54 protein-coding genes and 1 pseudogene (2 of these 55 running past the window's edge) are annotated in these 56,770 nt (G+C 54.8%); 35 read left to right on the top strand and 20 right to left on the bottom strand.

Annotated features, from left to right (window positions below):
* The 4 genes in view from pdxA to ACT3RU_RS05090 are tightly spaced (at most 30 nt apart) and all read left to right on the top strand, a layout consistent with a single transcriptional unit that may run on beyond the window.
* Positions 1 to 225, top strand: partial view of a 4-hydroxythreonine-4-phosphate dehydrogenase PdxA gene (gene pdxA, locus ACT3RU_RS05105; RefSeq protein WP_217883869.1) — the 3' portion only. 810 nt of this gene lie to the left of the window's left edge; 225 of the gene's 1,035 nt are visible here — the last part of the coding sequence; the start codon falls outside the window, past its left edge; the stop codon is at positions 223 to 225.
* Entirely contained in the window at positions 225 to 1,115 is an 891-nt protein-coding gene (locus ACT3RU_RS05100; RefSeq protein ID WP_483392539.1) for an NAD(P)-dependent oxidoreductase, read from the top strand. The genes pdxA and ACT3RU_RS05100 overlap by 1 nt, the downstream gene beginning before the upstream one ends.
* A 25-nt stretch (positions 1,116 to 1,140) precedes the next feature.
* A complete protein-coding gene (locus ACT3RU_RS05095) occupies positions 1,141 to 1,911 on the top strand; it encodes a DeoR/GlpR family DNA-binding transcription regulator (protein ID WP_483392538.1) in 771 nt (256 codons plus the stop codon).
* Positions 1,912 to 1,941: 30 nt separating this feature from the next.
* A complete protein-coding gene (locus ACT3RU_RS05090) occupies positions 1,942 to 2,610 on the top strand; it encodes an SDR family NAD(P)-dependent oxidoreductase (protein WP_483392537.1) in 669 nt (222 codons plus the stop codon).
* A 9-nt stretch (positions 2,611 to 2,619) separates the two neighbouring features.
* On the opposite strand, the gene epmB is transcribed toward ACT3RU_RS05090, so the two are convergent.
* Complete coding sequence (gene epmB / locus ACT3RU_RS05085) at positions 2,620 to 3,639, bottom strand: EF-P beta-lysylation protein EpmB (protein WP_483392536.1); 1,020 nt, start codon at positions 3,637 to 3,639, stop codon at positions 2,620 to 2,622.
* Between the two features lie 139 nt (positions 3,640 to 3,778).
* On the opposite strand from epmB, the gene efp reads away from it, so the two are divergent.
* A complete protein-coding gene (efp, locus tag ACT3RU_RS05080; RefSeq protein ID WP_172116269.1) occupies positions 3,779 to 4,345 on the top strand; it encodes an elongation factor P in 567 nt (188 codons plus the stop codon).
* Between the two features lie 159 nt (positions 4,346 to 4,504).
* Positions 4,505 to 5,485: an EF-P lysine aminoacylase EpmA gene (gene epmA / locus ACT3RU_RS05075; RefSeq protein WP_483392535.1), complete on the top strand. Its 981-nt coding sequence runs from the start codon at positions 4,505 to 4,507 to the stop codon at positions 5,483 to 5,485.
* Between the two features lie 2 nt (positions 5,486 to 5,487).
* Here the strand turns inward: epmA and asd are convergent, their stop codons facing one another.
* The 3 genes from asd to rsgA are packed head-to-tail and all read right to left on the bottom strand — an operon-like array spanning position 5,488 to position 8,291.
* Positions 5,488 to 6,360, bottom strand: a complete 873-nt coding sequence (gene asd, locus ACT3RU_RS05070) for an archaetidylserine decarboxylase (protein WP_483392534.1) — start codon at positions 6,358 to 6,360, stop codon at positions 5,488 to 5,490.
* A 51-nt stretch (positions 6,361 to 6,411) separates the two neighbouring features.
* Positions 6,412 to 7,254 carry a sulfurtransferase gene (locus tag ACT3RU_RS05065; protein WP_483392533.1) on the bottom strand — a complete coding sequence of 281 codons (843 nt, stop codon included), beginning with the start codon at positions 7,252 to 7,254 and terminating at the stop codon, positions 6,412 to 6,414.
* A 17-nt stretch (positions 7,255 to 7,271) separates the two neighbouring features.
* On the bottom strand, positions 7,272 to 8,291 hold the full coding sequence (gene rsgA / locus ACT3RU_RS05060) for a small ribosomal subunit biogenesis GTPase RsgA (protein WP_087109501.1): 1,020 nt from the start codon (positions 8,289 to 8,291) through the stop codon (positions 7,272 to 7,274).
* An 88-nt stretch (positions 8,292 to 8,379) separates the two neighbouring features.
* Here rsgA and orn point away from each other — a divergent pair, with 88 nt between their 5' ends.
* Positions 8,380 to 8,961 (top strand): oligoribonuclease, encoded by a 582-nt coding sequence (gene orn, locus ACT3RU_RS05055; protein WP_172116274.1) that lies wholly within the window; start codon positions 8,380 to 8,382, stop codon positions 8,959 to 8,961.
* 14 nt (positions 8,962 to 8,975) lie between these two features.
* On the opposite strand, the gene queG is transcribed toward orn, so the two are convergent.
* Complete coding sequence (queG, locus tag ACT3RU_RS05050; RefSeq protein WP_483392561.1) at positions 8,976 to 10,058, bottom strand: tRNA epoxyqueuosine(34) reductase QueG; 1,083 nt, start codon at positions 10,056 to 10,058, stop codon at positions 8,976 to 8,978.
* 115 nt (positions 10,059 to 10,173) lie between these two features.
* Here queG and ACT3RU_RS05045 point away from each other — a divergent pair, with 115 nt between their 5' ends.
* From ACT3RU_RS05045 to ACT3RU_RS04995, 11 genes and pseudogenes are all read left to right on the top strand, one after another.
* Positions 10,174 to 11,667 (top strand): NAD(P)H-hydrate dehydratase, encoded by a 1,494-nt coding sequence (locus ACT3RU_RS05045; RefSeq protein WP_483392532.1) that lies wholly within the window; start codon positions 10,174 to 10,176, stop codon positions 11,665 to 11,667.
* A gap of 11 nt (positions 11,668 to 11,678) precedes the next feature.
* Positions 11,679 to 12,173 carry a tRNA (adenosine(37)-N6)-threonylcarbamoyltransferase complex ATPase subunit type 1 TsaE gene (tsaE, locus tag ACT3RU_RS05040; protein WP_483392531.1) on the top strand — a complete coding sequence of 165 codons (495 nt, stop codon included), beginning with the start codon at positions 11,679 to 11,681 and terminating at the stop codon, positions 12,171 to 12,173.
* A complete protein-coding gene (locus tag ACT3RU_RS05035; protein ID WP_483392530.1) occupies positions 12,167 to 13,642 on the top strand; it encodes an N-acetylmuramoyl-L-alanine amidase in 1,476 nt (491 codons plus the stop codon). The genes tsaE and ACT3RU_RS05035 overlap by 7 nt, the downstream gene beginning before the upstream one ends.
* Before the next feature lie 8 nt (positions 13,643 to 13,650).
* Positions 13,651 to 15,582 carry a DNA mismatch repair endonuclease MutL gene (gene mutL, locus ACT3RU_RS05030; protein ID WP_087109492.1) on the top strand — a complete coding sequence of 644 codons (1,932 nt, stop codon included), beginning with the start codon at positions 13,651 to 13,653 and terminating at the stop codon, positions 15,580 to 15,582.
* 75 nt (positions 15,583 to 15,657) lie between these two features.
* On the top strand, positions 15,658 to 16,596 hold the full coding sequence (gene miaA, locus ACT3RU_RS05025; protein ID WP_087109491.1) for a tRNA (adenosine(37)-N6)-dimethylallyltransferase MiaA: 939 nt from the start codon (positions 15,658 to 15,660) through the stop codon (positions 16,594 to 16,596).
* Positions 16,597 to 16,746: 150 nt separating this feature from the next.
* A complete protein-coding gene (gene hfq / locus ACT3RU_RS05020) occupies positions 16,747 to 16,995 on the top strand; it encodes an RNA chaperone Hfq (RefSeq protein ID WP_009099947.1) in 249 nt (82 codons plus the stop codon).
* A gap of 37 nt (positions 16,996 to 17,032) precedes the next feature.
* Positions 17,033 to 17,936, top strand: a pseudogene (gene hflX, locus ACT3RU_RS05015) (GTPase HflX).
* A gap of 126 nt (positions 17,937 to 18,062) precedes the next feature.
* A complete protein-coding gene (gene hflK, locus ACT3RU_RS05010) occupies positions 18,063 to 19,337 on the top strand; it encodes an FtsH protease activity modulator HflK (RefSeq protein ID WP_087109486.1) in 1,275 nt (424 codons plus the stop codon).
* Complete coding sequence (gene hflC / locus ACT3RU_RS05005; RefSeq protein ID WP_483392529.1) at positions 19,338 to 20,234, top strand: protease modulator HflC; 897 nt, start codon at positions 19,338 to 19,340, stop codon at positions 20,232 to 20,234. It begins immediately after the preceding gene.
* 188 nt (positions 20,235 to 20,422) lie between these two features.
* A complete protein-coding gene (locus tag ACT3RU_RS05000) occupies positions 20,423 to 21,616 on the top strand; it encodes an ATP phosphoribosyltransferase regulatory subunit (protein WP_192526311.1) in 1,194 nt (397 codons plus the stop codon).
* Positions 21,616 to 22,914, top strand: a complete 1,299-nt coding sequence (locus ACT3RU_RS04995; RefSeq protein WP_087109480.1) for an adenylosuccinate synthase — start codon at positions 21,616 to 21,618, stop codon at positions 22,912 to 22,914. Before ACT3RU_RS05000 ends, ACT3RU_RS04995 begins: the two co-directional genes overlap by 1 nt.
* Positions 22,915 to 23,000: 86 nt before the next feature.
* On the opposite strand, the gene cobO is transcribed toward ACT3RU_RS04995, so the two are convergent.
* A complete protein-coding gene (gene cobO, locus ACT3RU_RS04990; RefSeq protein ID WP_192526529.1) occupies positions 23,001 to 23,600 on the bottom strand; it encodes a cob(I)yrinic acid a,c-diamide adenosyltransferase in 600 nt (199 codons plus the stop codon).
* A 216-nt stretch (positions 23,601 to 23,816) separates the two neighbouring features.
* Here cobO and ACT3RU_RS04985 point away from each other — a divergent pair, with 216 nt between their 5' ends.
* The 4 genes from ACT3RU_RS04985 to ACT3RU_RS04970 all read left to right on the top strand — a co-directional run bounded on the left by ACT3RU_RS04985 (position 23,817) and on the right by ACT3RU_RS04970 (position 28,838).
* A complete protein-coding gene (locus ACT3RU_RS04985; RefSeq protein ID WP_087109478.1) occupies positions 23,817 to 24,302 on the top strand; it encodes a YajQ family cyclic di-GMP-binding protein in 486 nt (161 codons plus the stop codon).
* 87 nt (positions 24,303 to 24,389) lie between these two features.
* Entirely contained in the window at positions 24,390 to 27,020 is a 2,631-nt protein-coding gene (gene pepN / locus ACT3RU_RS04980) for an aminopeptidase N (RefSeq protein ID WP_192526312.1), read from the top strand.
* 38 nt (positions 27,021 to 27,058) lie between these two features.
* A complete protein-coding gene (gene yegS, locus ACT3RU_RS04975) occupies positions 27,059 to 28,018 on the top strand; it encodes a lipid kinase YegS (protein ID WP_192526313.1) in 960 nt (319 codons plus the stop codon).
* A 43-nt stretch (positions 28,019 to 28,061) separates the two neighbouring features.
* Positions 28,062 to 28,838, top strand: coding sequence for a hypothetical protein (locus ACT3RU_RS04970; protein ID WP_192526314.1), 777 nt, complete (start codon positions 28,062 to 28,064; stop codon positions 28,836 to 28,838).
* Between the two features lie 61 nt (positions 28,839 to 28,899).
* On the opposite strand, the gene ACT3RU_RS04965 is transcribed toward ACT3RU_RS04970, so the two are convergent.
* A complete protein-coding gene (locus ACT3RU_RS04965; RefSeq protein ID WP_018915713.1) occupies positions 28,900 to 29,103 on the bottom strand; it encodes a cold-shock protein in 204 nt (67 codons plus the stop codon).
* Positions 29,104 to 29,238: 135 nt separating this feature from the next.
* Between ACT3RU_RS04965 and ACT3RU_RS04960 the strand changes: the two genes are divergently transcribed.
* The gene (locus tag ACT3RU_RS04960) at positions 29,239 to 29,895 is read left to right on the top strand and encodes a LysE family translocator (RefSeq protein WP_087109470.1); all 657 of its coding nucleotides are present in this window, start codon (positions 29,239 to 29,241) and stop codon (positions 29,893 to 29,895) included.
* 55 nt (positions 29,896 to 29,950) lie between these two features.
* Here ACT3RU_RS04960 and ACT3RU_RS04955 read toward each other — a convergent pair whose 3' ends face one another.
* Complete coding sequence (locus tag ACT3RU_RS04955; RefSeq protein ID WP_192526315.1) at positions 29,951 to 31,900, bottom strand: transglycosylase SLT domain-containing protein; 1,950 nt, start codon at positions 31,898 to 31,900, stop codon at positions 29,951 to 29,953.
* Positions 31,901 to 32,001: 101 nt separating this feature from the next.
* Here ACT3RU_RS04955 and ACT3RU_RS04950 point away from each other — a divergent pair, with 101 nt between their 5' ends.
* The 4 genes from ACT3RU_RS04950 (at position 32,002) to sixA (ending at position 36,000) form a co-directional block, all read left to right on the top strand.
* Positions 32,002 to 32,349 carry a YkvA family protein gene (locus ACT3RU_RS04950; protein ID WP_192526316.1) on the top strand — a complete coding sequence of 116 codons (348 nt, stop codon included), beginning with the start codon at positions 32,002 to 32,004 and terminating at the stop codon, positions 32,347 to 32,349.
* 102 nt (positions 32,350 to 32,451) lie between these two features.
* Positions 32,452 to 34,356, top strand: coding sequence for a molecular chaperone HtpG (htpG, locus tag ACT3RU_RS04945; protein WP_087109466.1), 1,905 nt, complete (start codon positions 32,452 to 32,454; stop codon positions 34,354 to 34,356).
* A gap of 101 nt (positions 34,357 to 34,457) precedes the next feature.
* Entirely contained in the window at positions 34,458 to 35,525 is a 1,068-nt protein-coding gene (locus ACT3RU_RS04940; protein ID WP_087109465.1) for an NAD(P)H-dependent glycerol-3-phosphate dehydrogenase, read from the top strand.
* Positions 35,518 to 36,000 (top strand): phosphohistidine phosphatase SixA, encoded by a 483-nt coding sequence (gene sixA / locus ACT3RU_RS04935; protein WP_192526317.1) that lies wholly within the window; start codon positions 35,518 to 35,520, stop codon positions 35,998 to 36,000. The genes ACT3RU_RS04940 and sixA overlap by 8 nt, the downstream gene beginning before the upstream one ends.
* A 77-nt stretch (positions 36,001 to 36,077) precedes the next feature.
* Here sixA and gatB read toward each other — a convergent pair whose 3' ends face one another.
* The 3 genes from gatB to gatC all read right to left on the bottom strand — a co-directional run bounded on the left by gatB (position 36,078) and on the right by gatC (position 39,393).
* Entirely contained in the window at positions 36,078 to 37,532 is a 1,455-nt protein-coding gene (gatB, locus tag ACT3RU_RS04930; RefSeq protein ID WP_192526318.1) for an Asp-tRNA(Asn)/Glu-tRNA(Gln) amidotransferase subunit GatB, read from the bottom strand.
* Positions 37,532 to 38,992: an Asp-tRNA(Asn)/Glu-tRNA(Gln) amidotransferase subunit GatA gene (gene gatA, locus ACT3RU_RS04925; protein WP_192526319.1), complete on the bottom strand. Its 1,461-nt coding sequence runs from the start codon at positions 38,990 to 38,992 to the stop codon at positions 37,532 to 37,534. Before gatA ends, gatB begins: the two co-directional genes overlap by 1 nt.
* 113 nt (positions 38,993 to 39,105) lie before the next feature.
* On the bottom strand, positions 39,106 to 39,393 hold the full coding sequence (gene gatC, locus ACT3RU_RS04920; RefSeq protein WP_087109458.1) for an Asp-tRNA(Asn)/Glu-tRNA(Gln) amidotransferase subunit GatC: 288 nt from the start codon (positions 39,391 to 39,393) through the stop codon (positions 39,106 to 39,108).
* 234 nt (positions 39,394 to 39,627) lie between these two features.
* Here gatC and ACT3RU_RS04915 point away from each other — a divergent pair, with 234 nt between their 5' ends.
* From ACT3RU_RS04915 to tldD, 7 genes are all read left to right on the top strand, one after another.
* Positions 39,628 to 40,665, top strand: coding sequence for a rod shape-determining protein (locus ACT3RU_RS04915; RefSeq protein WP_087109456.1), 1,038 nt, complete (start codon positions 39,628 to 39,630; stop codon positions 40,663 to 40,665).
* 24 nt (positions 40,666 to 40,689) lie between these two features.
* Positions 40,690 to 41,631: a rod shape-determining protein MreC gene (gene mreC, locus ACT3RU_RS04910; protein WP_087109454.1), complete on the top strand. Its 942-nt coding sequence runs from the start codon at positions 40,690 to 40,692 to the stop codon at positions 41,629 to 41,631.
* Positions 41,631 to 42,119, top strand: a complete 489-nt coding sequence (gene mreD, locus ACT3RU_RS04905) for a rod shape-determining protein MreD (RefSeq protein WP_087109452.1) — start codon at positions 41,631 to 41,633, stop codon at positions 42,117 to 42,119. The genes mreC and mreD overlap by 1 nt, the downstream gene beginning before the upstream one ends.
* A 2-nt stretch (positions 42,120 to 42,121) precedes the next feature.
* Positions 42,122 to 42,724 (top strand): Maf family protein, encoded by a 603-nt coding sequence (locus tag ACT3RU_RS04900; RefSeq protein ID WP_192526320.1) that lies wholly within the window; start codon positions 42,122 to 42,124, stop codon positions 42,722 to 42,724.
* Positions 42,725 to 42,798: 74 nt separating this feature from the next.
* Complete coding sequence (gene rng, locus ACT3RU_RS04895) at positions 42,799 to 44,262, top strand: ribonuclease G (protein WP_192526321.1); 1,464 nt, start codon at positions 42,799 to 42,801, stop codon at positions 44,260 to 44,262.
* Between the two features lie 4 nt (positions 44,263 to 44,266).
* The gene (locus ACT3RU_RS04890; protein ID WP_483392528.1) at positions 44,267 to 48,136 is read left to right on the top strand and encodes a YhdP family phospholipid transporter; all 3,870 of its coding nucleotides are present in this window, start codon (positions 44,267 to 44,269) and stop codon (positions 48,134 to 48,136) included.
* Entirely contained in the window at positions 48,133 to 49,587 is a 1,455-nt protein-coding gene (tldD, locus tag ACT3RU_RS04885; RefSeq protein ID WP_192526323.1) for a metalloprotease TldD, read from the top strand. The genes ACT3RU_RS04890 and tldD overlap by 4 nt, the downstream gene beginning before the upstream one ends.
* A gap of 3 nt (positions 49,588 to 49,590) precedes the next feature.
* On the opposite strand, the gene yjgA is transcribed toward tldD, so the two are convergent.
* Positions 49,591 to 50,112, bottom strand: a complete 522-nt coding sequence (yjgA, locus tag ACT3RU_RS04880) for a ribosome biogenesis factor YjgA (protein ID WP_192526324.1) — start codon at positions 50,110 to 50,112, stop codon at positions 49,591 to 49,593.
* Between the two features lie 96 nt (positions 50,113 to 50,208).
* Between yjgA and pmbA the strand changes: the two genes are divergently transcribed.
* Complete coding sequence (gene pmbA, locus ACT3RU_RS04875; protein WP_087109441.1) at positions 50,209 to 51,549, top strand: metalloprotease PmbA; 1,341 nt, start codon at positions 50,209 to 50,211, stop codon at positions 51,547 to 51,549.
* A gap of 10 nt (positions 51,550 to 51,559) precedes the next feature.
* Here pmbA and ACT3RU_RS04870 read toward each other — a convergent pair whose 3' ends face one another.
* The 8 genes from ACT3RU_RS04870 to lptC all read right to left on the bottom strand — a co-directional run.
* Positions 51,560 to 51,829, bottom strand: a complete 270-nt coding sequence (locus ACT3RU_RS04870; RefSeq protein ID WP_087109437.1) for an HPr family phosphocarrier protein — start codon at positions 51,827 to 51,829, stop codon at positions 51,560 to 51,562.
* A gap of 186 nt (positions 51,830 to 52,015) precedes the next feature.
* Positions 52,016 to 52,948, bottom strand: a complete 933-nt coding sequence (rapZ, locus tag ACT3RU_RS04865) for an RNase adapter RapZ (RefSeq protein ID WP_087109435.1) — start codon at positions 52,946 to 52,948, stop codon at positions 52,016 to 52,018.
* A gap of 66 nt (positions 52,949 to 53,014) precedes the next feature.
* Positions 53,015 to 53,485, bottom strand: a complete 471-nt coding sequence (locus ACT3RU_RS04860; protein WP_087109434.1) for a PTS sugar transporter subunit IIA — start codon at positions 53,483 to 53,485, stop codon at positions 53,015 to 53,017.
* A 4-nt stretch (positions 53,486 to 53,489) separates the two neighbouring features.
* Positions 53,490 to 53,798 (bottom strand): ribosome hibernation-promoting factor, HPF/YfiA family, encoded by a 309-nt coding sequence (gene hpf, locus ACT3RU_RS04855; RefSeq protein ID WP_087109431.1) that lies wholly within the window; start codon positions 53,796 to 53,798, stop codon positions 53,490 to 53,492.
* A gap of 98 nt (positions 53,799 to 53,896) precedes the next feature.
* Positions 53,897 to 55,309 (bottom strand): RNA polymerase factor sigma-54, encoded by a 1,413-nt coding sequence (locus tag ACT3RU_RS04850; RefSeq protein WP_192526325.1) that lies wholly within the window; start codon positions 55,307 to 55,309, stop codon positions 53,897 to 53,899.
* 123 nt (positions 55,310 to 55,432) lie between these two features.
* A complete protein-coding gene (gene lptB / locus ACT3RU_RS04845) occupies positions 55,433 to 56,182 on the bottom strand; it encodes an LPS export ABC transporter ATP-binding protein (RefSeq protein WP_192526326.1) in 750 nt (249 codons plus the stop codon).
* 9 nt (positions 56,183 to 56,191) lie between these two features.
* Positions 56,192 to 56,683: a lipopolysaccharide transport periplasmic protein LptA gene (lptA, locus tag ACT3RU_RS04840; RefSeq protein ID WP_192526327.1), complete on the bottom strand. Its 492-nt coding sequence runs from the start codon at positions 56,681 to 56,683 to the stop codon at positions 56,192 to 56,194.
* 8 nt (positions 56,684 to 56,691) lie between these two features.
* A protein-coding gene (lptC, locus tag ACT3RU_RS04835; RefSeq protein ID WP_192526328.1) for an LPS export ABC transporter periplasmic protein LptC crosses the window boundary here: on the bottom strand, positions 56,692 to 56,770 show its final stretch. The gene runs 494 nt beyond the window's last position; only the last 79 of its 573 coding nucleotides appear in the window; the start codon falls outside the window, past its right edge — the gene reads right to left on this strand; the stop codon is at positions 56,692 to 56,694.

The raw sequence follows: 56,770 nt of genomic DNA, 5'->3' as shown, positions 1-56,770 counted from the left end.
CAAGGGCATGGCCCCGTTAAGGTGATGGGGCTTGAGGCCGGCGTTAATGTGACCGTGGGATTGCCCGTTATTCGTACCTCAGTGGATCATGGCACGGCGTTTGATATTGCTGGGAAAGGCGTGGCTGACGAACGCAGTCTGCTTGAGGCGCTTAAGCAAGCCGTTGACCTCGCCAATCGTCGTGAAAAACCCGCTACATCAACCACTGTCAAGGAGAACGCATAATGAAACGTATCGGCTTTATCGGCTTGGGCCTGATGGGTGCCAACATTGCTCGTAATATCATGCAAGGCGGCTACTCAATGTCCGTTTTTGATCCGCGAGAGGAAAGCATCGCGCCGCTACTGAAACAGGGGGCTCAGTCGGTGGACTCTCCCAAGGCGCTGGCAGAGTGCTCGGATATTGTGTTTATTTGTGTACCCGGCGCTCCGCAGGTCGAAGCGATTGTTGAAGGTGAGCAGGGGTTGGCGTTGGGCGCTCACGAAGGGCTTGTCATTGTGGACTGTTCAACGTCCGACCCTACTCTGACGCGCCGCTTAAACGAAACGCTCGCCGCTAAGGGCGTCACTTTCATGGATGCTGCCTTGGGCGGTACACCGACCCAAGCGGAATCAGGCGAGCTACAGGCTATCGTCGGTACTGACGATGCCACGCTTGAAGCCGTGCGCCCGGTGCTGGAGTGCTGGGCGGGTAAAATCCTGCACGTAGGCCCAGCAGGCGCTGGCCATACCATGAAACTGCTCAATCAATTTTTGGCCATGGGCTACGGTGCGATTTATTCTGAGGCGCTTACCATCGGCGCCAAAGCGGGCGTAACTCCTGCAGTATTTGACAGCGTTATACGCGGTAGTCGAATGGATAGTGGTTTTTATCAGACGTTCTTCCAGTACGTGCTGGAGCGCGACCGCGACGCCCACCGTTTTTCGCTGGCTAATGCTGGCAAGGATATCCGCTACGTAGCCAACCTGGCGGATGCCTTGAACGTTCAAGCGGGAGTCGCTCATGCCATTAAAGATTTATACGCAAGCGCACTGGAAGAAGGTGCCGGAGAAAGCTTTGTACCTGAGCTTTCCGATATCGTCGCTAAGCGACACGGTGTGTCCTTCTCATCGTAAAAGCGCTCTGCCTTAAGGAGTCTCAATGAAAGTCGCCAAGCGCCGCAGCGCCATGCTGGAAGCAGTCCACAACGGAATGACCGATGTGGAGACGCTCTGTGAGCGTTTTAAAATCTCTGAGGCGACCGTTCGGCGAGACTTGTCGTCGCTCGCTGACGAGGGATACATCGTGCGCACCTATGGCGGTGCCGCCGCGGTAGTGGGCAAGCGTGAGCCGGAACTCTCGCTGGTTCAGCGCCAGCATGAGCGGGGCGACATCAAGGTCCAGCTGGCGCGCGCGGCCCTCGAACATATCGAGGATGGCGATACGCTGCTGCTCGACGGCGGGTCTACCACCACCGCACTTGCCAAGCTTCTAGGCCAGCGCCGCAGGCTCCATGTTTTTACCAACAACATGGCTGCGCTGCCCGCGCTGGCGGCTATCAGGGATTGTAAGGTGACGTTTCTAGGCGGGGATTTGCGCGCCGCCAGTATGACGACCTACGGCGTGACGGCTCAGGCAGCGCTTGAGCGCTTATCGGTAGATAAACTTTTTGTAAGTGCTGATGGTGTAGTGGCTGACTTGGGGCTGTGTGAAGCCAGCGCTGAGCAGGCTTATTTAAAAGAGATGATGATCCGACGCGCTCTGAAAGTGGTAGTGCTCGCTGACTCCAGTAAGTTGGGTAACGCACGACAACAACACTGGACGCCTATGTTAAGCCACTGGACGCTTATTACCGATGATCAGGCCGGAAATGACAAGCTTGAAGTGTTTAAGCGTAGTCGTGCCGTCACTCTCGAAGTGGTCAACGTCTAGCCGTACAGTCAAAATTTAGGAAGTTACTCAATGCATATATTAGTGACAGGGTGCAGCTCGGGCATTGGTCTGGCGATCTGTCAGCGCTTGATTGATCAAGGGTTGGACGTGACGGGGCTTTCAAGGCGTCCACCGCCAATCGAAAGTGAACGGTTTAGCTGGGTCAGCGCCGACTTGGGCGCGCTTGCAACTAGTGCACTTGAACTTGATTTATCCGTATTTGATGCTTTTGTGCACGCTGCTGGGGTCATGCATATCGGAGATATTCAGGCGTATGAACAGGCGCAGGCACAAGAAATGTGGCGGCTTCACGTCGATGCTCCAGCGTTATTGGTTAAAAAGCTCCTTGCTGAACATGCTCCTTTAAAGCGCATTATCCTGATTGGAAGCCGAACCCAGCAGGGCGCTCTGGGCAAAAGTGCTTATGCCGCCTCGAAAGCGGCTCAGCAGGGGCTGATACGTTCTTGGGCAATGGAGTTGGTAGCCAAAAATACCACCGTCAACTTGGTTGCCCCAGGAGCAACGCGTACTCCCATGCTTGAAGATCCCAATCGGGTAGGTGTGGCGCCCAAGCTCCCTCCTATGGGCCGTTTTATCGAGCCCGAAGAAATCGCCGCAAGCGTTGCGTTTTTACTCAGTGAGTCGGCATGCTCCATCACTGGGCAGACGCTGACGGTCTGTGCGGGCGCCTCTCTTTAAGCATACCCCTCACAGCGGCGTTTTACTCGCCTCCCCAGGTACTTCGCGCACTAACCTGGGCATCAGAAAACCGGGTAAGTGCTCACGCAGCTGGGTGATGAGCGCACGCGCTTCATCATCCGGTACATCAAAATGAGCAGCGCCCTGCACCGGGTCTAATACATGCAGGTAGTAGGGCAGGATGCCTGCTTCAAAAAGCCGCTCTGAAAGGACGGTGAGTGTGCCTACCTCGTCGTTAACGCCGCGCAGTAGTACGCTTTGATTAAGCAGTGTGGCGCCGGCTTCTTTTAACCGGGTGCAGGCCTCAACGACTGCTTGATCTATCTCGTTGGCATGATTGATATGCAGTACCACGACTTTTTGCAGCCGGGTATTGCCCAGCCAGGCAAGTAGCGCATTATCGATACGATCAGGAATCACCACGGGTAAGCGTGTGTGAATGCGCAGCCGCTTAAGATGAGGGATTTTTTCCAGCTCGCCGACTAGCCAGGCTAGCTGACGGTCGTTGGCAGCCAGCGGGTCGCCGCCGGAAAGAATGGCTTCATGAATGGTGGGGCTGCGACGCAGGTAATCAAGCGCATCTTGCCACTGGGCGCGGGAAGGTGAATTATCGCTGTAGGGAAAGTGGCGACGAAAACAGTAGCGGCAGTTAATTGCGCAGTTTGGGCTTGCGATTAATAGCACCCGGCCGGCGTATTTGTGAATCAACCCTTTGGCAGGGCGATGATCGGCCTCTTCAAGAGGGTCAAGCACGTAACCACCAGGCGTGAGCGCTTCGTCGCTGACGGGCAGCACTTGGCGCAGCAGCGGGTCGGACGTATCGCCGTAAGCGATGCGTGACAAATAGGCCTCGGGCACGCAGGTTTCAAACAGCGTATGCCCGGTATGTGCGCCAGAGAGCCATTCGCTCTTTAGCCCAAGCCGCTTGCAAAGCTCATGCGGGTCGCGAACGGCGTTGGAAAGCTGCTGTTGCCACGTGGGGCTTGAGGTTTCGTTGAATCGCTCGTGATTATCCGAGGCAACGATCATAATGTTCTCCTGCAAAAAAGCCCTCCTTCGGGTTATCATGCGCGCACTTATTTGACGATGCTACCCACGCTGCGGCGACGTAGGCTGGCCTGCATCGCTTACTGTAATAGCTAACTGAAATAGATCACAGAGAGGCAACATGGCTAACTATTCTACCAATGAATTCAAAGGCGGTTTAAAAGTAATGCTCGACGGTGATCCTTGCTCGATCGTTGAGAACGAATTGGTCAAGCCCGGCAAGGGGCAGGCGTTTAACCGCGTTAAGCTGCGTAATCTGATGACCGGCCGTGTAGGCGAGCGTACTTTTAAGTCGGGTGATTCACTGGAAGGTGCAGATGTCATGGACCTGGAGATGGAGTATCTCTACACCGACGGTGACATGTGGCACTTTATGAAAACGGACGGCTCTTTTGAGCAGTATGCTGTAGAAAAGAAAGCGCTGGGCGATACTGTCAAATGGCTCAAAGAGCAGGTGCCTTATACGCTTACACTGTGGAACGACAAGGCAATTTCGGTGACGCCGCCCAACTTCATTGAGCTTGAAGTGGTCGAGACTGACCCGGGTCTGAAAGGCGATACGGCGCAGGGCGGCTCTAAGCCTGCAACGCTCTCTTCGGGTGCTGTTGTTCGTGTACCTCTGTTTATCAACCAGGGCGAAGTGTTAAAAATCGATACGCGCTCTGGCGAGTACGTTTCTCGCGCTTGATAAGTACGTTTTTAAGCTAAGTGTTAAGTGAGTAGTTAAGTGAGTAGTTAAGTGCTTAGCCAAGTGGATAAAGCGGCAGGCTTTATTACGCACTTGGCTACATTTGTACTACATTAGGGCCACGCATTTGCGTGGCTTTATTTTATTCAAGGAGCGGTGATGGCCATTGATTGGCGACCAAATGCGCAAATTGAAACGCTGCGCGAGCGAGCACGTCTGCTTTCAAAGGTGCGAGCATTTTTTTCCCAACGTGACGTACTGGAAGTTGAAACGCCGGTGCTTGGGCAGGGCGGAAGTACCGATGTGCACCTGGTGTCACTTGCGACTCAAGCGCGCACTGATAAAGGCCAGCGGCGGTTATGGCTGCAAACCTCACCTGAATTTCATATGAAGCGTTTAGTGGCCGCAGGCAGTGGGCCCATTTTTCAGCTGGCGCGTAGTTTTCGTGATGGTGAAGTGGGCTCGCGCCATAACATCGAATTCACGATGCTTGAATGGTACCGGCCAAGATTTTCGCTTGGCGAACTGATCGATGAGACCGCCACGCTGGTGGCCACGCTGTTACCTGCTTTTGCCGGGCCGGTAGTGCACTATCGTTATCGCGAGCTGTTTCATACCTGTTTGGCTATCGACCCCTTCACAACGTCACTTGATAAGCTACGCGCGCTAGCCGCTGAGCGAGGCCGGATGCCTACCGGGGCGTTGGTGAACGAAGGCCGCGATACCTGCCTCGATCTTTTGATGAGCATGGTGATTGAGCCCACGTTGGGACAGAACGAATTAAGCGTGGTAACGGACTATCCCGCCAGCCAAGCGGCGCTTGCCCGCCGACACCAGGATGTGGATGGAGAGTGGGTCGCATCACGTTTTGAGCTTTACCTGAACGGTATTGAGCTGGCCAATGGGTATCACGAATTAACCGATGCCGCTGAGCAGCGCACTCGCTTTAGCGACGATAACGCTGAACGGCGACGCCTGGGGCTACCCGAGGTCGATGTTGATGAGCGTTTGCTGGCAGCGCTTGAGCATGGCATGCCCGAATGTGCGGGCGTAGCGCTGGGAGTTGACCGTTTAATTCAATTGGCATTGGGTAAAGCACGCCTTGAAGACGTACTCACCTTTTCGACGCCGAATTGCTAACGCTAAGCGATAGGCGGGGCTGGCGGAAAATCACCGAGGGTTTGGCCCATTTGCACCAGGGTTTCTGGTCGATAATCCTCACGCGTTGCTGGATTGCTAAACGTGACCGGCTTGGCAAAACACATTACAACGGTAGAGCCGAGTTTGAATAGCCCCATTTCCTCGCCGCGCTCAAGTGTGATGGTTTTGTCAAAACGTGTGCGTTGAGGCACGCCCGCCAGAGGTGTAACTTGCCCAGACCACACGGTTTCAATGGCGGCAACGACCATCGCGCCGACCAACACCATGGCAAATGGGCCGTGTTCTGAATCAAAAATGCATACCAGGCGTTCGTTGCGTGCAAACAGGTTCGGCACGTAGCTCGCGGTGGCTTTGTTCACTGAGAAAATTCGCCCAGGCACATAAATCATTTCCCGCAGTGTGCCGGTCATGGGCATATGTACACGGTGATAGTCGCGTGGCGAGAGATAAACGGTCGCGAAACTGCCGCCCATAAACTCTTCTGCAAGCGCGGCATCCCCACCCAGTAACGACTGAGCCGAATAGGTATGGCCCTTGGCTTGAACCAGCTGGCCCGCCTGCAGGCGACCATGGCGCGAAAGCGAGCCATCGGCCGGGCTTAAAATGCCTTGCCCCAGCGGGCGAGCATCCGCTTTTAAAGCGCGGGTAAAGAACGCGTTAAAATTGGCGTACGCCGTTGGGTCCGGTTCAAGTGCCTGGCTCATGTCGACGTTAAACCGCTTGATAAAGGCCTTGATCAGCATGTTTTTCAGCCAAGGCGCTTCACTCTGCGCAAACGTGCCGGTCAGACGCGAGATGGCATGATGGGGAAGCGGGTACTGGAGTAACGAGAAAGCTTTTTGAGGTAGCGTCACATTAATTACTTTTAGCAGTGGTTAAACGTCGTGCCAGCCAAGCCGGTTACGTTACTTTTCGATCGGCGTATCATCGCGGTTGCCCCATTCACCCCAGGAGCCCGCATAGCCGCGTATATTAAACCCTAGGGCTTTGCCTACCAGCCAGGTAAAACTGCTGCGGTGGTGGCTCTGGCAGTGAGTGGCTACTTCCATATCGGGCGTTAGGCCCATGGCTCCAAGCTCAGTTATAAGCTCGGCGTAGTCGCGAATACGCAGGGCGCGGGTCCGGTCCATGGCGTTTAGCCAATCCATATTGACCGCACCTGGAATATGGCCAAGATGCTTATTATTGCCTTTCTCGCCGTCATATTCGCCCTTGGAGCGCGCATCCCAAACCGCGAACTGCTTGTCACCCAGCTTGGCTTTAATCTCATCACAGGTGATAAGCGCCTGCGGGTTTAAAATTTGTGCATGGTATTCGCTAGGCGAGGGGCGGGTTTGCTCCGTGCTTTCGGGCATGCCGGCATCACGCCACGCATGAATGCCGCCATTTAAATAGGAGTAGCGGGTGTGGCCAATCAGCTCCAGCGTCCATAAAAGGCGCGCTGCCCAGCCGCCGCCTTCGTCATCATAGGCCACAACGTGAGTGTCGCGAGTAAGCCCCAGTGCGCTGAATAGTTGCGATAAGAAGCCTACATCGGGAACGTCGTTGGGCACCGGGCCTTCGCCGCGCATCAGATAGCGAAAATCCAGATATACCGCGCCCGGCACATGCCCCTGGCGGTAACTATCCGGATTCACCGGCACATCAATGATCAAAAGCGCTGGTTGATCCAGGCTACTCTGCAACTGTTCTGGCTCAACAATCAGCGGTAGAAGATTTGACTCTGATGATGGGTGCTCGGTGCTCATGGTTAGCTCCTTTAAAATCAAGCGTCTAAGCTATCGAGAATCCGGCGATAGCTGGCAAAACGTTCCGGGTGAATCTTGCCTTCCTCAACCGCTCCAAGTAAAGCACAGCCTGGCTCCTCCCGGTGGCGGCAGTCACGAAAACGGCAGTGGCCCAAGAAAGGGCGGAACTCGATAAAGCCGTCGGTTACGTCCTGTTCGGTCAAATGGATCAGGCCAAATTCCCGAATACCGGGAGAGTCGATCAGCTCGCCATCGGTGACTTCATCACGGTTCATGGTATAGAGCCGCGCGGTAGTCGTGGTGTGCGTACCCTTGCGTGAATCTTCTGAAAGCGCGCCGATACGCAGTGATTCATCGGGCAGCAGCAAATCAATCAGAGACGATTTTCCCACGCCGCTTTGGCCCACAAACACCGAGGTGCGGCCCTCAAGCTGCTGGCGTAAAGGTGCAAGCCCTTCTTCGTTGGCCGTGGTAGTGCGCACCACCGGGTAACCCAGCGCACGGTAGCGCTCTAGTAGCTTGCCAAGCTCGCCGCCATCGTCTGGCAGCAGGTCGATTTTGTTGAGTACCAGAACAGGCGCGATATCGGTGGCTTCAGCGGCGACCAGATAACGGTCAATCAAATTAGGATGCGGCGCCGGCTCGACGGCAAAAACGATTAAAATCTGGTCGATATTGGCGGCGACCGGCTTGAGTTGGCCGCGCGCGTCAGGGCGCTTGAGCACGGTGTCACGCTCTTCGCGGGCCACAACAACGCCGGAGCCCTCCTGGCCTGCCCGCCAGATTACCCGGTCACCGGTCACCATACCGTCCAGATTGGCACGTAGATGGCAGCGTACCGGTGTGCCCTCGGTATTACGTACTTCCAGCGTTCGCCCGAAATGCGCCATCACCCGGCCGGGCTGTTCGGCGCCGTATTCGCCAGCAGCCAGCTTTTCAGCGTCGCGTACATCACGCTTTTCAGCGCGGCTGGCGCGCTCTGCCTGGACTTTGTCGACTCGCCACTGCTGCTGGCGGCTTAATTTACGTTTGCTCATGACCACCCGATGCTCGGTACAATAGAGGATAGTGTACCTGTTAACTGACGCCGGGTAACTCGACCCGTTGGCTATCCTGGAGAAAAGCATGAGCAATAGTAACGAACCGCGTAGTGATCTGCTGGTCTGGATCGACCTGGAAATGACCGGCCTTGATCCTGATAAAGAGCGCATTATCGAAGTGGCAACACTCGTTACCGATGCGGATTTAAACGTCGTGGCGGAAGGCCCGGTAATTGCCGTTAAGCAGCCAGATAGTCTGTTGGCACAAATGGATGACTGGAACCAGAAGACCCACGGCGAGTCCGGTCTGGTCGCGCGCGTAAAAGCCAGCCAGAACGATACGGCCAGTGCCGAACAGCAGACACTGGAATTTTTGCGCCAGTACGTGGTGGCAGGCTCGTCGCCCATGTGTGGTAATAGCATCCATCAGGACCGACGCTTTTTGGAGCGTGAGATGCCAGCGCTGTGGCGTTTCTTCCACTACCGTAACCTGGATGTTTCAAGCGTTAAGGAGCTTGCCAAGCGCTGGAACCCGGGCGCGCTGGCAGGCTTTAGCAAGCGCAACGTGCACCTAGCAATGGATGATATCAAAGAGTCGATTGCTGAACTTGCCCACTACCGCAACACCTTTTTGCGCGTGGCAGGCGGGCAGGACGAAGAAGAGTAAGCCTCGGTTGAGCGTTAGCTTGTCGCAATGCGTGCATCGCGCTTGAGGCGCTGTTCATCAAGCGCCCAGGCAACGTGTTCACGTACCAGGGGGCTGGGGTAAGCACGCCGTGCCCACAGCGCGGCTTCAACCGCTTCGCTCCACGGTGCATTGCCCAGGCCAATGGCAATATTACGCAGCCAGCGTTCGTAGCCGATACGTCGAATGGGGCTGCCAGCGGTTTTGTCCAAAAATGCCTCTTCGCTCCAGGCAAACAGGCTGAGCAGGGAGGCGCGGTCCAGGTCGTGGCGGGGGGCAAAATCTTGCTCGTTACTCACGCGGGTGAAGCGTGTGAACGGGCACACCAGTTGGCAGTCGTCGCAGCCATATACGCGGTTGCCCATGGCGCGGCGAAACTCAACCGGGATCGCTCCGTGTAGCTCAATCGTTAAATAGGAGATGCACTTGCGCGAATCCACCACTTTGTCGTCAACAATCGCCCCTGTTGGGCATGCGGTCTGACAAGCATCGCAACTGCCGCAATGCTCACGCTCGTAGGGCGGGTCAACGGGGAGGGGCAGGTCGGTATAAAGCTCACCTAAAAAGAACAGTGATCCCGCCTTCGGGTTGAGCAGCATGGCGTTTTTACCGAACCAGCCAAGGCCTGCCTTTTGCGCAAGGGCGCGCTCCATTACCGGGGCGGAATCTACAAAGGCACGGTAGCCAAAAGGGCCTGCTTCCTGTTCGATTTTTTTACCAAGCTGAGCCAAGCGTTTACGTATTAGCTTGTGATAGTCACGGCCCAGTGCATAGCGTGATACATAGGCTTTTTGCGGCTGACCCAGTAGCTGAGTCGTTTCAACTTCGGGGGGTAAATAGTCCATGCGCACGCTGATGATCCGCAGCGTGCCCGGCTCAAGCTCGGCCGGGCGTGTCCGCTTGGTACCGTGCTTGTCCATAAAGCCCATCTCACCGTGATAACCTTTCTCAAGCCATGCGTTGAGATGCTGCTCATGCGTATCGAGCTGCGTATCGGTAATACCTACCTGCTGAAAGCCCAGTTCGCGGCCCCAGGTTTTGATGAGGTCAGCAAGGTGGGCCAGTTTTTCAGTGGTCATGGCATGGCTTGAAAGTGAAGAAGTAGTGGAACAGGGCATTATCAGTCTACGGTCGAGCATTAGTCGCGCTATGCTAACGCATTGGTCGCCATCACAACATGCGAAAGGAGATATCGTGTTCACCTTAAGTACTTCCTCGCTGCGCCCGCTATTCAAAGCGGAGCAGGTACGTGAACTGGACCGCCGTACCATTGCCGGTGGTATCGAAGGGTTTGCCCTAATGCAGCGGGCAGCGTCCAGTGCCTGGCATAGCTTTCGTGCGCGCTGGCCCCAGGCGCGTAGCGTAACGGTGTTATGTGGTGGGGGAAATAACGGTGGCGATGGTCATGTACTGGCTGCGCTTGCCATTCAGTCAGGGCTTAAAGTGCAGCGCATTACGCTAAAGCCGTTGGATGCGCTGAAGGGTGATGTCGCCAGGGCTGCCGAGCTTGCAACCTCTGCCGGTGTTTCCTGCGAAGCGTGGCACGCTGATTGTGTGTTCTCGGGCGAGGTGATTGTTGATGCTCTGGTCGGTATCGGCCTTACCGGCAAGGTGACAGGGCCAACGCAACAGGCGATTAATGCGATCAACGCCGCTAAATGTCCCGTGTTGGCGATTGATATACCCTCTGGGTTAGCTGCGGATACGGGCGCGGTCTTTGGTGATGCTGTTCACGCCAATACTACCGTCACGTTTATTGGCGACAAAATAGGGTTACATACCGGCGAAGCGCCTGCCTATACGGGGGAGATTGATTTTCGCCCCTTGGGTGTTAAGGCGCAGGCCTTTTTTGATATTCCTCCTTTTGCGTGGCGGCTGGACGAAGCCTGGTTAACAGACGCTTTTGCGCCGCGTTCCCGCACCAGCCATAAGGGTGATATGGGGCATGTGCTGGTATTGGGCGGTGCGCCGGGGTTTGGTGGAGCGGCGCTGTTGGCTTCCCAAGCGGCGGTACGCTTAGGCGCCGGCAAAGTAAGCCTGGCAACCGCGCCAGAGCATACCATCGCCAGTTTGATGCGTTGCCCGGAAGTAATGGCGCACGGTGTACGCGGCGGCGCCGACTTAAACGAACTGCCGCAAAAAGCGGATGTTCTGGTGGTGGGGCCAGGGTTGGGGCAGGCCGCTTGGGGGCAGGCTGTGTTGCAGCATGCACTGGCATCAGGCTCCCCGCTGGTCGTTGATGCCGATGGGCTTAATTTGCTGGCCAGCCACTGGCCGAGCGAGCGCCGTGATAACTGGATACTAACGCCGCACCCTGGCGAAGCTGCCCGGCTGCTTGAGTGTAGCGTAGCCGATGTGCAGGCTGATCGGCCTGCCGCTGCGCGTGAACTGCAGCGTACACGAGGAGGCGTTGTTGTTCTAAAAGGCTCGGGGAGCTTAATTGCTGGGCCCGGTGGCTTGGTCGTATGTCCTTACGGAAACCCCGGTATGGCCAGTGGTGGAATGGGTGATGTGCTCAGCGGTATGCTTGGCGCCTTGGTCGCCCAGCGAGCAGAGGTAGAGAGCAGTGCCTGGCTAGGCGTTATGGTGCATGCGCTAGCCGCCGACCGTGCCGCACAGGCACAAGGAGAACGTGGCTTGCTGGCAAGTGATCTGGCATTCTATGCGCGAGTATTGATCAACCCGTAAAGGCAGCCCACATGCAGGTGCAATTGGAAAGTGAAGAAGCGCAGGTCGCTTTTGGTGAAGCGCTGGGACGCGCATTGCAGGGGCGTGGGCGTGTTTACCTGGAAGGTGACCTCGGCGCCGGTAAAACGACGTTAACACGTGGGATTTTAAGGGCCTATGGGCATTTGGGGGCAGTGAAAAGCCCTACCTATACCCTCGTGGAGCCTTATGAGCTGGGTACACAGCGCATTTATCATTTAGATCTCTACCGTTTATCTGATCCTGAGGAGCTTGAGTTTATCGGCGGTCGTGATGTGCTGGCAGACGACGCTCTATGTATTATTGAGTGGCCAAGTCGAGGTGAGGGGTGGCTGCCAGCTCCCGATGTTTGCTTATCACTTACGGTAGCTACTACAGGGCGCGAGGCGACGTTAAACGCACTCAGTGAGTACGGTGAGTGCGTCCTTAATGGGCTGCAGTCAAGACAATCGTTTAAGCAGTCAGAAGACGGTACCACTTCATGGTAACTAGCAACAAACTCACCGGCTTGGCCCGGTATGTCATGCCAGGGCTGATGGCGCTGATGGCGAGCGTTTCTTCTGTACAGGCCGCTGATGTTGAAAGCATGCGGTTATGGGCCGCTCCCGATCACGCGCGGCTGGTATTTGATCTTTCCGGCGTCACTCAGGCGAATGTTTTCTCCCTGTCGGACCCAGAGCGCTTGGTGATTGATTTGGAGGAGAGCCAGCTAAAAACGGATGCCTCCACGTTGCCGCTAGATGGCAGCGCGATTGAAGTTGTGCGGACCGGGCCGCGGGATGGGGGCGGTTTGCGCGTGGTGCTGGAACTCAATCGCTCAGTTGAACCGCGTCACTTTGTGTTGCCGCCTAATGACCAATATGGTCACCGCTTGGTGGTAGACCTTGAGTATCCCGGCGAGAGTGCCGTTGAAAACCCGATTGATCCGATAGAAGCGATGATTCGTGATCAGGAAATGCTGGCGCAGCGAAACGATGTCCAGGCTCAATTGCCGGGTGGCCAAGCGTCGCCTGGAACGCAAAGCCCTGAGCCGGTCGAGGTTCAGCCCGCCCAGCCGCACCCCCAACGCGATGTTATTATTGCCGTTGATGCTGGCCACGGCGGTGAGGATCCGGGCGCTATTGGCCCTGGCGGTACGCGAGAAAAAGACGTCGTGCTGGATATCGGGCGTCGGTTGGCTGCCAAAATCAATGCCACGCCGGGTTATAAAGCGGTGCTTATTCGTGATGGCGATTATTACATAGGCCTGCGGCAACGTACCCAGCTTGCCCGCGAGCAAAAGGTCGATTTCTTTGTGTCGGTTCACGCCGATGCATTTAACAGTCCGCACCCCGAGGGCAGCTCGGTATACGCGCTTTCGCAGCGTGGCGCTACGTCAGAAACAGCCCAGTGGCTTGCCGACAGCGAAAACCGCGCTGATCTAATTGGCGGGGTGGATGGCAACCTTTCGCTGCGTGATAAGGATCAAGTGCTCCGCGGCGTTTTGCTTGATTTAACCATGACCGCCACGCTGAACGATTCGCTCTCTATTGGCGGGCAGGTGCTTGAGCAGTTGGGGCGGATTAATCGGCTACACAAATCCCGCGTCGAGCAGGCCGGCTTTATGGTACTTAAATCGCCTGATATTCCTTCGCTATTGGTTGAGGTTGGCTTTATTTCCAACCCCAGTGAAGAGCGTCGACTGCGTGATCCCGTTCATCAGCAGGGGCTTGCGGATGCTATTTTTTCCGGGTTAAACGCGCATTTTGAACGTAACCCGCCACCGGCGAGCCTGCTTGCCTGGCAGCGCGATAATCATCGCCAGCCTACGGGGGATGAGTACCGCATTCAGTCAGGCGATACGCTCTCTTCGATTGCGCTGCGCCACGGTGTGCCAGTGGCCCAGCTGCGCCAAGCTAATGATTTGAATGGCGACGTTATTCGCGTGGGCCAAGTATTACGTATTCCCAACTCTTGAGGTGTCTGGTGTCCGAGTCGAGTTCTTTGCCGTCACGTATTCATGTACTCGACCCCCGCTTGGCCAACCAAATCGCCGCGGGGGAGGTTGTCGAACGTCCATCGTCGGTAACCAAGGAATTGGTTGAAAATGCCATTGATGCGGGAAGTCAGCGCATTGAGGTTGAGATCGAGCAGGGCGGTGCGCGATTGATTAAAGTACGCGATGACGGCATCGGTATTAGTGAGCAGGACTTGCCGCTGGCGCTTGCACGTCATGCCACCAGTAAAATCGGAAGCCTTGAGGACCTGGAGGGCGTCAGTTCTCTGGGGTTTCGTGGCGAGGCGCTGGCCTCAATAAGCTCTGTCTCTCGGTTGGAGCTTGTTTCCAATGCGGAAGAAGACCCGCGAACCGGCTGGCGAGTTGTGGCCGAAGGGCGAGGGATGGAGGCGCGAGTAACGCCTGCACCACACCCACGAGGCACCAGCGTTGCGGTGCGTGATTTGTTCTTCAATACGCCTGCGCGGCGCAAGTTCTTACGTACTGAAAAGACCGAGTTTGCCCATGTGGAAGAGGCCTTTCGGCGTCAGGCACTGTCGCGTTACGACATCACCTGGGTGCTCCGTCATAACCAGAAGGTAGTCCACCAGTTACCTGCTGGGCATACGGCGGCGGCTCAGGAGCGGCGTATTGCCTCGCTGCTGGGTAAGAATTTTATTGAGCATGCACGCTATATTGAGCGCGAAGCCGGTGGGCTGCGCCTAAGCGGTTGGGTGGGCTTGCCCACGCATTCACGCTCTCAGGCCGATCAGCAGTACTTTTTCGTTAACGGACGTGTGGTGCGTGACCGCCTGGTGGCCCATGCCGTGCGCCAGGCCTATCGGGACGTGCTCTATAACGGCCGCCATCCTGTGTTTGTACTCTACCTGACGCTGGACCCTGATGTGGTCGACGTGAATGTTCATCCCACCAAGCATGAAGTGCGCTTTCGTGATGGGCGTATGGTGCATGATTTTCTCTACTCAAGTCTGCACCACTGCTTGGCGACGTCTAAGCCAGCGCAAGAAAGTGATGGCGATGCCAGTGATGTCTCGGAGCATTCAGCAGAAGGCGTGAATGGCGCCGTCACCGAACCTGAGCAGACCGATTCTACCCGGTGGCAGCAGCAGGGCATGGCGCTTTCCCAGGCGCCTGACCGTCACCCGGGGGCTGAAAAAGTACGCCGCTTTATGCAGGGCTATCAGGCCTTGCACCCTAATCATGAGGATACGCTGCTTACGCCGCAGCCGCCGGGTGCGTGGGCTGGTAGTCACCAGTCTGTCAGCGAGGTGCGCGAAGCACCTGCGGTAATGCCTGAAAGTGACCCGACCAGTGCGCCGCCGCTAGGCTTTGCATTGGGGCAGCTGCATGGGATTTATATTCTGGCGCAAAATGCCCAAGGGCTCGTGCTGGTGGATATGCACGCCGCCCATGAACGCATTGTCTACGAGCGGATGAAAAATCAGCTGGCAGCTGCCAGTGGCATTGATACACAGCCGCTGTTGGTGCCCGTGTCGCTTGCTGCTAGCCGCACGGAAGTGGCAACGGCAGAAAGCGAACAGAAAGCCATTTCTCAATTGGGGATTGAGCTGGATGTTGCAGGGCCGGAAACGCTGCTGGTGCGCCAGTTACCTGCGCTTTTGGCCCAGGCTGACCCGGAAGCACTGGTGCGTGAAATGCTTGAAGAGCTTGCCCGTTTTGGGCGCACCCATCAGGTAGAAACACGTATTCATGAGCTGCTTTCCACTATGGCATGCCACGGTAGCGTGCGCGCGAATCGGCGGCTAACCATTGAAGAGATGAATGGATTGCTGCGCGATATGGAACGCACCGAGCGTAGCGATCAGTGTAATCATGGTCGGCCTACCTGGACACAAATGAACCTAAAAGCGCTTGATCGGTTGTTTTTGCGCGGACAGTAGCGGTGCTGCCAGATGTTGCCAAGTGGCGGCTGGCTGAATTAATCCCTGTTATTTTTTGGCGGAGTTTGCCACGGTATGGCTGATACACGCCCTTGGGCGATTTTTTTAATGGGTCCCACAGCGGCCGGAAAAACCGATACGGCAATCGCGCTGCACGAGCGGTTAGGGCATGAGCTAATCAGCGTTGATTCCGCAATGGTCTACCGCGGTATGAATATTGGTAGTGCTAAGCCCAGTGCGGCTGAGCTTGCCCGTGCACCCCATCGGTTAATAGATCTTCGTGATCCTGCCGAGCCCTATTCAGCGGCTGATTTTCGAGAAGATGCGCTTAGTGAGATGCGACAAATCAGCGCAGCGGGCAAGGTGCCACTGCTAGTGGGCGGCACCATGCTGTACTACAAGCGCCTGGTTGAAGGGGTCGCAAATATGCCTGCGGCGGACCCCGCTATTCGCGAGCAGCTAGCCAAACAGCGTGAAAGTGAAGGCCTGGAGTCGCTGCATAAAAAACTGATGGATGTGGATCCTGTGTCGGCGCAGCGCATCCATCCCAATGATCCCCAGCGCTTAATGCGCGCACTCGAAGTTTATTATGCCAGTGGGCGCTCAATGAGCGAGCTATGGGGTGAGCAGCAGCCAGAGCCTTTCCCTTGGCGCGTGCTATCCATTGCGTTGGCGCCAAGCGACAGACGTGTTTTACACGCACGTATTGAAAAACGTTTTGCCGCTATGCTTGAGGAGGGCTTGATAGATGAGGTGGCCGCCCTCAAAAAGCGTAGTGACCTGCATCTGGAACTGCCCGCCATGAAAAGCGTAGGGTATCGTCAGGTGTGGGAGTATCTGAACGGTGAGTACGACTATGCTGTCTTAAAAGAGCGCGGCGTAATTGCTACTCGCCAGCTCGCCAAGCGTCAGCTAACCTGGTTAAGAAGCTGGTCTAATCTTACCTGGATTGATTCGCAGCAGTTGGACGTGGTGGATAAGACGCTGAAATTCGTGCGTGAAAGCGGTGCTTAGCGTAAGATAGTGGTTTCGTGAGCGTGTGTTTTTGAGTAGCCGAAGGGCGCTTTCAACCACACGGGCCTTTCGGGCAAATAGATTGCGGCGTAGCACCAGTAGGGCACGCCATTTAACAACCAACCCCAACGACAGTTTAGGGAGAGCAACATGTCCAAAGGGCAGTCCCTTCAAGATCCTTACTTGAATATTTTGCGCAAAGAGCGCATTCCGGTCTCCATCTTTTTGGTAAATGGCATTAAGCTTCAAGGCCAGATCGAATCGTTTGACCAGTTTGTTATTCTGCTGCGTAACACCGTTAGTCAGATGGTTTATAAACATGCTATTTCCACGGTGGTGCCTTCGCGTAATGTGCGTTTGCCGGCACAAGACCCGGCTGCGCCTGATGCGGATATTTAACACCGCTGGATGAGCAATAGAGTCCTCGAGGTATTGATTGTTTTTTGAACGCCCAGAAGCCGGTGAAACGGCAGTTCTTGTCCACGTTGATTTTCATGACGAACAAGCACGTGAAGACCCGGGTGAGTTCTTAGAGCTCGTGCGCTCTGCAGGTGCAGAGCCCGCGACGCTGCTCACCGCTAGTCGTCAGCGCCCTGATTCACGAACCTTTGTGGGTTCGGGAAAGCTGGAAGAGTTGCGAGCCATGCTCGCGGCTCATCAGGCGGAGCTGGTGATCTTCAATCATAGTTTAAGTCCTTCCCAGCAGCGCAACCTTGAGAAAGAACTCAAGTGCCGAGTCCTTGACCGCACTGGTTTGATTCTCGATATTTTTGCGCAACGGGCACGAACCCATGAGGGTAAGCTGCAGGTCGAGCTTGCTCAACTAGAATATATGTCTACTCGCCTTGTGCGTGGGTGGACGCACCTTGAGCGCCAAAAAGGTGGGATTGGCTTGCGTGGGCCCGGCGAAACGCAGCTGGAAACCGACCGCCGTCTATAAAGAGATTGGCGCCGATAGTGTGCCGGTTCTCAAGGTAATGAATAAGATCGATAAGCTTGATAGCGCGCCACGTATCGAGCGTGATGGATACGGTGTGCCTGAAGTGGTGTGGTTGTCTGCTCAACAAGGCCAAGGTCTTGAGCTACTTCATGAAGCGCTTACTGAGCGCTTGGCTGGCGATGTCATCGGATTTTCGCTGACACTGACGCCAGAACAGGGCAAGCTGCGGGCAGGGCTTCATGAGTTAAACGCCGTGCGTCAGGAAGCATTTGATGAGCAGGGGCGCTCTGTATTAGATGTTCGACTGCCGCGTCGCGACTTTAACCAATTAATGGCGCAGCTGGGTGAGCGCGCTAATACCTATTTGCCTGTAGCGTTACGTGAAGTTGACGAGTGGTAGGTTCTTGCTTTTCTACTCGTGTACGGGATGGTAATGACAGTTTGATATAGCAATAATTTCAATAAAGCGCATGGAGCTTGCCGAAGGCATGCCATGCGCAGATGAGCACCTTAGTGGAGACGAAGTATGGCCTGGAATGAGCCTGGTGGTGGCAACCAGCACGACCCATGGAGTAGTGGTGGTCGACGGGGTGGCAACGACGGTGATAACCGTGGTGGCAACGACGGCGGTAATCGGGGTGGGAACAATGGGGGTAACAACCAAGGCCCTCCTGACCTTGATGAAGCGCTCAAGAAATTTCAAGACAAGCTGAACGGCATGCTGGGCGGCGGCAGTAAAAAAGGCAATGGGAACAAGCGGAACAGTGGAAGCGGTGGTGGTAAGCCACGTAATACGCTTGCATTGCCGGGCCTTTTAGTTGTGGTTGCGCTAGCGATTTGGGCAGCCTCCGGCTTCTATCTGGTGGATCAATCTGAGCGTGGCGTTGTTTTACGTTTTGGTGAGTACCAGAGCGTTGTTGGGCCGGGTCTTCACTGGAATCCGCCGTTGATTGATGATGTCCGCATGGTGAATGTCACGCGCGTTCGCTCTGTGTCACAAACCCAGGCGATGCTGACGCGCGATGAAAACATCGTGGAAGTGGAAATATCGGCGCAGTACCAGGTCGCAAATCCGCAAGATTTTGTTCTCAATGTGCGTGATCCTGCACTGTCCATGGAAAATGCGCTTGATTCTTCTTTGCGTCACGTTGTCGGTGGCACAGACATGATTGAGATCCTGACCTCAGGACGTGAAATCCTGGGCAGCTCGGTCGCTAGCCGCTTGCAGTCCTATCTTGATGCGTATGGAGCGGGTATCCGTTTACAAACCATTAATATTGAGTCTACTTCCGCGCCTGCACCGGTTATCGACGCATTCGATGACGTAATTCGTGCTCGCGAAGACCGCCAGCGCACCATTAACGAAGGCATGGCTTACGCCAACGCCATTATCCCGGCCGCTCAGGGTCAGGCCCAGCGCGTGGTTGAGCAAGGCCAAGGGTATCGTGAATCGGTCGTGGCCGAAGCTCAGGGTCAGGCGAATCGCTTCAATGCCTTATTAACAGAGTACCAAAATGCGCCAGAAGTAATGCGTGAGCGGATGTACCTGGATACGCTTGAAGGGGTCTATGGCGGTACGCCCAAGGTGCTCTTGGATGTAAGCGAAAATGCACCGCTAATGTATTTGCCGCTTGATCAAATGCGCGGCAATAGCGGGCGTAGCAATAGTGCATCAAGCGCTAATGACAGTGGCTCAGGCAATGAGGAGTTGGATCCGCGTGTGATAGAAAGTTTACGTGGAAACCAAACGACGAATTCTTCATCTTCAGGTAGTAGCTCTATTCGCAGGGAGGGCCGGTAAATGATTAATAATCGATCCCTGCTGATCGTTGGTGGCTTGGCCGTTGTAGCGTGGCTGGCAAGTAATTCGCTGTATGTTGTTGATGAGACACAGCGTGCCGTGAAACTGCGCTTTGGTGAGGTTATTGAAGAGAATATTCAGCCTGGCCTGCATGTCAAAATACCGATTGCTCAAACGATTCATAAGTTTGATACGCGCTTGCTGACGCTGGATACCGACACTAGTCGTTATCTAACGCTTGAGCAAAAAGCGGTTATCGTCGACTCCTACGTTAAATGGCAGGTGATTGATCCTACCCGCTACTACGAGGCAACGGCGGGCGATGAATTGATGGCGATCCGCCTCATTCAGCCGCGTGTTGATGAGAGCTTACGTAACGAGTTTGGCCGCCTTAATCTGCAGGAAATCATTGCTGAGCGCCGCGATGACCTAATGATTGGTCCTACCGAAGAGCTGGATAGCCTGATGCGTGATGAGCTGGGTGTCGCTATACGTGATATTCGCATCAAGCGTATCGATTTACCTGAAGACGTGTCAGCAGCAGTATTTGAGCGGATGCGTTCTGAGCGTGAGCGTGAAGCCCGCGAATGGCGTGCCCAAGGGCAAGAGGAAGCTGAGCGTATTCGCGCTAATGCTGACCGTCGTCGCCACGTACTTATCGCTCAGGCAAATGAGCGTTCAGAGACGCTGCGCGGTGAAGGTGATGCACAAGCGGCCAGGATCTTTTCTGAAGCATATGGCCAGGACCAGGAGTTTTTCTCCTTTTGGCGTAGCTTGAATGCTTACCGCGACAGCTTCTCGGGCGATGGTGATATGCTGGTGTTAGACCCCAGCAGCGACTTTTTCCGTTACCTGCGCAGTGCTAATCCTAACGGGCAGGCAGACGAAGAAGAGTAAGTTGGCATAGGGGGGGGGAACTTTGCCATAAAGCAGAACGCATGGCGGGGTTCATCCCTTGAGCAAACGTGGTAGACTTAATTGAACCGGGCGTCGCCCGGTTTTTTTGTGGCCCTCATTTAACGTTAATGCGTCCAAGCGCGTATTCATCGACTCCAGGGCCTTCATCGTCTTGCAGGATTGTTTACATGACCATCGCTGACCGCTGGCTGTTGCCCGACGGCATGGATGAGGTGCTACCGCCTCAGGCAAGCCGCATGGAAGAGCTGCGCCGTGCGCTGCTTGATCTTTATCATTGCTGGGGCTATGACCAGGTCATGCCACCACCGGTGGAGTTTCTAGACTCCTTGTTGACCGGTACCGGTACCGACCTTGATCTGCAAACCTTTAAGCTAACTGACCAATTAACCGGCCGTATGATGGGCGCCTCGGCAGATGTTACGCCGCAGGTGGCGCGTATGGATGCCCACTCGCTCAAACGCCAAGGGCCCGTTCGGTTGTGCTACTGCACGAACGTACTGCGCGCTAAAGCTGATCAGCATCAGGGTGGACGTAGTCCCGTTCAGGTCGGCGTCGAACTGTTTGGTCATGCTGGGTTAGAGGCCGATAGTGAAATTATTCATTTGGCGCTCGCCAGTTTAAAAGCCGCAGGCGCAGGTGAAATACATCTGGCTCTTGGGCATATCGGCATTTACCGTAGCTTGGTAGACGCTGCCGCGCTTAATGATGAGCAGGAGAGCATGCTGTTTGAGGCACTGGCACTAAAGTCGCCGGGACAATTGGCGGAGCAAATTAACGCAAGCGTCAGCGACCCGGTACTGGCCGATATGTTTATGGCGCTAGGCGAGTTGCACGGCGACGCCAGCATACTTGAGCAAGCACGCGAGCGCTTTGCAGGTGCCCCGGCCTCTGTAACCGCCGCGCTTGATCAGCTAAGTGCGCTGTATCAGGGCGTGTTGGCTCGCTTTGACGTGTCGCTCTATTTTGATCTTGCCGAGTTGCGTGGGTATCAATACCACACAGGCATGATGTTTGCCGCTTATGTGCCAGGTTACGGCCATGCGCTTGCAAAGGGTGGCCGCTATGATGATACAGGGCGCGCCTTTGGGCGTGCACGTCCGGCTACTGGCTTTTCGATGGATTTAAAGCAGCTGGCATCATTGGCCTTGGCATCACCAGGCAACGGCGCCATTTGGGCACCTGCCCAAGAGGAAGAGTCTCTCAACGCTGCCATAGTTGCACTGCGAGAGCAGGGAGAACGCGTTATTCAAGCGCTGCCTGGGCAGCGTACTGGGCCGGCGGAGCACAAGTGTGACCGCCGTCTTGAGTTTATCGATGGCTGTTGGCAGACAACGGCCCTGACACAAGAGACGAGTGCATAATGGGTAAGAATGTCGTAGTCCTGGGCACCCAATGGGGTGATGAAGGCAAAGGCAAGATTGTTGACCTGCTCACCGAGTCAGCGGCGGCGGTAGTGCGTTTCCAGGGTGGCCATAATGCGGGCCACACGCTGGTAATCGACGGTGAAAAAACGGTGCTTCATCTCATTCCGTCGGGTGTCCTGCGTCCGGGTAAAACCTGCGTAATCGGCAACGGGGTGGTGCTTTCGCCTGAAGCGCTGATCAAAGAGATCCGCGAGCTTGAAGATAAAGGTGTGCCGGTGCGTGAGCGCCTGCGCCTTTCACCTGCATGCCCGCTGATTTTGCCTTATCACGTGCGCCTTGATCAGGCCCGTGAAAAAGCCCGCGGCGTTGCCAAGATTGGCACAACGGGTCGAGGTATTGGTCCGGCTTACGAAGATAAAGTGGCGCGTCGTGGCTTGCGCCTGGGCGATATGCTTCACCGGGAGCGTTTTGCCTCCAAACTGGGCGAAGTGTTGGATTATCATAACTTCGTATTGGTTAACTACCACGGTGAACCCGCCGTCGACTTCCAGGAAGTGCTGGACAGCGCCATGCAAATGGCCGATGAGCTTCGTCCGATGGTATGCGATACCGTGAACATGGTTCACGACCTGCGCAAGGCGGGTGAAAATATTCTGTTTGAGGGTGCCCAAGGCTCGCTACTGGATATCGACCACGGTACGTACCCGTTTGTTACCAGCTCCAACACCACGGCTGGCGGCACGGCCACGGGTTCTGGTGTCGGCCCGCTTTACCTGGATTACGTGCTGGGTATTACCAAAGCGTATACCACGCGCGTGGGTTCGGGGCCGTTCCCTACTGAGCTGTTTGACGACCATGGCCGTCACCTGGCTGAGCGTGGCCACGAATTTGGCGCCACCACGGGTCGTCCACGTCGTTGCGGCTGGTTTGATGCGGTGGCACTACGTCATGCGGTACAAATCAACTCTGTGTCCGGCATCTGTCTGACCAAGCTTGACGTGCTCGATGGTCTGGAAAATATTCGTGTGTGCGTGGGCTATCGCAGTAAAGATGGTGACGTGCTGGACAGCCCGGTTGATTCTGAAGGCTACGAAGCCATAGAGCCGCTTTATCAGGATTTGCCAGGCTGGAAAGAGTCGACGCTGGGTGCTAAAAACGTCGACGACTTACCGGCCAATGCCCGCGCTTACATCAGCTTTCTGGAAGAGCAGGTGGGCACCAGTATCGATATTATTTCAACGGGCCCAGACCGTGTTGAAACCATCGTACTGCGCAATCCGTTTGACGGCGAATAATCCGCTGTCGGCAAATGGCATCCGCTGAGAATGTAGACGGGTGTATCAGAAGGGGTGCCTTGGCGCCCCTTTTTGGCAAATATTGATTAAAAATCAATGCCACGGCGTGCCTGTAGGCCATTATTAAAGGCGTGGCGAACTTCCTGCATTTCGGTGACGGTATCTGCCATGGCAATCAGTTCACGGTGCGCATTACGACCCGTAATAATGACTGTCTGCTCGCTGGGGCGGTTTTCAAGCGCCGTTTTAACGGTGGCGATATCCAGGTAGCCAAACTTGAGCATGTAGGTAATTTCATCCAGCACAACCAGGTAAGTGTCTGGGTCAGCCAGCATGCGCTCAGCCTCTTTCCAAACGGCCAGGCAGGCTTGAGTGTCGGCCTCACGGTTTTGGGTGTCCCAGGTAAAGCCCGTCGCCATAATTGCTACGTCAAGATTAGGATCATCTTCCAAACGGTTGCGTTCGCCACACTCCCATAAGCCTTTAATAAACTGAATAACGCCCACTTTATAGCCATAGCCCAGCGCGCGGGTAACGGTGCCCCAGGCGGCCGTGGTCTTGCCTTTACCATTCCCGGTATTAACCAGCAGCAGTCCGCGTCGTTCTGTGGCGCTGGTTACTTTTTCATCCACGCGGGCTTTGAGTTTTTCCATCGACGCTTTATGGCGTGTATCGCGGTCTTTCACCGTCGCTTTCCTCTTAAAAGGCTGCATGAAGGTCTCTAGCGTACGCCATATAGAGCCTGTAATGCCGTGACGACGGCTTAAATGTGAATAAAATTTATACAGTTGTTAAGCTTTTCCGTGGGAATCGAGGTTTTTGCGGCTAATCAACAACAGAATTGGCCGATAGGGGGCTTGCTGCTCTAAAATAACCCTTCATAACTTGCCAGGAAAAATGCTATGCCCTCTTTTGATATTGTGTCGGAATTTGATCAGCACGAAGCGTCTAACGCCGTTGACCAAGCGAATCGTGAAGTGCAGTCGCGTTTTGATTTTAAAGGCGTTGATGCAAGCTTTGCCCTTGAAGGCGAAAAAGTGCAGTTAGAGGCCCAGGTCGATTTTCAACTTAAGCAGATGTTGGATGTACTGCGCGGTCGGTTAATTGCCAGAGGCATTGATGCGCGCTGCATGGATATTCAAGACCCCGAGCTTTCTGGGGTGAAGGCACGTCAGGAAGTCGTTTTGAAGCAGGGGCTTGATGCGGCAGAAGCCAAGGATGTGGTAAAGCGTATCAAGGCGAGTAAGCTTAAAGTCCAAGCGCAAATTCAGGGTGAAAAAGTTCGCGTGACCGGGAAGAAGCGCGATGACTTACAAGGCGTTATGGCGCTTTTACGTGGAGAAGAGGGGCCTGAATTACCTCTGCAGTTTGATAATTTCCGCGATTAAGCCTTATCACGTGTAGGGCGGTGTCTATGCGCTGCCCCGTTTTTTTGCCTACTCGCAACCATCGTTTATTACAGGAGCTAACGCACTATGTCTGATCCGCAGCCGGTTTATTTAAGCGACTATCAGCCGCCCGCCTACCAAGTCACCCATACCGAGCTGACGTTTGATCTTGACCCTGCTGCCACCCGTGTAAAAGCACGATTGTTGATTGAACGTAACGAAAACGTAGATGCCCAAACGCCTCTGGTGCTGAATGGCGAGCAGCTGTCGCTGGTCTCGTTGGCAATTGATGGCACGCCGCTAGCGGAGGCGGATTACCAATTGGATGAGGACAGCCTGCGTATTATGCAGGTGCCGGCAACGTTTAGCCTTGAAAGTGAGGTGGACATTGCGCCTGGTGCTAACACTGCCTTGGAAGGGCTTTACCAGTCGAGCGGTATGTACTGTACCCAGTGTGAAGCGGAAGGTTTTCGGCGCATTACGTTCTACCCCGACCGCCCGGATGTGATGGCCACCTTTACCGTCACGGTCATTGGTGATCAAAACAACGAACCCGTTTTGCTGGCTAACGGTAACCCCGTGGACAGCGGTACATTAGAAAACGGCCGCCATTTCGTGAAATGGGAAGATCCGCATCCTAAACCGTGCTACCTGTTTGCGTTGGTAGCGGGGGATTTACACAAGGTTGAAGACCACTTTTCTACCATGAGCGGCCGTGATGTCACGCTGCAAATTTGGGTAGAAAAGGAAAATCTGGATAAAACCGAGCACGCCATGGCTTCGCTCAAACGCTCCATGGTGTGGGATGAACAGACCTATGGCCGCGAATATGACCTTGATCTGTTTATGATTGTGGCCGTTAACGATTTCAATATGGGAGCGATGGAGAACAAGGGGCTGAATATTTTCAACTCTGCCGCTGTGCTTACGCATCCCAATACCGCCACCGATGCCACGTTTCAAAACGTGGAAGGCATTGTGGCCCACGAATATTTCCATAACTGGTCCGGCAATCGAGTGACCTGCCGTGACTGGTTCCAGCTATCTCTGAAAGAAGGCTTTACCGTTTTTAGGGACCAGTGTTTTTCCGCTGATACCAACTCGGCGCCGGTTAAGCGTATTCAAGATGTGTCTTTTTTCCGTACGGCGCAGTTTGCAGAAGATGCAGGGCCCACTGCGCATCCTGTACGCCCCGACCACTACATTGAAATCACCAATTTCTACACCCTGACTATTTATGAAAAGGGTGCAGAAGTAGTGCGTATGCTGTGTAACCTGGTGGGGTGGGAAAATTTCCGCCAAGGGGCCGATGCCTACTTTGAGCGCTTTGATGGTCAGGCGGTCACCATTGAAGACTTTGTTGGCTGTATGGAAGAGGCGTCGGGCCAAACGCTTGATCAATTTATGCGCTGGTACGCGCAGGCAGGTACGCCAGAGATTGATGCCCACGGCGAATATGACTACGTGCATAGTGAATACAGGCTAACGCTTCGGCAGCGCACGCCTGCCACGCCTGGCCAAACCGAGAAGCAGCCACTGCATATCCCTGTGCGGATGGGGCTGGTGGGAACCAAGTCTGGTCAGGACTTAACGCTGACCATGGCCGGGGAAGTGCTTGGCAAGGATGCGGTGATCCATTTACGCGATAACGAGCAGACCTTTGTCTTTACCGATGTGGCCGAGGCGCCAGTGCCGTCACTGCTGCGTGACTTCTCGGCGCCAGTGAAGCTATATTTTCCCTATTCACGTGAAGAACTGGCGTTTTTGCTCACCCATGATAGTGATGGTTTTAACCGCTGGGATGCCGGTCAGCGCTTGGCCATGCTGGCGTTGGACGATCTGATCGCGGCGCATCGTAATGGCGTTGAAAAAGTCATGGATGGCCGCGTTACGGAAGCCTTTAGAACGCTGCTTACAAGTTCTGTGTCTGATAAGGCGGTGCTTGCCGAGATGCTAACCCTGCCTTCTGAAGCCTACATTGCTGAGCAGCAGCCTATTGTCGATGTCGATGCTATTCACGCAGCGCGTGAGTTTGTGCGCCAGTCATTGGCGTTAGCACTTCGCGATGAATTTGTGGCCACGTTTGAAGCCAATCGTTCGGAGGAGGCTTACGCTCCAACGTCTGAGCAAATTGCCCAGCGTAGCCTCAAAAACATAGCGCTTAGCTATTTGATGTCGATTGAGGATGAGCAGGCGATTGCATTTTGTCAGGCCCAGTTTGCCGCTGACCACAATATGACCGATGTGCGCTACGCGCTAACGTTGCTTGTGCATAGCGAACGTGATGACGTGTCGTCACCCGCTTTAAAAGCGTTTGGCGAAAAATGGGCGCATGATTCGCTGGTTATGGATCAGTGGTTTACGATTCAAGTGACGCGGCCTCAGCCTGATGTGCTGGAGCGTGTCGAGTTCTTGATGCAGCATCCGGCATTTTCAATCAAGAACCCAAACAAAGTACGTGCGCTAGTGGGTGCTTTTACGCAAAATCGGGTTAATTTCCATCGCCTGGACGGTAAGGGTTACGCGCTGCTTGCCGATGTGGTGATTGAGCTTAATCGGCTAAACCCGGAAATTGCCGCGCGATTGGTTACCCCGTTAACACGCTGGCAGCGTTTTGACGAAGCGCGCCAGGCCTTAATGCATGCGCAGTTGGAACGTATCAAAAAAGAGCCACTATCTTCGAACGTATATGAAGTAGTTGAAAAAGCGCTGGCGTAAGCACTCCCAGCGTTCCAACCATGAAAGGGAAGACATTGGTGAACGACTCACAACCGCATTTTTTACTGATTATAAATGGTAAATCAGCCGGGAACCCGGCACTGCGTGAAGCCGTTGAAGAGCAGCGTGAGGCAGGGATGCCCATTACCGTGCGCTCAACGTGGGAGGGCGGTGACGCCGCTCTCTTTGCCGAGCAGGCATGTGATATGGGCATCACCCATGTCATCGCCTGCGGCGGCGATGGCACTGTTAACGAAGTGGTTAACGGGCTAATGCGTGTCGCTCATGATAAGCGTCCCGCTTTGGGCGTTGTGCCGCTGGGCAGTGCCAACGACTTTGCCACCTCCACGGGGTTACCGTTGGAGCCAGGCCCTGCGCTGGCGGCGGCAATGACACTAAGCGCATACCCCGTTGATGTCGTGCGAGTAACGGCTGAGGCTAATAATAAAAACGTCGTTAAGTACTACGTCAACATGACCACGGGCGGGTTTGGGGCGGAAATAACCTCTTCAACACCGAAGACGCTGAAACGTTTGTTAGGCGGAGGTGCATACTCCTTGATGGGGGCACTTAAAGCCTGGCGGCATCGCAGCTATCGTGGCACGCTCCACTGGGGCGATAAAGAGCAGGATATCTCGCTGCTGTTATTGGCGTTAGGTAATGGCCGACAGTCAGGCGGCGGACAGGTGCTCGCCCCACGTGCCAAGCTTGATGATGGCCGCTTGGATGTTCTTCTGGTGAAGGATTTTAGCTCCGTAACGGAACTGCCGACGCTGATTAGCGAGCTTCAGAGCTTTCCCTCTGATGGGCAGTATGTACGCTATTTCACAGCGACTGAGTTGACCGTCACGACTCAGAAAGACGATCCCGCTTGGCCCTTAACGCTGGACGGCGAAATGTGTCAGTATGATCGTTTTTGCGCTGAAGTGGTGCCGTTGGCGCTGCGCATTTTATTACCTGAGGGCTGCCCGTTACTGTCAGCAAATGACCGACACTGATCGTAGGCTGTCTTTAAAAGCGTTATTTAAGAAGGGGAATCTAATGGTAAACCGTTTATGGATACCGGTTATTGCCACCTTGGCACTATTGCTAAGCGCATGTGGCGACTCTCAAGAAGAGCCTGATGTGACACCGGATGAGTCTTCATCGGTTTCTGATGATGAAGTTGTACAAGAGGAAGAAGCGCCGACCGCCGCTGAAAATGCCGCGGATATGCCAAGCCCTGCGGAGATAGAGGATGACGTTGAGGCGCGCCAAGCCGCTGAAGAGCTAGAGCAGGCCGAGGCGCTGCGTGATGATATGCAAGATGATGCGGTCAACGCTGACGAGTCCGAGGCCCAGGAGGTAACGGCAGGCGAAGATACTCTGGCGGCGGACCCTGATGAGATACTGCAAGAGGGTGGTGCATTGCCCGGAGAGGCAACGCGCTCCGACGTCGATCAAATGATTGAAGAGACTGAACAGCGCTTTCAGGAAGCTCAGCGGCGCTTAAATGAGCAGTTTGAAGAAGCTGAACAACAAGCCGAAGAGTACGATGCTATTGAGCAAGAAGCATTGTCCAATGAATGGGAAACACAAAGCAGCCTACCCGAAAGCTCTCGCCTGGAAGATAACCGGGAAGCTACCGATGTTGATGCATTGATTGAGGATACTGAACGCCGCTTTGAGGAAGCCCAAAAGCGCCTTGAAGAGCAGTTTCAGGAAATCGAGCGTGAACATAATGGCAGTAGTAGCCGTGGGATTATTCTGAATGAAGACGCAGACGCAGACGCAGACGCAGACGCAGATAACGATAATACTAACGCTACTCATCAATAAAGCGCGTTGAGCAGGCAATAAAAAGGCCCGCCTTGGCGGGCCTCGCTACATCCGGCCATGATTAAGCAAGGCGGATGTTAGAAGCCTGAAGGCCCTTTTTACCCTGCGTTACCTCAAAGCTGACTTTTTGACCATCTTGCAGGGTCTTGAAGCCTTCCGCTTGAATTTCGGAGAAGTGCGCGAACAGGTCGTCACTGCCATCATCGGGTGAGATGAAGCCGTAACCTTTCGTATCGTTGAACCACTTGACGGTGCCAGTTGCCATTAGTCGTTTCCTTAACGTGCTTATAATGATCAAGCGAACCTACATAGGATTCGCCCGCCAAAATCAATGTAGATGCAAAAAAATGGGTCGTCCAGTAACAATCTAATGTTTCTTAACTTTTCTTGAGCCGCGTATATGTCGTCAATACACCTTGTTGATTCTCAGTTTGTGGCCTTTTTGGTCGCTATTACACTGTTGTCGATTACGCCTGGCGTGGATACCTTGCTGGTTATCCGTAACACTGCCCGAGGCGGGACACGGGACGGCATTGCCACCAGCTTAGCGATCTGCTGCGGTCTGTTTGTACACGCGACCATCTCGGCATTAGGTATTTCACTGATTCTGCTCCAGTCGGCCTGGGCATTTCATCTATTAAAGTTGGTCGGGGCGGGGTATCTGGTATGGCTAGGGGTCACCAGTTTGTTAGCCGCAAGGCGTGGCCAGCCATTACCGGTCAAAGGGGTAATCGGTGCCGCTTCTCCTGTTCCGCTTTGGCAGCCGATTAAGGAAGGTTTACTGTCCAATGTGTTGAATCCAAAAACGATTATTTTTTATATGGCTTTTTTGCCTCAGTTTATTGCGCCGGGGGATCCGGCGTTGATCAAATCCCTGTGGCTAGCAGGTGTCCACTTTATCATTGCCAATATCTGGCAAATCAGCGTGGTATTCATGGTGGGAGGTGCCAGCAAGTGGCTCGCCAGCGTGCGCTTTGCGCAGGTGTTAAATGCCGCGACAGGCGCGGTGCTGGTCGCGTTTGGGCTTCGTTTGGCGATGGAACAGCGCCCAGTATAACTGGGCGCTTGGTGAGTAAACTGACCAGGCAGTAAGCGCGATTACCTTTGTACGCTTATTGACGAGCCAGCAAAGCGCGGTCGTAACGTACCTGTTGTTCACTATCACTCAACAGTGAAACACCTTCGCTGTTACCACCGTTGGCCAGGCTTTCAAAAATTACCCGATAGCTAAGCACCGCCTGCACATAATCGCGTGTTTCTTTAAAGGGAATGCTTTCCACAAACAGATCAAATGACTCCATGCCGCTTCCCAGCCACTGATCAACACGCCCAGGGCCAGCATTATAGGCGGCAGCGGCGGCAAGCCGGTTACCCTGATAGCGGTTCAGTTTGTCGCGCAGATAGGTGCTGCCCAGGCGAATATTAAGTTCAGGATCAAGAATGCCGTAAGGCCCCGGGTCGCTAATACCCAGTTGGCGGCTTACCAGGCTTGCCGTGCCGGGCATTAACTGCATCAAACCGCGGGCGCCTGCCGGAGAGAGCGCCACCGGGTTATAGGCACTTTCACGACGGGTAATCGCCATTAGCATATACGGGTCTACACCGGTTTGGCGGCCCCAGTGCATAAAGCTCTCTCGGTAAGCCTCGGGGAAACGCCAATCAAGCGCATCCCACATGCTGCCAGCAATCGTGGTCTGCACCAGGCGTGCATGCCACTGTTGATGGGCCGCATAATCGGCCAGGGCGCGCGCCTGCTGGGGCGTGCCGTTTTGCACCGCATACAGCCATTCGCTATTGGCCAGGCCGTCTTCGCCAATGCGTAGCAGCGCTTCGGTACGCTGGACCACGGGTAGGCGTGCAGTGCGTTCGCGTGAAGCCTCATCAAAATGATTGCGCTCAAGATTGAGTTGGTAAGGCTGGCCAAGTTGTTCAGCGGCCGCAAACCCATAAAAGCTGCGGTCGGTCGCCGCCTGACGGTAGCGAGCGGTGGCTGCCTCTTGGCTGCCCAGCTGTTCGTTGGCACGCCCCAGCCAGTACTGCCAGCGGCTGTTTTCTTGTTGGCTGGTGGGCATTTCCGCAATCCAGTGAATCACCTCCTGCCACTGCCGGTCTGCCAATGCACGGCGTACGCGTAGCTCCAGCACGCGCTCGCTATCCAGCGAGGGAAGAACGTCATCTACCCAGCCTAAGGCGCCGGGTACATTGCGTACCAGTGCATAGAAAGCCAACTCTTCTTCAATGGCTTGCTGATCACTGGGTGGAAGGTTCACGTTGGGCGCGATGGTTTGCCAGCTACTCAATGCGGCCGGGGTATCCTCACGGGTGAACCGCTGCATCGCGGCTTTGTAGAAACTGGCGGTTGCCGCGCATTCAGGGCCAAGGCAGGCGGGCGCTGAGGTGACCGCGCGGGTGTTGGTATTCACTTGGTCGGCGGTTTCAATCGCGGTGTGCCACTGGCCGCTGAGCAGCCCGCCTAAATAGGTGGATAGACGATCTTCACCGGCTTGCCAAGCGAGCATTTTTCGCTCCCAGATAGCCGTTGCATCAATCGTGCCGTTAGCTCGCAGGTGGTCAAACAGGGCGTCACACGCATCTGGCTGGGAGCTTCCTTCAAGCCAAAGTGCGAGGCCTGCCTCAGCGGCCTGTTGCGGCTGCGAGTCCATGAGAGCCGTATAGTAATAACACTGGCGAGCCGTGCCAGCAGGCTCGCCATCGGAAACGCTCAGCAAATCGCTATAACGCCCCGCGTGGCCATACTTGGCAATGGCCTGACCGCGTAACCACTCAGAAAGCGGAGAGTCATTATGCTGGTTAATAAAACTTTGTACTTGGGCCGTCGAGACGTTGGGTAGTTGATTGCGTAATCGGTGGTAGTCGACATAGCCGCTCAGCACATGGTCTTCAATAGCGCGCTCGTCGATGTGGTTCCACTGTTGTTGACGAGCGGCTTCTAACGCATCGCGCATTGCGGTATCAGAAGCGGCCCATGAGACAATGGGTAAGCCCACCAGGATTGCCGCGCCTAGGGTGCGAAAAGGGGATCTGAATGACGATGCCTGCATAATTTTCTCTCTTTCTCGCTAACGGATTGGCAACCGCTAATAGTGAACGAAATGGGCAAATAGTGTTCAGACAATCGTGACACTTGGAGGATTCAATTACGATGGCTCGATTATCCACGTTGTGGCTATTTCGTCGACTTAAATCCCGCCTTTGGGCTGTAAAGCGTATCGGGCGGGCGCTGAGGCTGTTTGTGCCCATGACGTTTGATGTCCTGGGCGGTCGCTTTCGACCTGTGCCTTGGGCTGCCTTTGGCATGATGGCGCTGGCGCTTGCCTATCTTGCAATGCCGTTCGATTTAATTCCGGACTTTCTCGTTTTCATAGGTCTGATTGACGATGTCATTATCGTTGGCTGGCTTCTCAACCGTATCGACCAGCGCTTGGTAGATTACCGTGCCTGGAAGTACGGTGATATTGATATCGCTACTTCTCAACACTCACCTTCTTGAAATCGCTCTGCTTATCCCCATATCCAACTCACACATTTTTTCGTTCCTGTCTCATTGGGAGGCAGGAGCTCTAAACAAACGTGATTGATGAGGGCTAGGCGAATGTCAACAGCGACCCACGAAGAAACGTTAGGCTTTCAAACAGAAGTTAAGCAGCTTCTCAACCTGATGATTCACTCCCTGTATTCCAACCGGGAGATTTTCCTGCGTGAGCTTATCTCTAACGCCGCGGATGCCTGTGACAAACTGCGCTACGCGGCGCTGGATAACGATGCGCTGTACGAAGGCGACAGCGAACTGCGGGTAGAAATTGAGCACGATAAAGAAGCCAATACCATTACGTTGCGCGACAACGGTATTGGTATGAACCGCGAAGACGTTATCGCTAATCTGGGCACCATCGCCCGCTCAGGCACCGCTGAGTTTTTAAAGCAGATGTCAGGCGAGCAGCAAAAAGATGCCAAGTTGATCGGCCAGTTCGGTGTAGGTTTCTACTCAGGCTTTATTGTGGCTGATGAAGTGGCAGTACGTACTCGCAAAGCCGGGACTGCCGCCTCTGAAGGCGTTGAGTGGCGCTCTAAAGGCGAAGGTGAGTTTACCGTCGCTGATATTGAGCGCGAGCTTCACGGCACCGAAATTACGCTTTATCTGAAAGAAGACGCTAAAGAGTTTGCCGACGATTACCGCCTTCAAAACCTGGTGCGCAAGTACTCTGACCATATTGAAGTGCCCGTGCGCATGCCCAAGACAGAAACGGCCAAGGATGATGAAGGCAACGACATCGAAGGCAGCGAAGTCACCACGTGGGAAACCGTTAACGAAGCCACTGCACTCTGGGCGCGCCCCAAGAGCGACGTTTCTGATGACGAGTACAAGGCGTTTTATAAGCACGTTGCCCATGACTTTAGCGACCCGCTTGCCTGGAGCCACAACAAGGTAGAAGGCAAGCTTGAGTACACCAGCCTGCTCTACGTGCCGGGCCGGGCGCCTTTTGATATGTATGAGCGCGATGGCGCTCGCGGCGTTAAGCTTTATGTGCAGCGCGTGTTTATCATGGATGACGCTGAACAGTTCCTGCCGCTCTACCTGCGCTTTATCAAAGGCGTGCTGGATACGCGCGATCTGTCGCTCAACGTTTCCCGCGAGCTTTTGCAGCAGGACCCGCAGGTCGACAAGATCAAAGGGGCGCTGACCAAGCGTGCGCTGGATATGCTTAAAAAGCTTTCCAAGGACAGCGAAGAGTACCAAACCTTCTGGAATACCTTCGGCAGCGTGCTGAAGGAAGGTCCAGGCGAAGATTTCGCCAACCGCGAGAAAGTCGCCGGTCTTTTACGCTTTGCGTCTACGCACAGCGACACCGCTACCCAGGATCAATCGCTTGCCGACTACGTCGAGCGCATGAAAGAAGGCCAGCAGAAGATCTATTACGTGGTGGCCGATAGCTTCAATGCGGCGAAAAACAGCCCGCACCTGGAGATCTTCCGCAAGAAAGGCATCGAAGTCCTGCTGCTGTCTGACCGTATCGATGAGTGGTTGATGAGCCACCTGACCGAGTTTGACGGTAAATCCTTTGCGGATGTGGCCAAAGGCGAGCTGGATCTTGGTGATGTCGAAGACGAAGCCGAGAAAAAGGCTCAGGAAGAGACAGCCAAGGCAAAAGAAGATCTGTTGAAGCGTGTTAAAGAAGCGCTTAGCGATGGTGTACAGGACGTCAAGGTTACCCATCGTTTGACCGACTCACCGGCTTGCGTCGTGCTGCCTGAGCATGAGATGGGCTTTCAAATGCGCCGCATTATGGAAGCCGCCGGGCAAAAAATGCCGGAGGTTAAGCCCATTTTAGAACTCAACCCGGAGCACCCGCTGGTAGCACGCCTGGAAGGAGCAGAAGGCGAGATATTCACACAGCTGGCGCATATCCTGCTTGACCAGGCGATTATCGCCGAGGGTGGTCATCTGGACGACCCAGCCGCTTATGTGAAGCGTCTAAACAGCGTACTGACCGCTTAATCGTCGTTGCTACCTCTCACGGCCCGTTTGGATTCCCAAGCGGGCCGTTTGTTTTGATAAAGTAGCTGTTACTTTTCGCGTGATTTTTTCAGGACATCCTTATGGCTGAGCAGCAAATCAAGGTCGCGGTGCTGGGAGGTGGTAGTTTCGGTACGGCGCTTGCCAGCATCGCGGCGGATAACGGTGCCCATGTGCGTCAATGGATGCGAGATGAAGCGCTGGTCGCGCAAATTAATCAAGAGCACCGTAACGGTCGCTACTTGCCGCACTATGCGATGAATCCTGCCGTTCAAGCCTCAACGGACCTGCACACGGTGCTGGACGATGCCGAGCTTGTGCTTATCGCCATTCCCTCAAAGGCGTTTCGAAGCGTGGTTCAGGCCGCGAAACCTTGGCTAAAGGCAAGCCAAATTCTGGTCAGCACCACCAAAGGTATTGAACCGGATAGCTTTCTGCTGATGAGTCAGGTGTTAGCGGATGAAACCGGTTTTTCCCATATTGGCGTCATCGCAGGCCCCAACCTGGCCTCAGAAATAGCCGATAAGCAGCTAACGGCGACAGTGATTGCCAGTGCCGATGCGCTAACGCGCACCCGTGTACAGCAAGCATTGGGCTGCCGCTACTTTCGTGTTTATGCCAGCAATGATCGCCACGGGGTGGAATTGGGCGGTGCACTTAAGAATATTTACGCTATTGCGGCGGGCATGGCCGCTGCGTTGGGTATGGGGGAAAATACCCGCAGCATGCTAATGACTCGGGCGCTGGCTGAAATGAGCCGCTTTGCCGTGGCCCAGGGGGCCAACCCCATGACATTCCTTGGCCTTGCCGGGGTGGGCGACTTGATTGTGACCTGCTCGTCGAACCTGTCGCGTAATTATCGCGTGGGATATGCCATGGGCGAGGGGCGCAGCCTTGAAGAGGCTGTTTCTGCGCTTGGCCAAGTGGCTGAAGGCGTCAATACGGTTAAGCTGGTGTGTGCCAAGGCGCAGGAAATGGGCGTATATATGCCGCTTGCCGAAGGCCTCTCCCATGTTCTCTTCGGCGGTGTGCCTGCTCAGGATATGGCGCGTACGCTGATGATGGGCGAGCAGAGCAGTGATGTAGAATTTATTTTGCCCCGTGAGGCGGTTCAGCAGGCCCATTTGGATAATCGAGGCTGGCATGAGTAGCTTATTCATTATGCGCCACGGAGAAGCCGCGCCCGGCTTTCCGGATAGCAAACGGCTGCTCACCCCGCAGGGGGAGCACGAAGTTGCCATGATGGCGCAATGGCTGGCTGCACGTTTGGCAAAAGGGGAGTTTTTCTCACCGGTTCTCTATGCAAGCCCCTATGCGCGTGCGCAACAAACGGCACGTATTGTCGCTGAGGCATTAGGCTGTTCGCTAAGCACGCTGGACTTTATAACCCCAGAGGATGACCCGGCCAAGGTAAGCGATTGGTTGTTAACACAACCAGACAGCACGCCGATAATGCTGGTCAGTCATATGCCGCTGGTGGGTAATCTGACGGAACTGCTGGTGGAGGGCAGAGCGGGCCAGGGGCTGGGGTTCGCCACCGCAGGCATTGCAGAGTTAGAGGCAGATGTATGGGCAGCAGGCTGCGCTCAGTTAATGCGTTATATGTCGCCACGTCAGTTAGCTTGAAAGAACCGTTTTAAGGTAATAAAAACGGCGGCCCTTGGGCCGCCGTTCGCTTTGCTGTACAAGTCAAACGTTGATGCTTACAACAGCGCGTCGAGCTTCTCTTTTAGCACGTCGTTAACCTGTTGGGGGTTGGCCGTACCGCGCGAGGCTTTCATTACCTGACCCACAAAGTAGCCAATCATCTTGCCGCGTTTTTCAGGTTCGGCATCACGATACTGTGCGACCTGAGCCGGGCTTTCAGAAATCACCTGGTCGATCATGGCTTCAATCGCACCGGTATCAGTGACCTGTTTAAGCCCTTTGGCTTCGATGATGGCGTCAGCACTTTCGCCCTGGCCATTCCAGAGCGCCTGGAAGACCTGCTTGGCGGCTTTACCGTTGATCGTATCGTCAATCACTCGGCTAAGTAGCTCGCCCAGCTGGCGCGCCGATATGGGGCTACTGTTGATGGTGAGGTTTTCACGGTTAAGCGCCCCGGAAAGCTCGCCCTGTACCCAGTTTGCGGCCTGCTTGGCATCACCGCAAACCTGGTGAACTTCCTCAAAGAACTCGGCCATTTCACGGCTGGCAGACAGCACCGCAGCATCATACGCAGAAAGGCCTAGCTCACTCTTGAAGCGTTCACGCTTGTCGGCGGGCAGTTCAGGCAGTTGGCTGCGTAAGTGGTCCAGGTAAGCGTTATCAAGTACGATGGGCAGTAGGTCGGGGCAGGGGAAGTAGCGGTAGTCGTTGGCTTCCTCTTTGGTGCGCATGCTGCGGGTTTCATCGCGCTCAGGATCAAACAGGCGTGTCTCTTGAACAACAGTGCCACCGTCTTCGATGAGCTCAATTTGGCGCTCTACTTCAAACGCAATCGCCCGCTCGACAAAGCGGAACGAGTTAACGTTTTTGACCTCTGCCCGGGTGCCAAAGGCTTCCTGGCCTTTCGGGCGCACGGAAACGTTTACATCGCAGCGCATTGAGCCTTCGGCCATATTGCCGTCGGAAATGCCCAGGTACGTAACGATGGAGTGAATCGCTTTAAGATACGCGGCGGCTTCTTTGGCGTTGCGCATATCAGGCTCGGAAACGATCTCTAGCAGCGGGGTGCCAGCACGGTTTAAATCGATGCCGGTCATGCCTAAAAAGTCTTCGTGCAGCGACTTGCCAGCGTCTTCCTCCAGGTGCGCATGGTGAATGCGAATACGCTTGGTGGTATTGTCATCCAGGGTAATTTCCACGTCACCGGGGCCCACTATGGGCTGATACATCTGGCTGGTTTGATAGCCTTTGGGCAGGTCCGCGTAGAAGTAGTTTTTACGATCAAATACCGATACTTCAGCAATATCCGCATGGACCGCTAGACCAAACTGAACGGCCATGGCCACGGCCTGCTCGTTGAGCACAGGCAGCGTTCCTGGAAGGCCCAAATCAACCGCGCATGCCTGGGTGTTTGGCTCGGCGCCAAACGCGGTAGAGGCGCCAGAGAAAATTTTGGAGCGAGTAGCGAGCTGAACGTGGACTTCCAGCCCAATTACGGTTTCCCATTGCATTAGGCGTGCTCCTCGGCAATAGCAGGAAGTTGAAGGTGCCAGTCGGTCGCTTGCTGATACTGGTGCGCCACATTTAAAAGCTGCGCTTCAGCAAAGTGCGTACCCAGAATCTGTAAGCCTATTGGGCGGCCGCCGGCAAAGCCTGCGGGTACGCTGATGCCGGGGATGCCCGCCAGGTTCACGGCAATGGTATAAATATCCTGCAGATACATCGAGACCGGATCTTTTTTGGCACCGAGGTCAAAGGCCGGAGTCGGCGAGGCCGGGCCCATCAAGACGTCAACATCTTCAAACGCGTCTAAAAAGTCCTGGCGAATCAAGCGGCGAACTTTCTGCGCTTTGGTGTAGTAAGCGTCAAAAAAGCCTTCTGAAAGAGTATGCGTACCAATCAGAATGCGTCGTTTTACCTCTTCACCGAAGCCTTCCGCACGGCTGCGCTTGTAAAGATCGATTAAATCGACCGGTTCATTACAGCGGTGGCCAAAGCGCACACCGTCATAGCGCGACAGGTTGGAGGAAGCTTCCGCCGGGGCGATGACGTAGTAGGCCGGAATCGCATAGTGAGTATGTGGAAGGCTCACTTCGCGTACCGTCGCACCCAGTGACTCATACACGCTTACCGCGTCACGCACGGCTTTTTCGACCTCGGGGTCTAGCCCATCACCAAAATACTCTTTGGGTAGGCCGATTTTTAGGCCTGAAAGCGGTGCGTTGAGGGTTTCGGTATAGTCCGGCACGCCGCGGGCAACACTGGTGGAGTCGCGTACATCGTGGCCCGCAATCACGTTCATCAAATGCGCGCAGTCGGAAGCCGAGCGAGCCATTGGGCCTGCCTGGTCCAGGCTGGATGCGTAGGCAATGATGCCGTAGCGCGAAACGCGCCCGTAAGTGGGCTTCAAGCCAGTAATGCCGCAAAAAGCCGCCGGTTGGCGAATGGAGCCGCCGGTATCGGTGCCCATGGCCGCCGGCACAAGGCCGGCAGCGACTGCAGCAGCGCTTCCGCCGGAACTGCCGCCGGGAACAGCAGTTAAGTCCCAAGGGTTTTTAACTGCACCGTAGTAGCTATTCTCATTGGAGGAGCCCATGGCGAACTCATCCATATTGGTTTTACCCAGGCTGATGGTACCGGCCGCATTAAGCTTCTCTACTACGGTGGCATCATACGGCGCGATGAAGTTATCCAGCATTTTGGAGCCACAGCTGGTTTTTACATCGCGTGTACAAAAAATATCTTTTAACGCCAAAGGAATGCCGGTAAGCAGCCCAGCATTACCCGCTGCGCGTGCTTTATCGGCCGCTTCGGCCTGATTAAGCGCCTGTTCAGCGGTCACGGTAATAAAGCTGTTGATCTTGCTGTCAGCTTTTTCAATTTTTTGTAAATAGTGCGAGGTTAGCTCGCGGCTGGAAAACTCACCACTTTTTAAGGCGGCAGCGAGTTGCGTTAACGTTTTATCAAGCATGACCCGAAAGCTCCGTTCGAGAACGTATGAAAAGTGTGGAAACCGTCGTTAAAACCGTCATTAAAGCTGTCGTTAAAACCGTCATTAAAACAGCCTTTGAAACACAGGCTTTCTTACTCAACGACACGGGGAACCAGGTATAGGCCGTTTTCCACTGCCGGAGCACAACGCTGAAAGGTGTCGCGCTGGTTGGTTTCGGTTACTTCGTCCGCACGCAGGCGCTGGGTGGCGTCCAATGGGTGTGAAAGCGGAGAAACTCCTTCAGTATCAATGCTTTGTAGTTGGTCGACCATGTCCAGAATGCGGCTTAGATCGTCTACAAAGCCAATAGCCTGGTCATCGCTGACGGCGAGTCGGGCCAGATGCGCAGCCCGGCGCACATGAGATTCTTCAAGCGCCATGATCGAAAATTCCTCGCTAAAACGTGAGATGGAACATATTCCGCGTTATACGGTATACAATCAGTCATCGAAAAAAACGTCTTGTGTAGCAGACGTGGAAAATAGCCGCAAAAGGTAGCACATTTTGACCTCCGCGGGCAGTGTTCAGCGCGACTCGTGCTTGCTGCCAAGGGGTTGCGGTGATACCGTTTGCATCCGCACAGGGTTCCCGGTCTGCACTAGGTAACAACATCCATGTTCAAACGTTTGAGGGGGCTGTTTTCCAGCGATCTGTCGATCGATCTGGGTACGGCCAACACACTGATTTATGTTCGCGGTCGTGGCATCGTGCTCGATGAACCGTCCGTTGTCGCCATTCGCCAGTCTGGCAGTATGCGTAGCGTTGCATCGGTAGGTGCCGACGCAAAGCGTATGCTGGGACGTACGCCTGGCAATATTACCGCCATCCGGCCCATGAAAGACGGCGTCATCGCCGACTTTACGGTCACCGAGCAGATGCTTCAGCACTTTATTCGTAAAGTGCACCAAAGCACCTTCCTGACGCCTAGCCCGCGCGTACTGGTATGCGTACCGTGCATGTCAACGCAGGTTGAACGGCGAGCGATCCGTGAATCGGCTGAAGGGGCTGGCGCCCGTGAAGTGTTCCTGATCGAAGAGCCAATGGCCGCGGCCATAGGTGCAGGGCTGCCGGTTGAGGAAGCGCAAGGTTCGATGGTGGTAGATATTGGTGGTGGTACCACCGAAATTGCCATTATTTCGCTTAATGGCGTGGTCTACTCAGAATCGATCCGCGTAGGCGGTGACCGTTTTGATGAGGCGATCACCGCGTACGTGCGCCGCCACTATGGCAGCTTGATTGGTGAAGCCACGGCTGAGCGAATCAAGGAAGAGATTGGTTGCGCCTACCCCGGTGGTGAGCTGCGTGAAATCGACGTCCGTGGGCGTAATTTAGCGGAAGGTATACCGCGCAGTTTCACGTTAAACTCGCACGAGATTCTGGAAGCGCTACAGGAAACACTCGGCTCGATTGTCGCTGCTGTTAAGAGCGCACTTGAGCAGTCGCCTCCAGAGCTTGCTTCTGATATCGCAGAGCGCGGTTTGGTGCTGACAGGCGGTGGCGCGTTGCTGCGCGACCTTGATAAGCTGATTGCTGAAGAGACGGGGTTGCCGGTCATCGTTGCCGAAGACCCACTTACCTGCGTGGCAAGAGGCGGCGGTAAAGCGCTTGAAATGATCGATCAGCACACTTTTGAGCTGCTCTCAAGCGACTAATTTTTAGCGGTTTATCGCGGGGGATTGCCTATTAAACCGCTATTTTCACACGGGTCGCTGCCGGGCTACCGGCTGTTTTTCTGCGTGCTGGCGGCAAGCGCCTTGATGTTTGCCGATCACCGATTTACACGCATGGAAGGCGTGCGCGCCCAAATGACGATGGTTGTTGCGCCTGTTCAATGGATTGTTAGCGTGCCTAGCGATCTATTGAATTGGGGCGCGCTCGCGCTGTCTGATCAGCAGGCATTGGTGGATGAAAACCGTCGACTGCGCGAACAAATTCTGACGCTGTCTCATCGTGGGCAGCGCATGGCCAACCTGACGGCTGAAAATACCGAGCTTCGTCATCTATTAAACGCCGCAGAACGACGCCAAATTCCTTATATCAGTGCAGAGCTGCTCTCCTTGGATAATGACCCGTTTAGCCATCAAATGGTGGTTGATCGTGGGCATCGTAACGGGGCGTATGTTGGGCAGCCTGTGATTGATGCGTCGGGGCTGGTAGGCCAAGTGACCGCTGTTTCAGCGTACTCTAGTCGTGTGCTGTTGCTGGCAGATGCAAGCCATGCACTTCCTGTTCAGATTAACCGTAATGGATTGCGCTTTATTGTCCAGGGTGCTGGTCGCTATGGCAGCATCAATGTATTACACGTGCCAGACACGGCGGATATTCGGGAAGGCGACTTGCTCACCACATCAGGGATTGCCGGTCGTTTTCCGCCGGGATACCCCGTTGCGCGCGTTACCAACGTTTATCATGACCCCGGTCAGCCATTTGCGCATGTAACGGCTGAACCTACTGCCCAGTTGCAGCGTGCTCGTCATTTCTTGCTGCTTTTCCCACCGCCGCGCGAAGACATCGAAGATTCAATTTGGGATGAGTCCATGGATATCTCAGCCAGCGCGATACATGCAGCCCAGCGCCTTGCGCCAACGGTACCTGCTGACCCTCAGGAGGTCCGCTAATGGCGCGCGTACCTGTCGTACCTTTGGTAGTGGTGTGGTTTAGCTTGATTCTGGCGCTGTGTTTGCAAGTCATGCCACTGGCCGAGGGGTGGCAAGTTTATCGGCCTGAATGGATCGGTCTGATGCTGATTTACTGGTGTATGCGATCACCTGACCGAGTCGGTGTTTTCCATGGCTTTGTGCTTGGGCTGCTGCTTGATCTGATAGAGGGAACTGCGCTTGGCCAGCATGCGCTGATATTGTCGTTATTAGCGTTTCTATGCGCCCTGGTTTATCCGCGCTTTCGAGCGTATTCACTGGTTCAACAGTCGCTACTGGTGCTGGTGCTGCTTGGCCTGGTGCAGTTAGTCGAGCAGTGGTTGCGTACCTTAACCGGGGAGTTCTCGATACACCTCTCTTTCCTGATGTCGGCGTTAATCAGTGCCTTTTTATGGCCATGGTTAGCTACCATGTTTAAGGCACTGGAAAGACGCTTACTGGGGTCTTAGGCATGCAATCAACGCTGGCTACTACATCATCGCCCATGCTTTGTTTAGCGTCTGCTTCACCCAGGCGACGAGACCTGCTGGCGTCCATTGGGGTGACGGTGAGTGTTATACCCAGCGATGTAGATGAAACGCCGAAGCCGGGAGAGTCAGCAGCGGCTTATGTAAAGCGTCTTGCGGTTGCCAAGGCCTTGGCCGCTGCACCGAAGACGCTGTTACCGGTGCTTGGGTCGGATACCGCCGTAGTGGTAGACGGTACTATTCTGGGTAAGCCGGTTAATGCAGAAGATGCCTCCGCCATGCTGGGGCAGTTGTCGAATCGGACACATCAGGTGCTGACGGCGGTGGCTGTTACGGGGCCCAAGGGGGTGCTGTGTTGTTGCGTAACGACGGACGTCAAGATGCGACAGATCACCGCTCAGGAAATTAGCGATTACTGGTTAACGGGTGAGCCAGCGGACAAGGCGGGCGGATATGCCATACAAGGCTTGGCCGCCATTTTTGTCGAAGAAATCAAGGGTAGCCACTCTGCCGTCGTGGGCTTGCCGCTTTATGAAACGGCGCAGTTGCTTTGCCAGCAGGGAGTGCCTATTTGGATGGGGCATTAATACTCGCACACTTATTCGTCGTCTCATGCCCTCTGTAACGGGTGTGAAATACGTGAACCGAGAAGGAATTTTGCATGAGCGGTGAAGTCCTCATCAATTTAACGCCCATGGAAACACGGGTTGCGCTCGTTGAAAATGGCGTTTTGCAAGAGGCGCTTATAGAGCGCTCACGGCGACGTGGCATTGTAGGCAATATCTACAAAGGCAAAGTGGTTCGCGTATTGCCTGGCATGCAGGCTGCCTTTGTCGATATTGGCCTTGAGCGCGCGGCGTTTATTCATGCTCATGAAGTTATGCCCTCCGGCACGCCCGTTGATGAGCAGCAAACCATTGGGCAGTTATTGCACGAGGGGCAAGCGCTGGTCGTACAGGTAACCAAGGACCCCATTGGCACGAAAGGGGCGCGTCTTACCACGCACCTCTCTATTCCCTCTCGCTACCTGGTGTATATGCCCGACTCTCCTCATCATGGGGTGTCGCAGCGCATTGAAGATGAGCGTGAACGCGAGCGCCTGAAGGCCCTGCTGGATAGCAGCATTGCTGAGCAAACATTGGAAGTGACCGGCGGCTTTATCGTGCGCACGGCCGCTGAAGGCGTCGGCGATGAGGAACTGGCGGGCGATATGCACTTTTTGCTGCGTATCTGGCGTAAGGTTGCCGAGCGCAAAATTAGCGCGGCGCCGTCCAACGTCATTTATGACGACTTGCCGCTATTTATGCGTACCTTGCGCGATGTGATGCGTGATGATATCGAGAAAGTGCGTATCGATTCTCGGGAAAATTTTGTCAAACTGGTCGAATTTGCCGAAGAGTTTATGCCCTATGCCGTGGATAGAATTGAGTACTACCCAGGCGAGCGGCCCATTTTTGATCTCTATAGTGTAGAAGATGAGATTCAGAAGGCGCTGGGCCGCAAGGTGCAACTGAAGTCAGGCGGATATCTGGTCATTGACCCGACCGAGGCGATGACGACAATTGATGTCAATACGGGGGGGTACGTTGGGCACCGCAACCTCGAAGAGACCATTTTCAAGACCAACCTTGAGGCCGCAACGGCCATTGCCCGCCAGCTTCGGTTACGCAATCTGGGCGGTATTATCATCATCGATTTTATTGATATGGTGGAGGTAGAGCATCAGCGCCAGGTTATTCGTGTGCTTGAAAAAGCGCTGGAGCGTGATCATGCCAAGACCAAATGCACCGGTGTTACCGAGTTAGGGCTTGTGCAACTGACGCGCAAGCGTACTCGTGAGAGCCTTGAGCAAACGTTGTGCGATGCATGTCCTACCTGTAGCGGACGCGGCACGCTCAGAACCCCTGAAACGGTGTGCTACGAGATCTTCCGCGAGATTCTGCGTGAAGAACGCGCCTATAGCCCTGAAACGTATACCGTTCTCGCTTCCCAGTCCGTCGTTGACAGGCTGCTGGATGAGGAGTCGGCGGCAGTGGCAGACCTGGAAACGTTTATTAATAAAACGATTCGCTTTCAGGTGGAGCAACACTACTCACAAGAGCAGTACGACATTGTGTTGATGTGATGCCATGACGATCCGCTCGCTGACGCGTTGGAGTTTACTTCTACTTGCCTGGGGACTGGGCGGCATTGCGGTAATAGCGCTGCTTTTCCGGCTCATGGTCAGTCAGGCAGATACTTTGACGCCGCATGTTGAAGCTTTTTTGGAAGCTCAGATTGGTGTGCCGGTAACGATTGAGAATCTCTCATTTTCAATGGCGCGTAGTGAGCTGATTGTGGAGCTTGAAGGCTTTGGGGCCGAAACGCCGAGCGGTCAGCCGCTTTTTTCACTGCGCCAAGCCGAGCTGCGCCTGGATATTGGCGCATCGCTACGTAATCTCTTGCCTATTTTTAGCGATATCAGATTACATCAAACCGAATTTCACCTTTATCAAGGAGTGAACGACGTTTGGCAATGGCCCGACCCTGCCAAGCTGCCGTTGCATATAGCGCCAGAGCCGGATGTTGACCTGCCAACCATTGATGCCTGGACGGAATGGGTATTGCGCCAGCAAATCTGGATTGATGACACACGTGTTGTGCTACACGGCAAGCAAGAGCAAGTCATTCTCGAAGCTCCTGCGCTGTTGTTAGCCGGCAATCAGCAAGGGGCAAAACTTCAGGGCACGGTCGACGTTCTTTATTCGGAGCGCAGCGAAACGCCACCGATACCCGCCGTACAGCTACTAGCGGAAATGCAGCCGGGCCGAGATGGTCTGAACGATTTCTCTGCCACGTTGAAGCTGGAGGCCCAGTTTGATCAGCTGCTGACGCTGGTTGAGCTGTTTCGGCCAGAACATATGCCGAACCTGGAGCAGGCCGGAGGCGATGCACGCGTGTGGGGCCGCTGGTATGAAGGCAGGCTTCAGGAGGTGCGCCTTGCCATCGATATCCCTCAGCTAGTGCTACGCCAGGATATTCAGTTCGCCGTGTTAAGAAACATACAAGCACAGGGTGAGTGGCAGCGCGAAGGAGAGGGCGGTGAAGCATGGTTAAGCGGTAACGCAGAGAGTGTTGATTGGGCCGAGCCAGGCGGGGCGATTGAAGGCCCGGCACTGCCGCATCATTGGTACCTGTCTCATAGGCCAGGCCAGTGGGCACTGCGTACCAGTGCTTTTGAGCTGGCTTCGCTCACTGCTTGGCGAGACTACGTATTTTTACCCGAATCCGTGACGCGTGTACTGGAAACGCTTGCCCCGAGGGGGCGGGTGCAAGGGCTGAGCTTAGGCCAGAAGGAGGGTAGCTGGAGGGTCGATGCGGCGTTAACCAATGTCGAAGTATCGCCTTGGGAAGGCGCGCCAGGTGGCGGCCCCATGGATGCCTGGGTTCAGGCTCGGGACTTCCGTGGCCGGGTGACGTTTAATAGTGCCGGTGACAGTTCGCTCTATTTCCCAGATTTGTTCACCGAACCCATGCAGCTTCAGCAGGCTGAGGGCATCGTAGAGTGGGTTTACGATGGGCCTAATACGATGGTCAGCGGCCGTCAAATTAACGTGGATTGGGATGATGCCCAGATAAGCGGTGGGTTTGGATTAGTGGTTGCAGAGGAGACAGGTCGGTTCGGACTGGATATCGATTTTGCCAATGTAGATGCGCTTGAGCGCCCTCTGGGTCAATGGTTGCCCTTGAATGTATTCGATGAGGAGCTGCGTGACTGGCTGTTAGATGATATTGGCGGCAAAGTGCCTAATGGTTCGCTCAAGCTGAGTCTGCCTATCGAGAGCGACATTAGCGCTGATGATATATCCACAACGCTGGCACTAAAGATAACCGAAGGGCATTTGCCTATTGCACCTGGCTGGCCTCGCCTGGAGGAGGTTGAAGGGCGTTTAACGTGGCAAAATCAGGTGCTTGAAGCCCGGGTTGAGCATGCCCAGAGTCGCGGTATCACGGCTTCACGAGGTGAGCTGGCCATGCAGCAGGATGAGATACTCAATGTATCGGGCAACCTGCATGGTGATGGCCCCGCCCTGATCGCATTTTTAACATCGATACCTGATATCGATATGAATATTCTCAGGGACCTTCAGGCTGAAGGCGAGGTAGAGGCTGATTTGGCCATATCGCTACCTCTGGAAGCGCCAGAGAATTTCCAGTTGGAGGTCAATGCAGTCCCTGCGTTCACCCGTATCGTTTACGCCCCCGTGGGCGAGGCGCTTCAGGCAGTAAGGGGGCAGTTAACCTGGCAGCAGTACGGTGACAGCATGGCGCTAATAGGCAGTGTCGATGGACAACTGTTGGGCGGCGATATTAGTGCTGACATGCATACCCAGCGAGACGGTATTCGCTTGCGGGGGCAAACGCCGGTGGCGTCACTTTTTTCATTTGTGGATATACCTGCCGAGCAAGGCAAGCAACTGCTTGATGGAACGATGCAGTGGCAAGGGCGCGTAATGCTTGAGCCAAGCCCTGCGTTATCTCTAGAAAGCCAGCTTAGAGGGGTGCGCCTTGATCTGCCAGAACCTTTTGCCAAGGCTGCAGGCGAGCCTTGGCCCTGGACGCTTAATGCTGATTTCGACAGTGGCCGGGTGGAGAGTCACTTGGCCGATATCGCGCATTTACGCTTAAAGGATCGGTTAGGTGAAGTGTCAGGCAACCTGCATGTGGCGGATGCCGAGGTAAGCGCACCCGAGTGGCCGATGCAGTCAGGCTTTCGCTTACAGGCAAGCCTTCCTCGCATTGACCCGATGGCGTGGCAACAGGCCGTCGCTCCACTGTTTCGAGGCGACCAGGATATGAGCGGTGACCTAACGGCGCAGCTATCAGGCCAGCATCCGCCGTTGGAGGTCGCCCTGGATACCGCTTGCCTTGTCTATCAGCAAACATGCGTTGGTGATGCGGCATTAACCGGCAGTGTACAAAATGGCACAGTTACCGCAGCGCTTGAGAGCGACGTGGTGACGGGGCATCTTCGCTATCAGCAAGCAGCTCAGCACCCTCTGGATATCACCATTAGCCAGTTAGCACTGGATCGGCTGGCTAATTTGGCAGATACGAGCAGTGAGTCAGAAACAACCTCGCCGGATTCATGGCTCGGTGAAGTGGAGACACAACATATAGTGCCTGCGGCTATTCCTGAGTGGCTGGCTGAGCTACCCGATGGGCGGCTTCGGTTGGCGGAAATGAGCATGGGGGAAAGCCGTTTCGGGCCTTTATCTGCCTATTGGCATACTGAACCAGGCCGGTTTTCGCTAATGCCGGTTGGGTTAACGCTTGGGCAACTTTCTGCTCGTGGTGAACTCTATTGGGAGGGCGATGCCTCGACCAGTCGAACCCAAGCCAATATTTCCATTGAAGGCGGCGATGTAGGTACCGCTCTTGAGCGCCTGGATCAACCCGTTGCCTTACGCAGCCGGCGTACTACCGCGACCGCCAATCTTGGCTGGGCGGGCGCCCCATGGCAGTTCTCGTTAAATCAGGCGCAGGGCGACATAGGCATCGACGTGCAGGATGGGCGCTTTATGCATCTGGACTCTGCACCGGTGCGTCTCGTTGGCCTGCTGAATTTCGATAATATACTGCGTCGATTGCGGTTGGATTTTTCTGACGTCACCGGTACGGGTACCGCTTTTGATCGCGTTGACGGCACCGCAGATGTCGAAAATGGCCAGCTTTCGTTGAGCGAGCCATTGCAAATTAAAGCGCCTGCCGCCAACTTAACCCTAACCGGTAATGTTAACTTGCTTCATCGAGAGCTTGATCTGCGCCTTGGCGTTGTGATGCCTGTGACGCAAACACTGCCCATTGCCGCCATTGCGGTAGGTGCTCCTGTTGTAGGTGGCGCACTATTTATTGCTGATCAGCTTTTTGGCAGCGCTCTGGACCGAGCGACGACCATTCATTATCGCGTGCGAGGGCTCTGGACTTCGCCGCAGGTTACTTTAGAAGGCTCCGAATGACCGCATTTAAGAGCGATATAGACTCCGCTGTTTCCATTCTTCTTACGCCGGGTGGCTTGGACCTTGATGGGCTTGATAAAGGCCTTGAGTACGCCATGGGCGCGGGTGTGGATTACGCCGATCTCTACTTTCAGCGCACCTGGACAGAGGGCTGGGTGTTGGAGGATGGTGAGGTAAAAGAGGCAAGTTACAACATTGATGGCGGTGTGGGCGTCCGCTCACTGGCCGGAGAAAAAACCGGCTTTGCCTACTCCAATCAGATTAGTGCGGATGCGCTTATCGATACCGGGCGCACGGCCTCAGGTATTGTGCGTAGTGGCAAGCGCCTGCCTGGGCAAGCCGTTAAGCCGGTTTCAGTGGCCCCTTTTTACGCTGGTGTTGATCCTTTAGCGGGGCTGACTGCTGAAGAGAAGGTCGCCATGCTAAAAGAAGCCGATCGCATCGCTCGCGCAGCTGACCCTAGCGTTTCTCAGGTAAGCGCCTCGCTTTCTGGCACTTACGAAGTGGTTCTGGTGCGTGCCAGTGATGGTACCTTGGCCGCGGATATTCGCCCGCTGGTGCGCTTTAACGTTAGCGTAATTGCCGTGAAAAATGGCCGCAGAGAGCGCGGCAGTGCAGGCGGTGGCGGGCGCTACTCAATGGCTCGCCTGCGTAATGAAGGTGTTGCCGAGCGATACGCAAAAGAGGCCGTACGCCAAGCGCTGGTCAATCTTGAGGCGGTCGATGCGCCAGCCGGGCAAATGCCGGTGGTACTGGCTTCTGGCTGGCCGGGTATTTTGCTGCACGAAGCAGTCGGCCATGGGCTGGAAGGCGACTTCAACCGTAAAGGCAGTTCAGCATTTTCGGGTTGTATGGGGCAGCGCGTAGCCGCCAAGGGTGTGACGGTGGTAGATGATGCCACGATTGCTGATGGTCGCGGCTCGTTAAGTGTCGATGACGAGGGCACGCCCGGGCAAAACACCCCATTGATTGAAGACGGCATTCTTACTGGCTATATGCAGGACAAGCTGAATGCCCGATTAATGAACATGGCGCCAACCGGTAATGCTCGCCGCGAGTCGTTTGCGCATTTACCCATGCCGCGCATGACCAACACGGTCATGCTGGCAGGTCAGGATGCGCCGGAGGATATTATCAAAAGCGTCAAAAAAGGTATTTATGCCGTTAGCTTCGGTGGTGGCCAGGTGGATATCACCTCGGGCAAATTTGTATTCTCCGCCAGCGAAGCCTACCTGATTGAAGATGGTCGCATTACGGTTCCCGTTAAGGGCGCCACGCTGATTGGTAATGGGCCGGAGGCGATGGGGCGTGTCTCCATGATCGGCCACGATATGGCGCTGGATACAGGCATTGGCGTTTGTGGCAAAGAGGGCCAAGGCGTACCGGTTGGAGTGGGTCAGCCCACACTAAAACTGGATGAGCTAACCGTTGGCGGTACGCAGTCCTCGTAAGTGTTAAAGCGCCAGCGTGTCGCGCAGAAGTTTGAACAGCTTACGCGAGCTGGCGGGTGGTTTGTCCTGATCGCGCTCACGCTGAGCGTTGCGAACTAACTGACGCAGCGCTTGGCGATCCGCGTTGGGATAGTCTGCCATAAACTGGTCAACGGCAGGGTCGCCTTCTCCAATAAGCCGGTCCCGCCACTTTTCAAGGCGATGAAAGGCATGGTCGCGCTGCTCTTTTTCCTGCTCAATTGAATCAAAGACGCCTTGAATCGCGGTCAGGTCCTCTTTGCGAACCAGCTTGCCGACATACTGCATATGACGGCGGCGTCCTTCGTGGGAGCGAATACGAGAGGTCTCTTCGATAGCACGCAGCATGTCGTCGGAGAGAGGAAAGCGGGCACGCTCAGCAGGTTTCATGGCGATTAAGGTTTCGCCGAGCGCTTGGAGCGCATGCATTTCGCGTTTGAGCTGCGACTTGCTGGGGCGCTCTTCGGGTTCTTGAGTATCCAGGGGCTCGGGGCGTTTCTTCGGCATAGTAAGGCTCACAGACAAGATTCGTTGGCAGCATTATATCAGGCTGCGACAAGAACATTGATTCGGCGATGAGATTCGTACGAAAAAGGAGGCTATATGGCACAGGCATTTGATGCATCCTCGCAGCAGGCACTGTTAACCGCGCGTGCAGAAGAGGCGTTGGCCTTGGCCAAGCGCTTGGGTGCCGATGCGGCGGAAGTGGGCGCAAGCGTTGACCAGGGCGTTGGCGTTAGCGTGCGCTTGGGCGATGTGGAAACGGTTGAGCTTTCACGGGATCAAGGCATTGCCGTCACGCTTTACGTCGGCAAGCGCAAAGGAAGTGCATCGTCCAGTGACGCCAGCAGTGCCTCGATTCAAGCAACGGTTGAGAAAGCATTAGCCATTGCTCGTTATACCGGTGAAGACCCGGTGGCTGGCTTGGCGGATGCCGATCAGATGGCGACCGAATTGCCGGACCTTAAGGTTCATTACCCATGGGCGCTGACAACTGAGCAAGCAATCGACCTTGCTCTTGCTTGTGAACAGGCGGGTCGCGACGTTGAGGGTATTAGCCAGTCCGAAGGCGCGTCTCTTTCAAGCGGTGAGGGCGTACGGGTTTATGCTAACAGTCATGGTTTTTTAGGTACCCAAAAAGGCAGTAGTCACTCCCTTTCATGCATGCTCATTGCTCAGGATGAAGGCGGTATGCAGCGGGACTACGACTATACCTCTGCGCGTAATCCTCAGCATTTGCGCGACCCGGGTGAAGTAGGGCGCGAGGCCGCGGCCCGTACGCTGCGCCGGTTAGGTGCCAAACGGCCGCCAACCGGCACCTTTCCCATTCTGTTTGATCCTTCGCTGTCTAGTGGTCTGGTTGGGCATTTATTGGGCGCATTGGCGGGTGGCGCGCTGTATCGCCAATCCTCTTTCCTGTGTGACCGTTTGGGCACGCCGTTATTTCCCGAGTGGTTTAGTCTGGAAGAGCGCCCTATGGAAATAGGAGCTACCGCGAGTACGCCGTTTGATGGAGAAGGTGTGCAAACGCGTAATAACCGCTTTATCGAACAGGGGCGTATCGCAAGCTATATGCTTTCGTCCTACAGTGCCCGTCGCTTGGGCATGCAAACGACGGGGAACGCTGGCGGTGCCCGCAACGTGCGTTTAGATGCACCCTTGCAGACGCGTGATGCGCTGCTTAAAACGATGGGTCGAGGTATTTGGGTCACCGAACTAATGGGCCAAGGCGTGAACGGTGTCACCGGGGATTACTCCCGTGGTGCGGCGGGCTTCTGGGTCGAGAATGGAGAAATCCAGTATCCGGTTGAAGAATTTACCATCGCTGGAAATCTTGAACGTATGTTCTCAGGTCTTGTCGGTATCGGAAGTGATATCGATACGCGCGGCAGTATTCATACGGGCAGCTGGTTAGTGGATGCGATGACCGTCGCCGGTAGCTAAAAAAGCCGTACTACTGATCTTCGTCAAAGCGGGCGTCGAACAGCGCTTGGATTGCATCAAGCGCTTGTTCGGCATCCTCGCCTTCTGCACAAATCCGCAGTTGGGTGCCGCAGGGGGCGGCCAGCATCAATAGCGACATGATGTTGGCTGCATCAGCCATTTGCTGCTGTTTATACACCTGTATGCAGGCGGAGTAGTGCTGGCTGCACTTAACCAGCTTTGTGGCGGCGCGGGCATGTAGGCCACGCTGATTGGTAAGCGTTAAAGTTCTCTCTGGCACCCTGGTTCCTTTTTTCCGAGTGGTGTCATTAGGCTTTGTACGAAAACTGCTTGCGCTTGACCATACGGCGTTAAAAATCAGCTCAAAATACTCATTTACACAAGTAAACTCCGTTTTTTCGCTGATTTTTTGCCTTGTCTGGCCTTCGCTCAGCGACTTTTCGTACAAACCCTGTGGCGTAAGCGTTTACGTAGGGCTGGGCGTCTGCTCGGAAAATGGAGAAGCCGTCGGTGGCTCTGCCCGGGTTCCTCGAAGCGTGTATTGCAGTTCCAATTCTCGGTGACGCAACTGGACTTCGCCGATGAGCGGTGCCAACTTTTGCGCCAGCTGTTCGGCAATATACACAGAGCGGTGTTGCCCGCCGGTACAGCCAATAGCTACCGTCATATAGCTGCGCTGACTATTTTGGTAAGCAGGCAGCCAGCGCTCAAGCATTGCCTGAATATCATGGCTCATCTCTTCGACAATCGGGTAGCCGCGCAGAAACGCAATAATCGTGGCATCACGTCCTGTGTATTGGCGCAGCGTTGGGTCCCAATAAGGGTTGGGCAGGCAGCGTACATCAAAGACTAAATCTGCATCCATGGGTACGCCACGTTTGTAGCCGAATGACTCAAAGGTGAGTGTTAGCTGGTCCTTGCGCTGGTGGGCTACCTGGTCTGAAATACGCCGACGCAGGTCATGGACCGATAAGCGTGAAGTATCAATCCGCAGGTCGGCCAAGTCACGTATTTCGTTGAGCGTCTCTTCCTCTTTCTCTATCGCCTCTTCAAGCGTCATATCACTGTTGCGCGTTAACGGATGACGTCGCCGTGTGGCGGAATAGCGCTCCAGTAAAATACGCGAATCGGTGGTTAGATAGATAACCTGACAATCTATAGGCCGCGCGCGCAGCTCTTCAAGCAGTGCGGGAAGGCGCTCAAGCGCCGCTGGCAGGTTGCGGGCATCAATACTGACCGCTAGATGTGTGCGCTCACCCTCGTCACGGAGTTCGTCAATCAAAGAACCAAGCAACATGGCGGGGAGATTATCAATGGCGTAATAGCCAATATCTTCCAGCGCTTGCAAAGCGATTGACTTGCCAGAGCCAGAGCGGCCGCTAATAATCACCAGTTGCATAGTGGCTCTCTCTGATTGAACGTATAAAAGGGGTAACGCATGAAAATGTGTTAGTCGTTATGGGTGTTATGGCGCGGCCTGTTCGCGAATCTTGCTCATCAGCAGGTCAAGTAAATCGCGTTGGCTGCTGGTTTTGCGTAACGCCTGGCGTGTGCTCGCATCATTCATAATGGTGGCCACTTGACCCAAAAGCGACAAATGCGTGTCGTCAGCCTCTTCGGGAACAAGCAGCACAAAGACGAGATCAACCGGATCGCCATCAATAGCATCAAAATCAATAGGTTCTGATAACTTTAGAAAACCCGCAATAGGCGTAACGCAATGTGGGCTGCGCGCATGGGGTATGGCAACGCCGTTACCGATCCCCGTGCTGCCAAGGCGTTCCCGGCCGATCAGTCGGCTGAAAACTTCTTGGCTATCCAGGCTGGGTGTATTTTGAGCGATAAAGGTGCTGAAAAACTCCAGCACCCGCTTTTTGCTGCCCCCGGGCACGTCGTAAAGTACGCGCTCCGGGGGGAGAATGGTTTCCAACGTCATTGAATTAACGCACGCCAGCGCCTTGGGCGCGAGCTTGTGCTTTTTCCTTGTGCTTAACGAGTTGACGATCAATTTTGTCTGCTAAGGCGTCAATAGCGGCATACATGTCGACATCTTCGGCGTCGGCATGTAAATCGGCGCCTGCCGCATGAAGGGTGCACGCGGCATGTTGGCGCTCCTTCTCAATAGATAAGGTAACTTGTACCGTGGTGATGTTGTCGTAATGACGTTCGACGCGTTCAAGTTTTTCATTAACGTAGTCACGCAAGGCGTCAGTCAGTTCTACATGATGACCCGTGATGTTTACTTGCATTGACGTGCTCCTTATCCATCGGTCTGAATTTCGATTGTAACCCTTTTTGCGGTGTTGCAAAGCCCTTGTCGCGAGTTTTGCCATTTCTCTTGTAACGACTAACGCAAACGACGACGTTCACTTGATGAGGGAATGCCCAGCGACTCACGATATTTCGCCACCGTACGGCGTGCCACTGTGATGCCGCCATCTTCCAGTAATGTCACTAAACGACTGTCCGAAAGAGGTTTGCCGGGAGGCTCATCTTGAATCAACTTTTTAAGCCGGGCGCGAATCGCGGTGCTTGAGTGGCTGTCTCCGCCATCCTGCCCGCTAATTTGGCTTGAGAAAAAGTATTTAAGTTCGAATACGCCCCGTGGGGTATGGATATATTTTTGTGTGGTGACCCGAGAAATGGTTGATTCGTGCATCTCAACCGCCTCGGCAATATCGGCAAGAATCAAAGGCTTCATCGCTTCTTCGCCGTGCTCTAAAAAGCCGATTTGGCGAGTGATAATCTCGCGTCCTACGCGTAGAAGCGTATCGTTGCGGCTGGACAGACTTTTGATTAACCAGCGCGCTTCTTGTAAGTGTTCTTTTAAAAACTGGTTATCCTGACTCTTGTCTGCACGCTTGATTAAGCTGGCGTAGTCGGGCTGGATACGTAGCCGGGGCAGGGCTTCAGGGTTAAGCTCCAGGTGCCAGCCTTCATGATCATGACGTACAACCAAGTCGGGTGTGATGTAGCTATCGTCGGTGACGCCGTAAGCACTGCCGGGGCGAGGGTCCAGGCTTCGGATCAGACCGATCACATCGTCTAGCTGCTCATCGTCCAGGCTTAGGCGGCGCTTTAATAGGCGCATGTCATTTTTGCCGAGAGCTTCAAGAAACTGGCGTACCAATCGGCGCGCCGGAACGAGCAGGGGAGTGTCGTCGGGGAGCGTTGCTAACTGAAGCATCAAGCACTCGCGCAAGTCTCGGGCGAAGACGCCCGTTGGCTCGAACTGCTGTAAACGCATCAGAATGGTTTCCATCTCTCGCTGGCTAAGGCCTTCGATATCCTGGGCACGTAGCCCATCGCGGATATCGTTGAGCGGCTGCATCAGGTAGCCATTGGCATCTAGCGCATCAATCAGGCTTTCGGCGATTAGCTGCTCACGAGCCGTAAAGTCGGTCATCGCCAGTTGCCAAAGGAGATGTCCATGCAGGCTTTGTCCGGCGGCCTGGCGCTCAAAATCGGGGCCTTCGCTACTGCCAGTGCTGCCCATGTCCTGGTAAGTATCCGACCAGTCGCTATCGACAGACAGTTCCTCGGGGATACTTTCTGACCACTCCTCGTCGGGTGTTTCGACGGCCGCCTGCTCGCCGAACTCATCTTCCTGCTCCAGCATTGGATTGGCATCCAGCGCCTGCTGAATTTCCTGACGTAGATCCAATGTCGATAGCTGTAGCAGTGCAATCGCTTGCTGCAGCTGAGGTGTCATGGTCAGCTGCGTACCGATACGCAATTGGAGAGAAGCTTTCATGACCATCTGAGAACCACTCGTTAATCGGAAAGCTTCACCCTAGTGCGAGTCATGTTGTTGTGCAAGTGCAATAAGCATGCCACTGATAAATTTTTTACTGCAGATCACTGTTTAGCGGTGAAATTAAACTTATAAGCGAAAATCAGCACCCAGGTAAACCTCCCTCACTTTTTGGTTATCAAGGATAGTCTGAGGGCTGCCACCGGCAATGATATGGCCGTCACCGACAATATAGGCGATATCGCAAATATCCAGTGTTTCTCGGACGTTATGGTCGGTAATTAGCACGCCAATGTGGCGCTGTTTTAAAGCACGAATAATGCTCTTGATTTCACCAACCGAGATGGGATCGACACCTGCAAATGGCTCATCCAGCAAGATAAACGCGGGCTCAGTGGCCAGGGATCGGGCAATTTCGACGCGTCGCCGCTCGCCGCCGGAAAGGCTCATGCCCAGGCTGTCACGGATGTGGGTAATATGAAAGTCGTCAAGTAGGGCCTCAAGCCGCTGCTCTCGTCCTGCCCTGTCCAGCTCTTTGCGGGTTTCCAGAATCGCCATAATGTTATCCGCAACCGATAGTTTACGGAAAATAGACGCTTCCTGGGGTAGATAGCCAATGCCGGCCATCGCGCGTTCGTGCATGGGGACGCGGGTTAAGTCTTGCTCGTCGATACGCACGGTACCCGCATCAGACTTCACCAGGCCCACAATCATATAAAACGATGTGGTTTTACCTGCGCCGTTAGGGCCGAGCAGGCCTACCACGCTGCCTTGAGCAATCTCCAGGCTAATGTCTTTAACCACGCGGCGGCGTTTATAACTTTTTGCCAAGTGATTGGCGTAAAGGGTTTTTATGGGCGGTGCTTCCGCAATAGACATGATTGACTCCTATTGCGCTGGCTGAAGCGTCATACGAATACGCTGCGGCTCGCTACCACTTACATCGGAGCGTGCCTGCACCACTTCGCGGTCAATGAAGTATTCCAGGCGGCCACCGGTAAACTGATCGCCCGCTTGGGTCAGCTCGGCCTGGTCAATAAGCTCTACACGCCGCTCTGCTACGTGATAAACCACGCGGCGCGCCCATCCTTCCATCGGCGCATCCTGATCATCGAGTTGATTGCGTAGATAGGCGCGCTCACCGGTGGCAATAGCGCGAGAAAGCTCACCCGCGTCGTTACGGATAATTTCAACGCGATCACCACGTAGCTGCATGTTGCCTTGGCGAATATTGACATCGCCTGAATAAACGGCAGTGCCCGCACGCTGATCAAGATCTAACTGGTCGGCTTCTACTTCAATGGGGGCTTGGCTTGTCTGGGCCGCTGCCGATAGCGGCACCGCAAGAGCGAAAAGCGCGGTGCGAATAAAAGCGTTCATAGCGACTCCTAAGGATTTTGTGTTGCGGGGGGGTGATGACCGCTAACGTTATCGGTTAATCGGACCTGGCTATCATCAAGCCAAACA

Origin of the sequence: Halomonas sp. TP35 (assembly GCF_052375975.1) — a bacterium.
Classification (GTDB): Bacteria; Pseudomonadota; Gammaproteobacteria; order Pseudomonadales; family Halomonadaceae; genus Vreelandella; species Vreelandella citrativorans.
The sequence above is the reverse complement of the archived record's forward strand: the minus strand, read 5'-3'. Positions and strand labels throughout refer to the sequence as shown.

Bases quoted from the DNA above. Each gene is read 5' to 3' on its own strand.
- ACT3RU_RS04960 (WP_087109470.1), top strand. From the start codon at position 29,239: ATGTCGTCAATACACCTTGTTGATTCTCAGTTTGTGGCCTTTTTGGTC.
- mreD (WP_087109452.1), top strand. From the start codon at position 41,631: ATGGCGCGCGTACCTGTCGTACCTTTGGTAGTGGTGTGGTTTAGCTTG.
- ACT3RU_RS05035 (WP_483392530.1), top strand. From the start codon at position 12,167: ATGGTAACTAGCAACAAACTCACCGGCTTGGCCCGGTATGTCATGCCA.
- tsaE (WP_483392531.1), top strand. From the start codon at position 11,679: ATGCAGGTGCAATTGGAAAGTGAAGAAGCGCAGGTCGCTTTTGGTGAA.
- ACT3RU_RS04900 (WP_192526320.1), top strand. From the start codon at position 42,122: ATGCAATCAACGCTGGCTACTACATCATCGCCCATGCTTTGTTTAGCG.
- hflK (WP_087109486.1), top strand. From the start codon at position 18,063: ATGGCCTGGAATGAGCCTGGTGGTGGCAACCAGCACGACCCATGGAGT.
- lptB (WP_192526326.1), bottom strand. From the start codon at position 56,182: ATGTCTATTGCGGAAGCACCGCCCATAAAAACCCTTTACGCCAATCAC.
- ACT3RU_RS04995 (WP_087109480.1), top strand. From the start codon at position 21,616: ATGGGTAAGAATGTCGTAGTCCTGGGCACCCAATGGGGTGATGAAGGC.
- hfq (WP_009099947.1), top strand. From the start codon at position 16,747: ATGTCCAAAGGGCAGTCCCTTCAAGATCCTTACTTGAATATTTTGCGC.
- ACT3RU_RS04950 (WP_192526316.1), top strand. From the start codon at position 32,002: ATGGCTCGATTATCCACGTTGTGGCTATTTCGTCGACTTAAATCCCGC.
- ACT3RU_RS04850 (WP_192526325.1), bottom strand. From the start codon at position 55,309: ATGGTCATGAAAGCTTCTCTCCAATTGCGTATCGGTACGCAGCTGACC.
- ACT3RU_RS04970 (WP_192526314.1), top strand. From the start codon at position 28,062: ATGGTAAACCGTTTATGGATACCGGTTATTGCCACCTTGGCACTATTG.
- pepN (WP_192526312.1), top strand. From the start codon at position 24,390: ATGTCTGATCCGCAGCCGGTTTATTTAAGCGACTATCAGCCGCCCGCC.
- queG (WP_483392561.1), bottom strand. From the start codon at position 10,058: ATGACCACTGAAAAACTGGCCCACCTTGCTGACCTCATCAAAACCTGG.
- gatB (WP_192526318.1), bottom strand. From the start codon at position 37,532: ATGCAATGGGAAACCGTAATTGGGCTGGAAGTCCACGTTCAGCTCGCT.
- gatC (WP_087109458.1), bottom strand. From the start codon at position 39,393: ATGGCGCTTGAAGAATCTCATGTGCGCCGGGCTGCGCATCTGGCCCGA.
- sixA (WP_192526317.1), top strand. From the start codon at position 35,518: ATGAGTAGCTTATTCATTATGCGCCACGGAGAAGCCGCGCCCGGCTTT.
- miaA (WP_087109491.1), top strand. From the start codon at position 15,658: ATGGCTGATACACGCCCTTGGGCGATTTTTTTAATGGGTCCCACAGCG.
- pmbA (WP_087109441.1), top strand. From the start codon at position 50,209: ATGGCACAGGCATTTGATGCATCCTCGCAGCAGGCACTGTTAACCGCG.
- rapZ (WP_087109435.1), bottom strand. From the start codon at position 52,948: ATGCAACTGGTGATTATTAGCGGCCGCTCTGGCTCTGGCAAGTCAATC.
- ACT3RU_RS04890 (WP_483392528.1), top strand. From the start codon at position 44,267: ATGACGATCCGCTCGCTGACGCGTTGGAGTTTACTTCTACTTGCCTGG.
- rsgA (WP_087109501.1), bottom strand. From the start codon at position 8,291: ATGAGCAAACGTAAATTAAGCCGCCAGCAGCAGTGGCGAGTCGACAAA.
- efp (WP_172116269.1), top strand. From the start codon at position 3,779: ATGGCTAACTATTCTACCAATGAATTCAAAGGCGGTTTAAAAGTAATG.
- lptA (WP_192526327.1), bottom strand. From the start codon at position 56,683: ATGAACGCTTTTATTCGCACCGCGCTTTTCGCTCTTGCGGTGCCGCTA.
- ACT3RU_RS05100 (WP_483392539.1), top strand. From the start codon at position 225: ATGAAACGTATCGGCTTTATCGGCTTGGGCCTGATGGGTGCCAACATT.
- hflC (WP_483392529.1), top strand. From the start codon at position 19,338: ATGATTAATAATCGATCCCTGCTGATCGTTGGTGGCTTGGCCGTTGTA.
- gatA (WP_192526319.1), bottom strand. From the start codon at position 38,992: ATGCTTGATAAAACGTTAACGCAACTCGCTGCCGCCTTAAAAAGTGGT.
- yjgA (WP_192526324.1), bottom strand. From the start codon at position 50,112: ATGCCGAAGAAACGCCCCGAGCCCCTGGATACTCAAGAACCCGAAGAG.
- ACT3RU_RS05090 (WP_483392537.1), top strand. From the start codon at position 1,942: ATGCATATATTAGTGACAGGGTGCAGCTCGGGCATTGGTCTGGCGATC.
- hpf (WP_087109431.1), bottom strand. From the start codon at position 53,798: ATGCAAGTAAACATCACGGGTCATCATGTAGAACTGACTGACGCCTTG.
- ACT3RU_RS04860 (WP_087109434.1), bottom strand. From the start codon at position 53,485: ATGACGTTGGAAACCATTCTCCCCCCGGAGCGCGTACTTTACGACGTG.
- epmB (WP_483392536.1), bottom strand. From the start codon at position 3,639: ATGATCGTTGCCTCGGATAATCACGAGCGATTCAACGAAACCTCAAGC.
- ACT3RU_RS04940 (WP_087109465.1), top strand. From the start codon at position 34,458: ATGGCTGAGCAGCAAATCAAGGTCGCGGTGCTGGGAGGTGGTAGTTTC.
- tldD (WP_192526323.1), top strand. From the start codon at position 48,133: ATGACCGCATTTAAGAGCGATATAGACTCCGCTGTTTCCATTCTTCTT.
- orn (WP_172116274.1), top strand. From the start codon at position 8,380: ATGAGCAATAGTAACGAACCGCGTAGTGATCTGCTGGTCTGGATCGAC.
- ACT3RU_RS04965 (WP_018915713.1), bottom strand. From the start codon at position 29,103: ATGGCAACTGGCACCGTCAAGTGGTTCAACGATACGAAAGGTTACGGC.
- epmA (WP_483392535.1), top strand. From the start codon at position 4,505: ATGGCCATTGATTGGCGACCAAATGCGCAAATTGAAACGCTGCGCGAG.
- ACT3RU_RS05000 (WP_192526311.1), top strand. From the start codon at position 20,423: ATGACCATCGCTGACCGCTGGCTGTTGCCCGACGGCATGGATGAGGTG.
- ACT3RU_RS05065 (WP_483392533.1), bottom strand. From the start codon at position 7,254: ATGAGCACCGAGCACCCATCATCAGAGTCAAATCTTCTACCGCTGATT.
- ACT3RU_RS04915 (WP_087109456.1), top strand. From the start codon at position 39,628: ATGTTCAAACGTTTGAGGGGGCTGTTTTCCAGCGATCTGTCGATCGAT.
- rng (WP_192526321.1), top strand. From the start codon at position 42,799: ATGAGCGGTGAAGTCCTCATCAATTTAACGCCCATGGAAACACGGGTT.
- htpG (WP_087109466.1), top strand. From the start codon at position 32,452: ATGTCAACAGCGACCCACGAAGAAACGTTAGGCTTTCAAACAGAAGTT.
- ACT3RU_RS05095 (WP_483392538.1), top strand. From the start codon at position 1,141: ATGAAAGTCGCCAAGCGCCGCAGCGCCATGCTGGAAGCAGTCCACAAC.
- ACT3RU_RS04955 (WP_192526315.1), bottom strand. From the start codon at position 31,900: ATGCAGGCATCGTCATTCAGATCCCCTTTTCGCACCCTAGGCGCGGCA.
- ACT3RU_RS04985 (WP_087109478.1), top strand. From the start codon at position 23,817: ATGCCCTCTTTTGATATTGTGTCGGAATTTGATCAGCACGAAGCGTCT.